The 50,226-nt window shown below is 73.0% G+C and carries 40 protein-coding genes (1 of these 40 only partly in view); 16 read left to right on the top strand and 24 right to left on the bottom strand.

Features of this window, described 5'->3' with window-relative positions; translation table 11 throughout:
• Positions 1 to 303 precede the first annotated feature (303 nt).
• Positions 304 to 780 (top strand): SRPBCC family protein, encoded by a 477-nt coding sequence (locus FB157_RS17965; RefSeq protein WP_145880881.1) that lies wholly within the window; start codon positions 304 to 306, stop codon positions 778 to 780.
• A gap of 209 nt (positions 781 to 989) precedes the next feature.
• Here the strand turns inward: FB157_RS17965 and FB157_RS17960 are convergent, their stop codons facing one another.
• From FB157_RS17960 to FB157_RS17940, 5 genes are all read right to left on the bottom strand, one after another.
• The gene (locus FB157_RS17960; RefSeq protein ID WP_145880879.1) at positions 990 to 1,499 is read right to left on the bottom strand and encodes an O-acetyl-ADP-ribose deacetylase; all 510 of its coding nucleotides are present in this window, start codon (positions 1,497 to 1,499) and stop codon (positions 990 to 992) included.
• A complete protein-coding gene (locus FB157_RS17955; protein WP_145880877.1) occupies positions 1,496 to 2,905 on the bottom strand; it encodes an NAD(P)/FAD-dependent oxidoreductase in 1,410 nt (469 codons plus the stop codon). The genes FB157_RS17960 and FB157_RS17955 overlap by 4 nt, the downstream gene beginning before the upstream one ends.
• Positions 2,906 to 2,993: 88 nt before the next feature.
• Complete coding sequence (locus tag FB157_RS17950; protein WP_145880875.1) at positions 2,994 to 3,839, bottom strand: inositol monophosphatase family protein; 846 nt, start codon at positions 3,837 to 3,839, stop codon at positions 2,994 to 2,996.
• 92 nt (positions 3,840 to 3,931) lie between these two features.
• Positions 3,932 to 5,698: a gamma-glutamyltransferase family protein gene (locus tag FB157_RS17945; RefSeq protein ID WP_145880920.1), complete on the bottom strand. Its 1,767-nt coding sequence runs from the start codon at positions 5,696 to 5,698 to the stop codon at positions 3,932 to 3,934.
• An 82-nt stretch (positions 5,699 to 5,780) separates the two neighbouring features.
• The gene (locus FB157_RS17940; protein ID WP_145880873.1) at positions 5,781 to 6,857 is read right to left on the bottom strand and encodes a CPBP family intramembrane glutamic endopeptidase; all 1,077 of its coding nucleotides are present in this window, start codon (positions 6,855 to 6,857) and stop codon (positions 5,781 to 5,783) included.
• 139 nt (positions 6,858 to 6,996) lie between these two features.
• Between FB157_RS17940 and FB157_RS17935 the strand changes: the two genes are divergently transcribed.
• From FB157_RS17935 to FB157_RS17920, 4 genes are all read left to right on the top strand, one after another.
• On the top strand, positions 6,997 to 9,339 hold the full coding sequence (locus FB157_RS17935; RefSeq protein WP_186581557.1) for a histidine kinase: 2,343 nt from the start codon (positions 6,997 to 6,999) through the stop codon (positions 9,337 to 9,339).
• The gene (locus FB157_RS17930; protein ID WP_145880869.1) at positions 9,336 to 9,995 is read left to right on the top strand and encodes a response regulator transcription factor; all 660 of its coding nucleotides are present in this window, start codon (positions 9,336 to 9,338) and stop codon (positions 9,993 to 9,995) included. The genes FB157_RS17935 and FB157_RS17930 overlap by 4 nt, the downstream gene beginning before the upstream one ends.
• A gap of 105 nt (positions 9,996 to 10,100) precedes the next feature.
• Positions 10,101 to 11,165, top strand: coding sequence for a biotin/lipoate A/B protein ligase family protein (locus FB157_RS17925; RefSeq protein ID WP_145880867.1), 1,065 nt, complete (start codon positions 10,101 to 10,103; stop codon positions 11,163 to 11,165).
• A gap of 197 nt (positions 11,166 to 11,362) precedes the next feature.
• Positions 11,363 to 12,028, top strand: a complete 666-nt coding sequence (locus FB157_RS17920) for a hypothetical protein (RefSeq protein ID WP_145880865.1) — start codon at positions 11,363 to 11,365, stop codon at positions 12,026 to 12,028.
• A 21-nt stretch (positions 12,029 to 12,049) separates the two neighbouring features.
• Here FB157_RS17920 and FB157_RS17915 read toward each other — a convergent pair whose 3' ends face one another.
• On the bottom strand, positions 12,050 to 12,619 hold the full coding sequence (locus tag FB157_RS17915; RefSeq protein WP_145880863.1) for a TlpA disulfide reductase family protein: 570 nt from the start codon (positions 12,617 to 12,619) through the stop codon (positions 12,050 to 12,052).
• Between the two features lie 83 nt (positions 12,620 to 12,702).
• Between FB157_RS17915 and FB157_RS17910 the strand changes: the two genes are divergently transcribed.
• Positions 12,703 to 13,197, top strand: coding sequence for a DUF3515 family protein (locus FB157_RS17910; protein WP_186581556.1), 495 nt, complete (start codon positions 12,703 to 12,705; stop codon positions 13,195 to 13,197).
• 29 nt (positions 13,198 to 13,226) lie between these two features.
• Here FB157_RS17910 and FB157_RS48480 read toward each other — a convergent pair whose 3' ends face one another.
• Genes FB157_RS48480 through FB157_RS17890 form a run of 4 tightly spaced genes read right to left on the bottom strand, consistent with a single transcriptional unit; the run spans position 13,227 to position 20,081 of the window.
• Positions 13,227 to 13,781 carry an FHA domain-containing protein gene (locus FB157_RS48480; RefSeq protein WP_261386362.1) on the bottom strand — a complete coding sequence of 185 codons (555 nt, stop codon included), beginning with the start codon at positions 13,779 to 13,781 and terminating at the stop codon, positions 13,227 to 13,229.
• Positions 13,774 to 15,768, bottom strand: coding sequence for an AAA family ATPase (locus FB157_RS17900; RefSeq protein WP_145880859.1), 1,995 nt, complete (start codon positions 15,766 to 15,768; stop codon positions 13,774 to 13,776). Before FB157_RS17900 ends, FB157_RS48480 begins: the two co-directional genes overlap by 8 nt.
• Positions 15,769 to 15,828: 60 nt before the next feature.
• Positions 15,829 to 17,439, bottom strand: coding sequence for a hypothetical protein (locus FB157_RS17895; RefSeq protein WP_145880857.1), 1,611 nt, complete (start codon positions 17,437 to 17,439; stop codon positions 15,829 to 15,831).
• On the bottom strand, positions 17,436 to 20,081 hold the full coding sequence (locus FB157_RS17890) for a protein kinase domain-containing protein (RefSeq protein ID WP_145880855.1): 2,646 nt from the start codon (positions 20,079 to 20,081) through the stop codon (positions 17,436 to 17,438). Before FB157_RS17890 ends, FB157_RS17895 begins: the two co-directional genes overlap by 4 nt.
• Before the next feature lie 170 nt (positions 20,082 to 20,251).
• Between FB157_RS17890 and FB157_RS17885 the strand changes: the two genes are divergently transcribed.
• Positions 20,252 to 21,448 (top strand): macro domain-containing protein, encoded by a 1,197-nt coding sequence (locus tag FB157_RS17885; RefSeq protein ID WP_261386361.1) that lies wholly within the window; start codon positions 20,252 to 20,254, stop codon positions 21,446 to 21,448.
• On the opposite strand, the gene FB157_RS17880 is transcribed toward FB157_RS17885, so the two are convergent.
• On the bottom strand, positions 21,423 to 22,094 hold the full coding sequence (locus FB157_RS17880) for a 4Fe-4S single cluster domain-containing protein (RefSeq protein WP_186581559.1): 672 nt from the start codon (positions 22,092 to 22,094) through the stop codon (positions 21,423 to 21,425). The two genes, FB157_RS17885 and FB157_RS17880, sit on opposite strands and share 26 nt — an antisense overlap.
• A 285-nt stretch (positions 22,095 to 22,379) precedes the next feature.
• On the opposite strand from FB157_RS17880, the gene FB157_RS17875 reads away from it, so the two are divergent.
• From FB157_RS17875 to FB157_RS17865, 3 genes are read left to right on the top strand one after another with little or no spacing between them, the layout of a single operon-like run.
• A complete protein-coding gene (locus FB157_RS17875; protein WP_145880849.1) occupies positions 22,380 to 23,042 on the top strand; it encodes a hypothetical protein in 663 nt (220 codons plus the stop codon).
• Positions 23,043 to 23,083: 41 nt separating this feature from the next.
• Positions 23,084 to 23,848: a hypothetical protein gene (locus FB157_RS17870; RefSeq protein ID WP_145880848.1), complete on the top strand. Its 765-nt coding sequence runs from the start codon at positions 23,084 to 23,086 to the stop codon at positions 23,846 to 23,848.
• A complete protein-coding gene (locus FB157_RS17865; protein ID WP_145880845.1) occupies positions 23,823 to 25,451 on the top strand; it encodes a hypothetical protein in 1,629 nt (542 codons plus the stop codon). The genes FB157_RS17870 and FB157_RS17865 overlap by 26 nt, the downstream gene beginning before the upstream one ends.
• A gap of 104 nt (positions 25,452 to 25,555) precedes the next feature.
• On the opposite strand, the gene FB157_RS17860 is transcribed toward FB157_RS17865, so the two are convergent.
• The 3 genes from FB157_RS17860 to FB157_RS17850 are packed head-to-tail and all read right to left on the bottom strand — an operon-like array spanning position 25,556 to position 30,563.
• Positions 25,556 to 26,209 carry an RES family NAD+ phosphorylase gene (locus FB157_RS17860; RefSeq protein WP_145880843.1) on the bottom strand — a complete coding sequence of 218 codons (654 nt, stop codon included), beginning with the start codon at positions 26,207 to 26,209 and terminating at the stop codon, positions 25,556 to 25,558.
• Positions 26,209 to 26,874, bottom strand: coding sequence for a hypothetical protein (locus tag FB157_RS17855; RefSeq protein WP_145880841.1), 666 nt, complete (start codon positions 26,872 to 26,874; stop codon positions 26,209 to 26,211). Before FB157_RS17855 ends, FB157_RS17860 begins: the two co-directional genes overlap by 1 nt.
• A complete protein-coding gene (locus tag FB157_RS17850) occupies positions 26,871 to 30,563 on the bottom strand; it encodes a CHAT domain-containing protein (protein ID WP_145880840.1) in 3,693 nt (1,230 codons plus the stop codon). The genes FB157_RS17855 and FB157_RS17850 overlap by 4 nt, the downstream gene beginning before the upstream one ends.
• Before the next feature lie 273 nt (positions 30,564 to 30,836).
• Between FB157_RS17850 and FB157_RS17845 the strand changes: the two genes are divergently transcribed.
• Together FB157_RS17845 and FB157_RS17840 are read left to right on the top strand one after the other, a co-directional pair.
• A complete protein-coding gene (locus tag FB157_RS17845; protein WP_261386360.1) occupies positions 30,837 to 31,154 on the top strand; it encodes a hypothetical protein in 318 nt (105 codons plus the stop codon).
• Positions 31,151 to 31,807: a hypothetical protein gene (locus FB157_RS17840; protein WP_145880836.1), complete on the top strand. Its 657-nt coding sequence runs from the start codon at positions 31,151 to 31,153 to the stop codon at positions 31,805 to 31,807. Before FB157_RS17845 ends, FB157_RS17840 begins: the two co-directional genes overlap by 4 nt.
• A gap of 115 nt (positions 31,808 to 31,922) precedes the next feature.
• Here FB157_RS17840 and FB157_RS17835 read toward each other — a convergent pair whose 3' ends face one another.
• The 9 genes from FB157_RS17835 to FB157_RS17795 all read right to left on the bottom strand — a co-directional run bounded on the left by FB157_RS17835 (position 31,923) and on the right by FB157_RS17795 (position 43,449).
• A complete protein-coding gene (locus FB157_RS17835) occupies positions 31,923 to 33,458 on the bottom strand; it encodes an NCS1 family nucleobase:cation symporter-1 (protein ID WP_145880834.1) in 1,536 nt (511 codons plus the stop codon).
• Between the two features lie 148 nt (positions 33,459 to 33,606).
• Entirely contained in the window at positions 33,607 to 34,626 is a 1,020-nt protein-coding gene (locus tag FB157_RS17830) for a TIGR03842 family LLM class F420-dependent oxidoreductase (protein ID WP_145880832.1), read from the bottom strand.
• 12 nt (positions 34,627 to 34,638) lie between these two features.
• On the bottom strand, positions 34,639 to 36,042 hold the full coding sequence (gene hydA / locus FB157_RS17825; RefSeq protein ID WP_145880830.1) for a dihydropyrimidinase: 1,404 nt from the start codon (positions 36,040 to 36,042) through the stop codon (positions 34,639 to 34,641).
• A gap of 31 nt (positions 36,043 to 36,073) precedes the next feature.
• The gene (locus tag FB157_RS17820; protein WP_145880828.1) at positions 36,074 to 36,916 is read right to left on the bottom strand and encodes a nitrilase-related carbon-nitrogen hydrolase; all 843 of its coding nucleotides are present in this window, start codon (positions 36,914 to 36,916) and stop codon (positions 36,074 to 36,076) included.
• Between the two features lie 155 nt (positions 36,917 to 37,071).
• Complete coding sequence (locus tag FB157_RS17815) at positions 37,072 to 38,649, bottom strand: PucR family transcriptional regulator ligand-binding domain-containing protein (RefSeq protein WP_145880826.1); 1,578 nt, start codon at positions 38,647 to 38,649, stop codon at positions 37,072 to 37,074.
• Between the two features lie 17 nt (positions 38,650 to 38,666).
• The gene (locus FB157_RS17810) at positions 38,667 to 39,950 is read right to left on the bottom strand and encodes an aspartate aminotransferase family protein (RefSeq protein ID WP_145880824.1); all 1,284 of its coding nucleotides are present in this window, start codon (positions 39,948 to 39,950) and stop codon (positions 38,667 to 38,669) included.
• Positions 39,947 to 40,789, bottom strand: coding sequence for a nitrilase-related carbon-nitrogen hydrolase (locus FB157_RS17805; RefSeq protein WP_145880822.1), 843 nt, complete (start codon positions 40,787 to 40,789; stop codon positions 39,947 to 39,949). Before FB157_RS17805 ends, FB157_RS17810 begins: the two co-directional genes overlap by 4 nt.
• A 157-nt stretch (positions 40,790 to 40,946) precedes the next feature.
• On the bottom strand, positions 40,947 to 43,049 hold the full coding sequence (locus FB157_RS17800; RefSeq protein ID WP_145880820.1) for a hypothetical protein: 2,103 nt from the start codon (positions 43,047 to 43,049) through the stop codon (positions 40,947 to 40,949).
• A 148-nt stretch (positions 43,050 to 43,197) separates the two neighbouring features.
• Positions 43,198 to 43,449, bottom strand: coding sequence for a helix-turn-helix domain-containing protein (locus FB157_RS17795; RefSeq protein ID WP_145880818.1), 252 nt, complete (start codon positions 43,447 to 43,449; stop codon positions 43,198 to 43,200).
• Positions 43,450 to 43,510: 61 nt separating this feature from the next.
• On the opposite strand from FB157_RS17795, the gene map reads away from it, so the two are divergent.
• Both map and FB157_RS17785 read left to right on the top strand, forming a co-directional pair.
• On the top strand, positions 43,511 to 44,278 hold the full coding sequence (gene map / locus FB157_RS17790) for a type I methionyl aminopeptidase (RefSeq protein WP_145880816.1): 768 nt from the start codon (positions 43,511 to 43,513) through the stop codon (positions 44,276 to 44,278).
• A gap of 83 nt (positions 44,279 to 44,361) precedes the next feature.
• The gene (locus tag FB157_RS17785; protein ID WP_145880814.1) at positions 44,362 to 46,902 is read left to right on the top strand and encodes an ATP-dependent Clp protease ATP-binding subunit; all 2,541 of its coding nucleotides are present in this window, start codon (positions 44,362 to 44,364) and stop codon (positions 46,900 to 46,902) included.
• 3 nt (positions 46,903 to 46,905) lie between these two features.
• Here the strand turns inward: FB157_RS17785 and ggt are convergent, their stop codons facing one another.
• Positions 46,906 to 48,708 carry a gamma-glutamyltransferase gene (ggt, locus tag FB157_RS17780; RefSeq protein WP_186581555.1) on the bottom strand — a complete coding sequence of 601 codons (1,803 nt, stop codon included), beginning with the start codon at positions 48,706 to 48,708 and terminating at the stop codon, positions 46,906 to 46,908.
• Between the two features lie 142 nt (positions 48,709 to 48,850).
• On the opposite strand from ggt, the gene FB157_RS17775 reads away from it, so the two are divergent.
• Together FB157_RS17775 and FB157_RS17770 are read left to right on the top strand one after the other, a co-directional pair.
• Positions 48,851 to 49,603: a hypothetical protein gene (locus FB157_RS17775; RefSeq protein WP_145880810.1), complete on the top strand. Its 753-nt coding sequence runs from the start codon at positions 48,851 to 48,853 to the stop codon at positions 49,601 to 49,603.
• A 107-nt stretch (positions 49,604 to 49,710) separates the two neighbouring features.
• On the top strand, positions 49,711 to 50,226 hold the beginning of the coding sequence (locus tag FB157_RS17770; RefSeq protein ID WP_145880808.1) for an alpha/beta fold hydrolase. Its footprint extends 1,050 nt past the window's final position; only the first 516 of its 1,566 coding nucleotides appear in the window; it begins with the start codon at positions 49,711 to 49,713; its stop codon lies beyond the right edge, outside the window.

The following is a 50,226-nucleotide window of genomic DNA, read 5'->3' as shown; positions in this document are numbered from 1 at the left end:
TGGGTGTTGCTGACCTCCGGCGAGCGCTTGAGGGTGCAGTTGATCACCATGGCCCGCAGGTCGTCGTAGCGGGCCGGCGGTGTGTCGGCGGCGGGCGGCGATGCGGTCATGCGATCCTCCGGGAACCCTGGCGTCACGGTGCGCGACGGCGCGTACACATCCGGCTCCAGGTTGCGGGACGGCCCTGGCGGCCGCCACCCCAGTGCCTCCGGATGCCCCGGGTGTACCGCGCGGCTACTGTCGAGAAGCCCCCTCCCTCGTCCCCGTTCTCCAGTAGGCGCCTCCGGAAGGAGTGTGGTCGGCGTGGCCCGGAACCGCCGTCTGATCCTGAGCTCGCCGTCCGAGGTCTGGAGCCTGCTCGCCGACGGCCATCGCTACGGGGAGTGGGTGACCGGCACCCAGCAGGTGCTCGCCGCGGACCCGCACTGGCCCGCCGTGGGGGCCCGCCTGCAAGTCCGGGTAGGCGCCGGCCCGTTGACCCTCGACGACACCTGTGTCGTCCGTATCTGCGAGCCGCGGCACCGCCTGGAGCTGGAGGCGAAGGCGGATCCCTTCGGCGCGGCCCGTATCGCCATGAACCTGATCCCCTGGGGCGAGCACACGCTCTTCGTCCTCGACTGGCACCCGCTGCGCGGCCCCGGCACCCGGATGCACGGACTCCCCGTGGACTACATCGTCAGGATCCGCAACGGCATGATGCTGACGAAGCTGGCCCGGATCGCGCTGGCCGAACACGGCGAACGCGCCGACGGGGACCTGCTGCACACGGGCGGCGGATGACGCCGCCCCGGCATGGGTGACACCCCGCGCGTCCGCTGCGCTGTACGGGATGGCTCCTCCATGGGGCCCGCGGTACCTCTTCCGCTCTGACCTCCCGGCGGGGTATCGCGCGCCGGGGCGGGCAGGCGCACTCCCCCGACGCCTGCCCGCCCCGCGCACCCGTCCCGCGTCGGGCGAAGCGGCGAGGGCCGCGCGGCGACGGCGTTCCCTCAGCCGAGTTCCCGGGCGAACACCTCGTACGCCCGCTCGTCGAAGAGGACGAACCGCACCTCTTCCACGGCTGTCCGGGCGGCCCGCACCGTGTCGAGCGCGATCCGTGCCGCGTCGTCCATCGGCCATCGGTACACGCCGGTGGAGATCGCCGGGAACGCGACCGTACGGGCTCCCAGCTCGTCCGCCACGCGGAGGGACTCCCGGTAGCAGGAGGCGAGCAGGCCGGAGCGGTCCTCGGAGGCGGACCAGACGGGGCCCACCGTGTGGATCACCCAGCGGGCGTCCAGGTCGCCCGCCGTGGTGGCGACCGCCTGGCCCGTGGGCAGGCCCTTGCCGTAGTGGGAGGCCCGGAGCCCCCGGCACTCCTCCAGGATCGCGGGGCCGCCGCGGCGGTGGATCGCGCCGTCCACCCCGCCGCCGCCGAGCAGGGAGGAGTTGGCCGCGTTCACGATCGCGTCGGCGCTCTGCCGGGTGATGTCGCCCTGGGCCAGGGTGATGGTGGTCATGCCTGCCTCAGCCTTCTCCACACGGCCTTCGCCGCGTTGTGCCCCGACATGCCGTGCACACCGGGTCCCGGCGGGGTGGCCGAGGAGCAGATGAAGACGGCCGGATGGGGGGTGTGGTACGGGAACGGGGACAGTCTGGGGCGCAGCAGGAGCTGGAGTCCGGAGGCCGCGCCGCAGGCGATGTCGCCGCCGACGTAGTTGGCGTTGCGCGCGGCCATCTCGGCCGGGCCCGCGGTGGCGCGGGCGAGGATCCGGTCGCGGAAGCCGGGGGCGAACCGCTCCAGCTGGCGTTCTATGGCGTCCGTGAGATCGCCGGTCCAGCCGTTGGGGACGTGGCCGTACGCCCAGAAGACGTGTTTGCCCTCGGGGGCGCGGGTGGGGTCGGCCACGCTGGGCTGCACGGTGATCATGAACGGCTTGTCGGGGGCGCGGCCCTCGCGGGACGCGGCTCGCAGGGCGGTGCCGATCTCGGCCTTGCTCGCACCGATCTGCACGGTGCCGGCGACCCGGGCCTCGGGGGCGGTCCACGGGACCGGGCCGTCCAGCGCATAGTCGATCTTGAAGACGCTGGGGCCGTAGCGGTAGTGGTCGTAGTAACCGCCGAAGCCGGCGATGCGGGCGAGCGCGGTGGGCGAGGTGTCGAAGACGTACGCGCGGGCGGGCGGCAGGTCGTCCAGACGCTTGACCTCGTAGTCGGTGTGCACGGCGCCGCCGAGGTCCTGGAGGTAGGCGGCGAGGGCGTCGGAGATCGCCTGGGAGCCGCCGCGGGCCACGGGCCAGCCGCGGGCGTGCGCGGCCAGCGCGAAGACCAGGCCGATGGCGCTGGTGGCGAGGCCGTTCAGTGGGGCCATGACATGGGCGACGAGGCCGGAGAAGAGGGCCTTGAACCGCTCGTCGTGGAAGCGGCGCATCAGCACGGTGGAGGGCGGCAGCCCGGCCAGGCCGAACCGGGCGAGGGTGACCGGGTCGCGCGGCAGCGCGGTCAGCGGCAGGGACATGAAGTCCCTGACGAGCGTGTCCCACCCGGGCAGGAACGGCCTGACCAGTCTGCGGTACGCGCCCGCGTCGCGCGGGCCGAAGGAGGCGGCCGTCTCGGCGACGGAACGGGCCAGCACGGCCGCGGTACCGTCCGGGAACGGGTGCGCCATCGGCAGCTCCGCGTGCAGCCACTGCAGGCCGTAGCGCTCCAGGGGCAGGGCGCGGAACGCGGGCGAGTTGATGCCGAGGGGGTGGGCGGCCGAGCACGGGTCGTGCCGGAAGCCGGGCAGGGTCAGCTCCTCGGTGCGGGCGCCGCCGCCGACGGTGGACCGTGCCTCGAACAGGCCGACGGAGAAGCCCCGGCGGGCCAGCTCCACAGCAGCGGTCAGTCCGTTCGGTCCCGCACCCACCACGACCGCATCGAGCATCGACGGCACCTTCGGACCCCTTCGTCAGCCGATGGCCACTCAGGTTCAGGATATGCCGCGGGACTGACACACCCCGGGGCCGGGTGGCTCAGGCGCCGGTGCGCAGCAGGTCCACGATCCGGCCGGCGGTACCGGCGTCCCGGGCCGCTGTGAACGGCAGCGCGTTGGCACCGGTCACACGGAACGGCTCGCCGGTGCGGGTGATGTGGACACCGCCCGCCTCCTCGACCAGGAGCAGGCCCGCCGCGTGGTCCCAGGCGGCCTCCCAGGAGAACGCCACCGCGTCCAACTCTCCCCGGGCCACGGCGAGATACTCCAGGCCCGCCGAGCCGCAGGGGCGCGGGGCGAGGCCGTCGGTCCACAGGGCGCGCAGCGCGCGCTTCTGGTCTTCGGTGGTGAAGTCGGGGTGGGAGGTGGCCACGGTGAGGCGGCGGCCGGGTGCGGGCGGGCCCGCGAACAGCCGCTCGCCGTCGAGGAAGGCGCCCCGGCCGCGGACGGCCGTGGCGAGCTGGTCGCGCGCGGCGGCGTAGGTCCAGGAGGCCAGGACGGTGCCCCGGTGGGCCAGTGCGACCAGGGTGCAGAAGCCGTCGTCGCCGTGCACGAACTGCCGGGTGCCGTCGACCGGATCGATGATCCAGACGGGCGCGTCGCCCTGGATCGCGTCGTACGTCGCCGGGTCGGCGTGCACCGCCTCCTCGCCGACCACCACCGAGCCGGGCAGCAGTGCCCCGAGGGCTTCGGTGAGCTGCTGCTCGGCGAGCCGGTCGGCGTCGGTCACCAGGTCGTGCGGTCCGCTCTTCTGGTCCACCTCGTGCGCGGCGAGGCGGCGGAAGCGGGGCAGGATCTCGGTGGCCGCGGCCTTGCGGACCGCTTCCTCGACGTCTGCCGAGCAGCGGGTGAGAAACTCGTCGATGGTTTCCGTGTCTTGGATCATGCCCCCCATGAGAACACGCGCCACTGACAATCCCCGCCCGTCCGGTGGACGCCAGGTGGAATCGGGATGAAGAGCGGGTGCCGCCCCCGCCGTCACCGGCCGACCGCGTATCCCTGCATCCCGCGCGGGTTCGCCGCGGCCGAGAGCACGCCGGTCTCCGGGTCCCGGGCCACCACGCACAGGCGGCCCTCCGACCAGCCGGGGCCGACGGTGACGTCGTGGCCGCGCCGCCGCAGCTCCTCGATCACGTCGGGGTCCATGCGCGACTCCACCGTCACGCTGCCGGGGCGGCGGCCGCGCGGGTGGAAGGAGCTGGGGAAGCTGTCGTTGTGCCAGTTCGGGGCGTCGACGGCGCCCTGCAGGTCGAGGCCGCCGCGGACCGGGGCGCGCAGGACCGCGGCCAGGAGGAAGTGCAGCTGCCACTGGTCCTGCTGGTCGCCGCCGGGCGTGCCGAACGCCAGCACCGGGACGCCGTCGCGCAGGGCCAGGGACGGGGTGAGAGTGGTGCGGGGGCGGCGGCCGGGGGTGAGGGAGTTCGGCAGGCCCTCCTCCAGCCAGGCCATCTGCAGCCGGGTGCCGAGCGGGAAGCCCAGTTCGGGCACGACCGGGTTGGACTGCAGCCAGCCACCGCTGGGCGTGGCCGCGATCATGTTGCCCCAGCGGTCGACGACGTCCAGGTGGCAGGTGTCGCCCCGGGTACTGCCGTCGGCGGCGACCCGGGGCTCGGCGACGGTCGGCTCACCCGGGCCCATCGGGTCGAAGCCGCTGTCCCGGCCGGCCTCCACGCGCGCGTGTGCCTGGGCGGGAAGGCGCGGGGCGCGTCCGCCGGGGCTGCCGGGGCGCAGCTCGTACGACGCCTTGGCACCGACCAGGGCCCGCCGCCCGGCGTTGTAGCCGTCCGAGAGCAGCTCGGCGAGCGGCACCTCGGCCGCGTCCCCGTACCAGGCCTCGCGGTCGGCCATGACGAGCTTGCAGCCTTCGACCAGCAGGTGGACGTAGTCGGCCGAGCCGTAGGAGGGCAGCTCGGGCGGGAGCAGCGCGAGCTGCTGGAGGAGGGCGGGGCCCTGGCTCCAGGGGCCGGCCTTGCACACGGTCCAGCCGTTCCAGTCGTACGTCACCGGCGACTCGTAGCTCGCCGACCAGCCGGCGAGGTCGGCCGCGGTCAGGGTGCCGGTGTGCCGTTCGCCGCTGGTGTCCAGGGTGGGCCGCCGGGACTGCCGTACCAGTGCCTCGGCGACGAAGCCGGAGCGCCACACCTCGCGCGCGGCGTCGATCCGCGCCTCCCGGTCGCCGGCCCCGGCGGTCTCGGCGAGCAGCCGCTTCCAGGTGGCGGCGAGCGCGGGATTGCGCAGCAGCTCCCCGGGCCGGGGCGCCCTGCCGCCCGGCAGGTAGACCTCGGCCGAGGAGGTCCACTCGGTCTCGAACAGCTCCCGGACGCTCTCCACGGTCGCGCCGACGTTCTCCACGGGCGCGTGCCCGTGCTCGGCGTACCCGACGGCGTACCTCAGGACGTCGTCGAGGGACTTGGTGCCGTGGTCGCGCAGGAGCAGCAGCCAGGCGTCGAAGGCGCCGGGCACGGCGGCCGCGAGCGGGCCGGTACCGGGTACGAGATCCAGGCCGAGCCCCCGGTAGTGCGCGACCGTCGCACCGGCCGGGGCCACACCCTGCCCGCACAGCACGCGCACCTCGCCGCCCGCCGGGGCGAGCAGGATCGGTACCTCGCCGGCGGGCCCGTTCAGGTGCGGCTCCACCACGTGCAGCACGAACGCGCCGGCCACGGCCGCGTCGAAGGCGTTGCCGCCGTCCTCCAGGACCGCCATCGCCGACTGGGAGGCCAGCCAGTGGGTGGAGGACACCATGCCGAAGGTGCCCTGGAGAGTGGGCCGGGTGGTGAACTGCACGGGTCACCTCGCGGTTTGAGCACGTCGGTCGGTCGGCAGGCTATCGAGCGGACCCGGTTCCGCTCCATGGCGGGATCTCTCCTCGGCCCGGATCCCGGGGGGCCGGAGGTTCGGGTGTGCCCGGTGCCGGACGGCCTGCCCACGGGGGCGGCGCGGGAAAACCCGCGACGGGCGGGTACGGGGTGGCGAAGGCGGGCGGCGGGCCGGGCGGAAGCGGCGCGGGGGCGGTGCGGACCTGGGGGCGGCGGCGCAGCAGCCACACCACCGACGCCGTGTACAGCGCGATGCCCGCGACGTCGAGCGCGACCAGCGGCCAGGTCGCGTCCGCCGCGGTCTCGTCGCTCCTGAGCCCGTCGACGGTGGCCGCCATTCCGGCGAAGGCGAAGAGGTTGTTGACCGTGTGCAGCACGACGGACGCCTCCAGCCCGCCCGTCCGCCAGGTCAGCCAGCCCGCCGCCGCCCCGAACACCACGAGGTCGGCGAACCCCCAGGGCGTGCCCCAGCCGTGGGCGGCGGCGAACAGGACTGCCTGGGGCAGGAGCGCGAACCAGGGCGAGCGCACCCAGCTGCCGACGGCCTGTGTCAGCCAGCCCCGGAAGACGTACTCCTCGGCGGCGGCCTGCAGGGGGACCAGGACGAACAGCATGGCCAGCGCGGGCCCGAAGACGGTCCATCCCGCCCAGCGGAACTCCTCGCCGTGGTCGCCGGGCAGCAGGATCATGCCGCCCGTCGCCAGCGCGAGGACCGGCACGGCCGTCAGCGCACACCGGGCCAGCCAGCGCCATCTGAGCCGGCCGGTCACGGAGGAGAGCGTGCCCGCGGGGCGTTGCCCGATCCAGCACACGGCCAGCAGCACGACGGGTATTCCCACGGCGAGGGCCAGCAGGTCCAGGGCGGTGCCCGGGACGGGGCCGAACTCCACGAATCCGTCGCGGTCCTCGGGATATCCCTGCCGGGAGCCCCACTCGTCGGCGACTCCGTAGAGGACGGCCACGACGATCATGTAGACCACGGCCACGACCAGGGTCCCCACCAGCGGACGCCACCAGCGGTGGTGCACCGAGAGCCGGGCGAGCCGGTGGTAGGGCAGGGGTTCGGGCGGCGGTGGCGTCGTCATGGCCCCCACTCTCTCCGGCGGCGCCCGGCCCGGTCATCGCCCCGCGGCACGAACGGTGCCTCTATCGCTGGGTGGGGACCGGTCTCGATCTCAGGGCCGGTGCCCGCCGTCCGGGCCGCGTTCTACGCTCGTCGGCGAGATGGAGACGATACGCAACTGGCTTCTGCCCCTGGTGCTGGCCGCCGTACAAGGTGCCCTGATGTGGACCGCGTCGGGCCCGGAGGAGACGCCCGGGGCGCTGGGCCTGACCGCCGCCGGCTGCGCCCTGCTCGTGGAGACGGCCGCGCTGGGCCGGCGTCGGCAGGCACCCGTGCGGGCCCTGGCGGGGGTGGTGGGCGGCTACGTCCTGGGCATGGTCGCCTGGCCGGACGGCTACGTCGGCCTCGGCACACCGGTCGCCCTGTACTCCGTCGCCGTCCGCTGTCCCATGCCGGTGACGGTCCGGGCCGTCGCCGGGCTCGTGGGCGTCGAGTGGGTGATGTCCGTCGTACAGGACGGTTTCCGCGTCTCGCTCCTGACGCTGGCGATCACCCTGTCCGCGTACGCCCTGTGCGCGGGACTCGGCGAAGCGCGGCGCCAGTGGCTCGGCGGACGGCTCACCGCGGCCCACCGGCTGGCCGGGGCGGAGCACGCCCGTCGGACGGCGGGCGACCACGAGCGCCGGCGACTCGCGCGCGAACTGCACGACGTGAGTGCCCATCACCTCACCTCGGTCGTCGTCACCGTGGACGCCGCGCGCAGGCTCGAGGCCAGCAGGCCGGAACTGGCCCCCGAGGCACTGTCGTTCACGGAACGCACCGGCACCGAGACCATGGCCTCGCTGCAGCGGCTCGTCGGCCTGCTGCGCGACACCGACTGCCCGGGCCCGGGAGTCACGAGTTCCGAGATCGAGGAACTGGTCGCGGGATTCGGCCGTTTGGGCCGGCCCGTGGCCACCCGCATCCCCGACGACCTGACCGGTACCCCGGCCGAGGCGATCCACGGAATCGTCCGCGAGGCCCTCACCAACGCCGTGCGGCACGCCCCCGGCGCCGCCGCCCGGGTCCACGTCCGCCGGGCGGACGGCCTGCTGGTACTGACGGTGGAGAACGCGCCCCCGCGCACCCCGGCGCCGCACGACACCGGCGGCCTCGGCGCGGGACGGGGCCTGGCCGGCATGCGGGAGCGGGCCGCAGCGGCCGGCGGCGAGCTGACCGCCGGTCCCGGCCCCGACGGCGGATGGCTGGTCCGCGCGACCCTGCCGGACGCCGCCGGGCCACAGCAGCCCCCCGGGCCCGCCTGGCGGCGGCACGTCCTGCGGGAGCAGCGGCTCGCCGATCCCGCCCTCGCCCTCACCGCGATGATCCTGCCGGTCGTCATCGCCCTCGGGGCCACGGAGGACTGGCCGGAGCGGACCAGGCGCGCCGCGCTGCCGGAGCTGATCGTCGTGACGGTGCTGCTGGTCCTGCACGCGCTGCCGCTGTTGTGGCGCAGACGCGCCCCTGTGGCCTGCCTCGTCACCGTGCTGGCCACGGCCTGGCTGTGGCCCGTGGCCGTCGCGGTGGTGCCCCTGCCGTCACGGGTGTCGCAGTTCCTCGTCGGGGGCGCGCTCGTGGAGCTGCTCGCGGTGTACGCGCTCGCCGCCTACGGGCGGGGGCCCTCCACCGCCTGGCCGGCACTCATCGCCACCACCTGCGGCACGGCCTCGGTCGTCACGGTCACGGCCGCCGCCGACGGCTCGTTCGAGGGCGGCCCGGTCGACGGGTTCATCGGGGCCATGGTGATCGTCCTGTGCGTCCTGCTGGCTCCCCTCTTCGCCTGCGTGTGCGGTGCGGGTCTCGTGCTGCGGCGCCGGCGCCTGCGCGTCCTGGCGCACGACGACTTCGCGTTCGCCAGTTCCATGTGGCATGCGCAGCAGGCCGCCGAGGCCGAACGGCACCGGCTGGCGCTCACGTTGCGCGAGGCCGTACTGCACCACACGGCGTCGCTGGTCGCGCTGGCCCGGCAGGGACGGCTCGACGACGTGGCCACCACGGCCCGGGCCGCCCTGGCCGCCATGCGGGACATGCTGCACGGCCTCGGCGACGCCGCGGACCCCGCCGACCGCCTCGCTCCGTCCCCCACGGCCGCCGACCTCGACACACTGTGCCGCACCCTGCGCGCCACCGGCCGCGACGTGCGGCTGCGGGGCCTGCCCGAGGCCGGGCGGGACCTTCCGCCGTCCGTGCACGTGTCGATGTACCGGATCGTCGAGGCGGCGCTCGGCGCCGGCGACCGCGGGCCGGCCCGGGTGACCCTCAGGCGGCGGCGCGGCACCGTGTCCATCACGGTGACGGGCGCACCGCTCGCCGTCGCCGGTCCGGTGGCCGAACGCCTGCGGGTGCAGGCCGCCGCCGGCGAGGGCCGCATCGTGCTCGAACCGACCGGTACTGTACGGGTGTCGTTGCCGGCCGGACCCGCTCCGGTCCCCGTCCAGGAGGTGTCCCCGTCGCCGTACGCGTGATCGTCGTCGACGACCAGGCCGTGGTCAGGGCGGGTTTCGCCGCCATCGTGGACGCCGAACCGGACCTCACCGTCGTCGGTGAGGCGGGAGACGGGGCGGCCGCGGTGTCGCTGGCCGCCGCCGAGGCCCCCGACCTCGTCCTGATGGACATCCGGATGCCGGGCATGGACGGACTCACCGCGACCCGTCTGATCACCGCGCCGGAGAACGGGCCCCGGGTGCTGGTGCTCACCACCTTCGACCTGGACGAGTACGTGTACGAGGCCCTGCGGGCCGGAGCGTCCGGGTTCCTGCTGAAGGACGCCCGGCCCGAGGACCTGCTGACCGCGATCCGCGTCGTCGCCGCGGGCGACGGCATCCTGGCGCCCGCCGTGACCGGCCGTCTCATCCACACCTTCGCCCAGGGCGCCCCGCGGCTCCCCGCGACGGCCGGTTCCCTCGGCCAACTCACCCCGAGGGAACGGGAAGTGCTGCTGAAGATCGCCTCCGGCCTCACCAACGCCGAGATCGGCGCCGAACTCGGTGTGACCACCGGCACCGTGAAGACCCACGTGAACGGCCTGCTGTCCAAGCTGGGCCTGCGCGACCGGGTCCAGGCGACCATCCTCGCCTACGAGACCGGACTGATCCGTCCCCGCGCGAGCCGGGAGAGCTGACCCGGGATCCGCCGCGCGGGTGATCTTCCGGACCTGATCGCCGCCCGGGAACACCGCGGCCACCTGCGACGTTGATCTCGTAGGGCAGGAACGGAGGGCCCGGCAGTGCACGGTGAGTACAAGGTGCCCGGCGGCAAGCTCGTCGTCGTGGACGCGGAGGTCGAGGACGGCGTGCTGCGCCATGTGCGCGTGGCGGGCGACTTCTTCCTGGAGCCGGACGAGGCACTCGACGCGGTGAACCGTGCGCTGGAGGGTGCTCCGGCGGACACGGACGCGTCCGGGCTGGCCGCGCGGATCGACGCGGCGCTGCCGGAGGGGACCGTCATGTACGGGCTGACCTCGGAGGGCGTCGGGACCGCGGTGCGCCGGGCGCTCGCGCACGCCACGGACTGGACCGACTACGCCTGGCAGCTGATCCACGAGCGTCCGCAGCCCCCGGCGCTGCACATGGCCCTGGACGAGGTCCTGACCGCCGAGGTCGCCGCGGGCCGGCGCCCGCCGACCCTGCGGGTGTGGGAGTGGGGCGCCCCGGCGGTGATCATCGGCAGCTTCCAGTCGCTGCGCAACGAGGTGGACCCGGAGGGCGCGTCCCGGCACGGCATCGAGGTGGTGCGGCGGATCTCCGGCGGCGGCGCCATGTTCGTGGAGCCCGGCAACACGATCACCTACTCACTGTCCGTGCCGGAGTCGCTGGTCCAGGGCCTGTCCTTCCAGGACAGCTACGCCTACCTGGACGACTGGGTGCTGGGCGCCCTCGGCGAGATGGGGATCCGCGCCTGGTACCAGCCGCTGAACGACATCGCCACCGACCAGGGCAAGATCGCGGGCGCGGCGCAGAAGCGGATCGTCGGCACCGACGGCGGGCCCGGCGCGGTGCTGCACCACGTGACGATGTCGTACGACATCGACGCGGACAAGATGGTCGAGGTGCTGCGGATCGGGCGGGAGAAGCTGTCCGACAAGGGGACGAGGAGCGCGAAGAAGCGGGTCGATCCGCTGCGGCGGCAGACGGGGCTGGCGCGCGAGGCCGTCATCGAGCGGATGATCGAGTCGTTCCGGGGGCGGTACGGACTCGTCGACGGCTGGGTGACCGACGAGGAGCTGGCGCGGGCACAGGAGCTTGCACGTACGAAGTTCACGTCCCCGGAGTGGACGGCCCGGGTGCCGTAACCCGCACCCGGCTCGCGCGCCCCGCATTCAACTCGGAGGGCAAAAAGGGGCATACGGGGCGTCGATCGTTGGGCTCCGTCACCACACAGGCACACAGCGAGTTGGCACTTCCGCCCCACAGGGAGTCGTGTGACACTGTCGTCGCAGTCCACCCTGCGGACCCCCTTCCGCACCCCCTCCCCCACGAGAAGTGAGCCGTGCGTTCTCTTCCTCTGCCGCTCGCCCTCACCGCGCGTCTGACGCCGGTCGCCGTGCTGGCCTGCGCCGGCTGGGCGATGTCGTCGGGGCCGGCCACGCCGTCCGCCGACAGTCACCGTGCGGGCCAAAAGACGCCCACCCAGTCGGCTTCCGCCCCGTCCTCCAGCGCGGCGTCGAAGTCGTACGACACCGCCCCCACCCCCTGCACCAGCGTGCCCGTGGCGACCGTCAAGTCGCTGGTGCCCGGGGCCAGGACGGCGGGCAAGGAGATCCCCTCGACCGACACCGCGCTGCGCCGCACCTGCTCCTGGAACGCCCTGCAGGGCTACGACTACCGCTGGCTCGACGTCTCCTTCGAGGTGGCCGGATCGGAGCAGGAGGCGAAGAAGGAGTACGAGCAGCGCGTCGCCGAGAAGAGCGGCGGAGGGGCCGTTCCGGGACTCGGGGACACCGGGTACTCCATCGTCAACCTCACCACGGAGGACAAGCAGGAGACCCGCGAGGGCGTGGTGCTGGCCCGCGTCTCCAACGCGCTGGTGATCGTGACCTACAACGGCAGCGACTTCGAGACGAAGAAGGCCCCGAGCACGGACGAGATCAACAAGGGGGCCATCAAGGCGGCGAAGAGCGCCGTGGCCGCACTGCAGGGCGGCGGGTCCGGCTGACGGGGCCGGGCTGACGGCCCTTCAGGACCGTACGAGCGGCCGTACCAGGTCGCGCACGTCGCGTTCGGTGACGGGCCCGGTGTGGACGTTCGCCATCCTGCCGCGGGCGTCGACGACGACCGTGAAGGGCACCCCCTGCGGCACCGAACCCCTGGGGAACGTCAGCACCTTGCGGCCGGAGGGGTCGCTGAAGCTGGGGTAGGTCAGGTGGTGGTCGTGCTGGAAGGACCGGCCGTTGACGGGCTCCGTGTCGGTGTTCAGCCCGAGCACCTGAACTCCCTCGGCGGCGAGGTGTTTCTGTGCCGCGTCGAGTTCGGGTGCCTCGGCCCGGCAGGGGCCGCACCAGGAGGCCCACGCGTTGATCACCACGACCTTGCCGCGGTAGTCGGACAGACGCAGGGGCTTGCCGTCCAGGCTGTCGCCTGCGAGGTCGGGCGCGGCCGCCCGGCGGTCGGCGGGCACGGGCCCGCTCTTTGCCTCGGAGGGGTCGGCGGTGGCCATGCCGGCATGGCAGGAGGCCAGCAGCAGGCAGGCTGCGGTCCACAGCAACGGTCGCGTCTTCACGAGGAAGGAGTATCTCAACCGTCCCATCAGTGACGGACCTTGGGGGTGCGGTAGGTTCCGAGGGGACCGATCACCGGCTGTCGCCGGAACCACGACACACGGGGGCTGTAGTGAGGGTGCGGTACGCGGTCGGGGCCGGGGCGCTGGCGGTCCTGGTGGCCGCGGGCGGCTGGGGATGGCGGGCCGGGCAGAGCGGCGGCGATGGGCACTACGGGCTGCGCGCGGCCGAGCGGGCGTCCGGGCCTGCGTGTGCGGGCCTGGCCGGGCGCTGGCCCGGGCGGCTGGACGGTCACGACCGCGAGCGAGTGGCGGTGACCGGCGCCGAGGCCTGGGGCGGTGGCGCCGTAACGGCCCGGTGCGGGCTGGTCTCACCCGGCCCGTCGCCCGACCCGTGCATGAGCGTGAACGGCGTGGACTGGCTGCTCGAACTCGCGCGGTCCCGGCAGTCGGGGAAGAAGGTCCTCGTCTCCTACGGCCGCACCCCCGCCGTGGAGGTGACCATCTCGCCCGGGGTGCGGGCCGTCGACTCGGTGCTGACCGACCTGTCCGAGGCCGTCGCCCCCATCACGCAGCGCTCGCACTGCCTGGACTCCCAGGGCCACTGACGCGCCCGTCGGCCCCGGGCCGACGGCGGCTAGGACGCCGCCTCCCCGGACTGCTCCGCGATCCCCTGGACGACGAACTCGACCCCGGGCCCGAGTTCGACCCGGTCGCCGGCGCGCAGGCGGACCGGTGAACCCGGCACCAGGACACGGTCGTTGACGCGGGTGCCGTTGGTGGCGCCCCGCGAGACCTCGGTCAGCCAGGCCGCCCCGTCCGGGGCGTGCAGGAGGGTCGCGTGCCGGGCCGAGACCGTGTCCTCGTCGGCCAGCAGCTCGGACGCCTCGGGAGCCCAGTCGTGGCTGCGCCCCAGCCTGATCTCCGAGCCGCGCTGCACGTCGAGATACCGGCCGCCGCCGCGGAAGACCAGCCGTACCGCGCCCCCCGGGATCCGGACATCCGGCGGGGCCGATCCGACCGGGGTGAGACATCCGGGACACGCGGACACACCGGCGGGGACGACCGCGGAGCACCGCTCGCAGCGGTGACCGACGGACGGCCGGGGCGTGCGCGGGCGTGCAGGGCCGGGGATGGGCAGTACGGAGTCCCACCCGTCCTCGTCGTCGTCCCAGTCCTGCACGTCAGACATCGCTGTCCCCCTTCTTCAGCACGACCGTCGTGTCCACCCGTCCGCTCTCCGTCTCCCGTACGTCCGTCACCACGACCGTGGTGCCCGGCCCGAGCTCGGGCGCCGCGAACAGCTCCCGGGCGAGCGGGTTGATGAGATGCGTCTCCAGCACCATGCCGATGCCACGGCCGCCGTTCCACTTGTCCCGGGTGCAGTGGGCCAGCAGCTCGCGCCGGGCGCTGTCCTCGATCTCCAGGGCGAGCCGGTGTCCATGGGCCAGCTGGCGCTGGATGTTGCCGACCTGCAGATCGAAGATCCGCTCGGCGATCGCGTCGGAGATGAAGTCGAAGACGACGACGTTGCCGCCGATCCGGTTCATCAGCTCCGGCCGGCCGATGACCTGTTCGAAGTGCTTCTTGACGTTGTCCTTGACCGTAGTCTCCAACTCCTTGTACGGCGTGCCCGGTTTGACGATCCACTTGCGTTCCTGGGTGTCCGGGTCCGTGCGCTGGACACCCAGGTTGGAGGTGAAGATGAGCACGCACTCGCTGAAGTAGGTGGTGACCCCCTGTCCGTCGGTGAGCCGGCCGTCCTCCAGTACCTGCAGGAACTTGTCGAGGATGCCCTTGTCGGCCTTCTCGATCTCGTCGAAGAGGATGACGCGGAAGGGGTTCTCCCTTACGGCGGAGGTCAGTTCGCCGCCCGCCTCGTAGCCGACGTATCCGGGCGGCGCGCCCACGAGCCGGTCGGCGGAGTGGGCGGCCGAGAACTCGCTCATGTCGAAGCGCAGATACGCCTGGTCGCTGTCGAAGAGGACGGAGGCCACGGCTTTCGCCAGTTCCGTCTTGCCGGTTCCGGTCGGGCCGGCGAAGAACAGCACACCGCGCGGCCGGTGTCCCGGGTTGGTCGCCTGCGCCCCGGAGAGTCCCAGCGCGGCCCGCTTGAGGATGTCCAGGGTCATCGCCACGGCCGCTTCCTGCCCCAGCACCCGGCGGGGGATGGACCGTTCGTTGCCGGGGTCCTCCCCGCGGAGGATGCGCCGGCGGATCTCGCCCCGGCTCCAGGGGTTCTTCTCCACACCGAGCCGGTAGATCCGTACCGCGTCGGGCATGGCGGCGAACGGCATGCCGCGGGAGCGGGCGAGCTTCACGCTCTCCTCCATGGCCCGCAGACTCATGCCGGTGGCCGCCCGGGCGAAGGCGCCGACGGAGCGCGCGGTCTCCTCCGCGTCAGCGCCGGAGGGCGAGTTCGGACCGCCGCCTGATCCCTTTCCGCCGTAGCGTTCGTAGCGCTCGCGCAGGAGGCGGGCCATCGTCGTGCGCTCGTCCGCGTCCGGCTCCGGTACGGCGACGGCCCGGATCCGTTCACTGCCGGAGACCAGCCATCCGGGTATGTCCCGCTCCCCGTCGGCGAGCCAGATCACCGGGTTGAACCGGCCCGGTTCGCCGGGGACGACGGGGGTGCCGGTCCAGGGTTCCAAGGGCTTTGCCTCGTGGGCGAGTTTGAGGCAGGCGAGAAAGAAGTCCCGTTCGTCGGTGGTCAGCCGGGACGGGTCGGTGACCAGACGCGAGGCGTGGTCGACGACCAGTGCCACCCGCAGCGGCCGCAGCCGGCGTCCGTCCCGCATCATCTCCTCGCGCTGCTCCGCCCACCCGGTGGTGAGGTTCCGCAGCTGGTCCAGCACCGCCTGGCGTTGTGCCGCGGTCTGGCCGGGGAACTCGCGCGGTCCCTGCAGCAGTTCCTCGAGGGCCGCGTGCGTGTCGCCGTCAGCGGCCGCCGCCACATGGAATCCGCCCACCTGGTCGCAGAGCACCAGCGCCTGGTAGCCGACCTCCCGCAGCGGGTTCCACAGCACGTCGAGCAGCGGGTGGAACCGGTCCCGGCCGCGCCGGTTCACCAGGTGCAGGTCACGGATGTTGCCGTGCAGGACGTACTGCGCGTGCACGCCGAGTGTTCCGATCAGCTCCTCCACGAAGGGCGGGAGCCGGTCTTCCTTGGACAGGTCCATCGTTCCTCCCCGTTGCACGCGGACGCGGGCCGCGTGCCGGCATGGTGCTCAGTGGTGGTCTCAGCGGCGTTCGTCGCCGTCGACGGTCCGGTGTCGTGGGGCTTGCCGGGGCACGTCCGCCGGCCGGCCGGTGTCCTGTCCGCGCAGCTCGTCGAGCGTCACGGCGCCCTCCCCCAGCACGCCCGGCAGCGCTCCATCGGTCCGTACCTCGAACTCGAGGCCCAGTCCCAGCCCCTGGGTGATCTGCTGGAACTCGGCGAGCCGCTTGTGGGTCTCCGCACAGCGGGAGTCGTCGAGGGCACGCTGCTCGGGTGTCCGCTCCCCCGGGGCGCCGCGGTACATGGTCGCCACGCTCAGCGCGCCGCCGACCAGGGTCGCCCTGAGCCAGTGATCGGGCTCCCACCCGTCCGGCGTCCAGTCGAGGCGGATCTCCTGCCCCTCGGGCCGGCCGGCCTCGGTGCGCCCGCCGAACCTCCTGGCCAGTTCCGCGACGGCGCCTGCGCACTGCTCCCGGACGTAGATGGCCTCCAGCGCACAGCGTCGCTCGTCCACGGCGCGTTCGACCCGGTCCAGTTCGTCCCGGCTCAGCGGGACGCCCTCCTCCAGGGTCCGCCGCAGCAGCTCCACGGCCTCCGGTGCCGGGGCGAGGTCCTCGGCGCCCTCCGGGGACTCGTAGACGAGGAAGTCGTAGTGCAGCGCGGCGCGTTCCTGGGCCTCCCGGGTCGTGCGGGCGTCCTTGTTGGCGTCGCGGACGTACTTGCGTGCCTCGTTGAGGTGGATGCGCGCCCGGCGGGGGTCTTCGGCCGCGCGGCGCACGGCGTGCCGGACGGCCCCCGCGGCGAGTTCGGCGGCCTCGGAGACGGCGTACGGGTCCAGCCCGCCGAGGATCTCCGCACCGGCGCGGCGGACCTCCTCCGCGTCCGGGCCGGGCTGCGGGAGCCGGCCGGGGGCCGGCCGGACGCTCTCTCGTCCTTCGGCCTCGGCGGTGCGCTGCTCGGAGAACCGCAGCAGTGCCCGCTGCCGGCTCTCGCGCAGGGCGCGCTGCCAGGCGTCGTCCTCGTCGTCCAGCCGCAGTTCCGCGCCGAGCCGCTGCTGCTCCCACTCCGCGTGCCGTTCCTCCGCGCGGCGCACGGCCTCCTCGCCGCGGGCCAGTTCCTGCCGCAGGTCGCACAGCCGCTCGCCGACAGGCTCCAGGGGCGGTGGCAGGTCGGGGCGCGGCGGCGCTCCGGCCGGGCCGCCCGCGGCCGTGGCCCGGGCCACCCGCGCCAGCAGGGCGCGCCTGCGGGCGTTGATCCGGACGGCGGCGAACGCGGCGGCCTGCCACTGCTCGGCGGCCGTCGCGGCCAGCTCCTGCTGGCGCTCCAGGCAGCGCTGCTCCTCCGCGGCCCGTACCGCAGCGGCGGCGAGGACACGGGTGGTGAGCAGGGCGGCCCGGCCGGCGAGCAGGACGCCGCTGAGCGAGCCGAGGACCTGCAGCGCCGCGTCGGCGGCCTGATGCACCGCGTGCCCGGCCGCGTCGGCGACATGGGAGGAGATGTGACCGGCCGCGTGGTCCAGGTGGAGCATGCCGGTGTGCGGCAGCGCCTGGGGGTCGACGGGCGGCGGGGGCGGCGGGAAGGTCACGGCGGGTGCCACCGCGCTCACCGTCGGGAAGGCGAGACCCGAACTCATGCCTGTCCTCCTGTCCTTTCGGACTTCGTCTCGGCTGTCGTCGCGGACCGCGGACCGCCCGCCCGCCGTGCCCGGTGCTCACGGAACCTGCGCCACCGGTCCACGAATCGGAGCGGGTTCCACCGGGACCTCCGGTCGCCCGCCCGCCATCTGCGGCGCTCGTGGCGCCCGCGCCACCACCAGACCAGAAGAGGCCGCAGATTCCACTCGGGCCGCGGGTCGCGCGGCCGCTCGGCCTCCCGCAGCCTGCGACGCTCATGACGCCCGCGCCACCGGAGCAGGAGACGGCGCGGACTCCACCAGGGCGGCCGCTCGCCCGCCCGCAGCCTGCGACGCTCATGACGCCCGCGCCACCAGGCCAGGAGACGGCGCAGGCTCCACTCGGACTCGGGGTCGCGCGGCCGCCGCAGACGCCGCCAGGCCAGGCAGCGGCGCACGCTCCACACGGCGACGGCGACGGCCGAGGCGAGCGGCCACACCCAGGGGGCGCGGGCGATCGCGTAGAAGCCCAGGAAGACGGCGAGCATCAGCAGCGCCGCCGTGATGAAGCGGCCGGCCCGGGTGCGCGCCATCCGGCCGGGGCGCTCCGCGTTGCGGATCAGGAGGCCTGCCAGCGATCTTTCCGGGTGGTAGAAGGGCGGGCCGATGTACACGGCGGTCCACAGCTCCACCGCGAAGACGAACGCTGCCGCGGGCAGTGCCTCCAGCCAGGCCGTCACGACCGCGTCCTGGGAGGCGCGGCCCAGCACGTCGGCCAGGCCGATGACGAAGGTCCAGGGGGCCGTGACCAGCGTGGCGCCGAGCAGGGCCCAGCCCAGGGTGGGCAGCCGGTCCAGCCGCCGCAGTACGGCGAGGAGCCCGTCCTGGTCCACCGCGAGCATCCGCTCGGTCTCCTGGACGACGCGCCGCTGCCTGAGCTCTTGCGCCGCGGTCTCCGCGTGGCCGCAGAGGAGGTGGGCGGCGAGCAGGCGCAGGTCGTCCCCCTGGGCGTCGAGCAGTGCGTCGAACCAGGGAACCCGCTCAGGGAACTGTGCGCGCCTGCGCAGCACCGCGTCGGTGAGCCGGCTCCCGGTGCGTTCCGGTTCGCGCGCCAGCTGCAGCAGCCAGGCGTCCACGGCCACGGTCTGCCGCAGGGCCGCCCGGGCTCCGCGGACCCTGCCGGTCTCGTGACCCCGCAAGAGCTCCCGGACCGTGGGCTCCCACCGGGCGCGCAGGGCGCGCCAGGTGCGGTCGGTCTCGTCCAGTCCGCGGCCGCCCGGCCGCTGGGCGAGACCGGTCAGGACGGCGGGCTGCTCCGCGAGGTACCGGATCAGGGCCACGGCGTCGGCGTTCCCGTCCCTGGCCCCCTGGCACAGCAGGCGCATGCTCCGCACGTCCAGGTCCGCCCCGTGCCAGGAGACGTCGAGGCCCGGACCGAGCCAGTTCAGGAGCTGTACCAGAGCGGCGACGGACGGCGGTTGCGCCAGTTCGGCCCGCAGGGCGGCGAGTCGGCTCAGCTCCTCGGGGCTGCGGTCGCCGACGGTCTCGAACTGGCCCAGCCAGTCGACGAGTCGGGCCCGGTCGTCGTCGGCGGCCAGCATGCGTTCCGCGGAGACGGGGTTCTGGTCCAGATGGAGGGCCAGCCTGTCGGTCCCGGTGAACTCCTGTCCCATGAAGGGGAAGGGCCGGATCACGGGGCGCGGCGTGTCGTCGCCGAAGACACGCTCGTCGGTGCGCGGGGCGACGTCGGGGTCGTTCCCGTCCAGCCAGTCCCGCACCTGCCGGGCGTGCCAGCGTTGCTCGGGCGCCCTGGTGAGCAGGCCCTCGCAGAGCCGGCGGGTCCTTCGGTGCCCGATGTCACGGAGGTCGGGGTCGTGCGTGGCGATCTCCGCCAGCACCTCCTCGTCACGGCGGAAGTCGATGGGGTGTCTGCCGAGGGCCAGTTGGGCGATCACCATGCCGAGCGACCACCAGTCGCCGGCCTCGGAGACGGTCTGCCGCAACAGCCCTGCCTCCGGCGCGAGATAGAGGGGTTTGCCACGCCAGTCGGTGCGGGGCTCCTCGGCCTCCTCGGGCCGGTGGACGGCGGCGCCGAAGTCGATGAGGACGAGATCGGCCGTGTCGGCGCGGCGGGTCTGCACCATGATGTTGTCGGGGGTGACGTCCCGGTGGACGACGCCCCGTTCGTGCAGGGCGGTGACGGCGTCGTACAGCTGGTTCACCAAGCTCTTCACGACCTCGGGGCGCAACCCCTCGGGGTGGTCGGCGTGGTACCTCTCGAGGGTCTCCTCGCCGTGCGACCAGTACAGGTGCCAGGGGTGTCCGTGCGCCTCGCCGGTCTCCAGGAGCCGTTCCAGGTGGGGAGCGTGTTGCTCACCGAGTTCCCCGAGCGCCAGCTCGACGTCCGGCCCGGGGGCGTGCAGCCGGTGGTACCACTTGAGGACCAGGGGTATCTCGTCCGCTCCGTGACGGCCCGTCAGGTCACGCACCCTCAGCACCACGGCCTCGGCGGGCCGCCGCGCGCCGGACAGCACGGCTACGAGCAGGAACCTGTCCGCCAGTTCAGGGGGCACGTCGGAGAGGACCGGACGTGTCTCCACGGCCCGGGCATGGGCGAACCCTCCGTCCTCGACGGGGACGACTCGGGTGGGCGGCGTGCTCATCGACTTCCGACCTTCCGGGAAACGCGCTGGGTGCGCCACGGGGGCACGGCGCAGAACGATTCGGCCCGATGCGCAAGTCGCGGGACGATGAAGATATCCGAAATCCCTTCGTGCGACGGGGAGTTTCCCGGATCTTCAGCGATTAACCCGCCGGGACTACGATGTGCATCATGCACCCGTTGCCCTCGCACGAAAGTCTCGTAGACGAACTTCGGGAACTGAGGCGTCGCGGTCTGCCGGGGCTGCGCCACTGCGCCAGGGACTCGCTGCGACAGGCGGCCGCCGCGGCCGGTCTGTGCACCGGGGAACAGGACGAACAGAGCGGCATCGAGGACCTGCTGGGGGCGGCGGTGCGCCGGCTGGCCGGTGGGCACCCCGTGCGGGACGACGACTCCTGTGATCCGCTGGCCCGCGCGGCCGCCCACACCTTCGGGATCTTCCCCGCCCGCCGCGGGGTCCCCGGCACCGACCGGCGCAAGGCCGCGGCGGGTGTCTACGGGGTGACCACCGAGCGCTTCCGCAAGAGCCAGGAGCGCGACGTCGTCGCCGAACTCGCGGAGGCGGTCCTGGCCGTGGCCCGGGAGGCGTGCGTACGGGAGACGGCCGGCCCGCGGGCCGGCGACCCCTGGGCGGGCGGCCCGCAGGAGCTGCTGATCCCGCCGACGACACCCCCGGCGCACGCGACACCGGCCGCCACCGGTGTCCCGCCCCAGCGTCCCCCTCACCCGGGCGCCCGGCCGGGAGCCGCCGCACCGGCGGGCCGGATCACGGTCCGGGTGTGCCCGATCGAGCTGGTGCGGGACGTGGACATCCTGGTCTCCTCGGAGAACACGTTCCTGGAGATGTCCAAGACCTTCCGCTCCACGGTGTCCGGGGCGCTGCGGCGGGCAGCCGCGCTGCGGGACGCCTCGGGCGAGATCGTGGACGACGTCCTCGCCCGCGAACTGGGTGTGTGGCTGCGGACGCACGGCCGGTCGGGCGTGCCGGTGCGGCCGGGCACGGTCGTGGCCACGTCCTCCGGCGCGCTGGCCGCGCAGGGGGTACGGCGTATCCATCACGCGGCGATCGCGGCCCCGGTCGGCGACGGCGAGCGCTACCACGTGACACCCGCCGTGCTGGCCGAGGCGGTGCGGGCGTCCTTCGAACTGGCGCGCCGCGAGGCCGACTTCCTGTCGCTGCCGATGTCCTCGATCTGCTTTCCGCTGATGGGCACCGGCCGGGGCGGCCTGTCCGTCGAGACCGCGGCACGCGGACTGCTCGGCGCGGTCAGGCAGGAGCTGCGCCGGGACCCCTCCTGGTCGGTGCTGGTGGTCACGCCCGAGGAGAGCCACGCCCGTATGCTCATGGCCGCCAGCTCCGCTCGGTGAAGGCCACCCCGGCCTGCCTGAGCATGCGTTCCATCTCGGCGAGTTCCCCGCGCAGCGGCACTCCGTAGAGCCGCAGCTCCCGGTCGTCGCCGGCGCCGACCTGCAGGCGCGGTCCGGCCGACTCCGCGGCCAGGTACGGGGCGTAGCGGGCGGCGCCGAGCGGTGTCAGGGCGATGATCCGCTGGTTCGCCGAGCCGCGCCAGACCAGCCGGGTGGGCTCCGCGACCCGGAACCGGCCGGTGATCACGGCGTCCGCGCCGACGAGGGCCCGGCGCCGCTCCGGCGTCAGCTCCTCGTGCTCGTACCCCGTGTACACCAGCAGGTCGGGGGAACGGGGCCCGGCGCTCCCCACGTGCCGCCGGGCCTCGTCCCTCAGGTGCGCCGCGCCGGCCAGGAGTTCCGCGAGCGCCGCCGCCTGCTGCAGGGGCTCGCCGCCGCTGAGCGTGAGGCCGTCCGCCCCGTCGGCGAGGGCCTCCTGCCACAGCGCGAGCACCTCGGAGACCGTGGTGAGCGTCCCGGCCTCCGAGTCCCAGGTGTGCCGGGACATGCATCCTGCGCAGGCCAGCGAGCAGCCCTGGAACCAGACGCCGAGCCTCCTTCCCGGGCCCAGCGTTTCCAACGGGTAGTGGGTCCCGTCGAGGCGCATTTCCACGGCATCTCCTCCTCGCACCGGCTTGGAGTATCCAGTGCGCCGATGTGCGCCCGCAATTGCCGGAAAGGCCCTCATCCGGCTGTCCGCCGGGCGAGATCCGGTTGTTTTCCGGAACTCCCGAAGAGAGTGATCGATTTCCTTGAAATCCCCATCCCTCCGTGGGTTTTGCTCCGCTACTCTCTCCCCCATCGCGGCGCCTTCCCACCCGGACCGCGCGCGAGGAATGGGGGATCTTTCGAAATGATCAGCAAAGGTCGAATAGGTGTCCGGGTCCGACGGTTGAGAGCCGGGTACCTCTCTTCGGTACGCGCCCGGTTCCACGGCCGTCGGGACGCGGACGGTCTGCAGGAATTACTGGCCAACGCTTTTGCCGGAAGCGCACCTTCCGACGACAACCTGCCGCCCTACGTCCTGGGCCTGCGCGCACAGGTGCGGCACAGCACCGCGCGGCTCCGGTCCCGCACGCTGAAGTCGCACCGGGCGTTGCACGTCCGCATCCAGAGCGAGTCGGTGCGGGTGGTGACCCAGTACACCGAGCGCACGGAGCCGACTCCGGCCGCGCTCGCCCGGTACGGAGAGTGGGTCGGGGAGTGGCGCTCGGCCGCCTCCGTCTGCCGCGCACAGGCCCAGCAACTCGCCGATGAGGCCAACCAGTTGCTCGCCTGCTACTGGGACGCCGCCTGGGCCCGCGCCCGGAAGGGCGACCAGGTCGGCGGGCAGCGGCCCACCGGATGGCTGCCCGGGGAGATCACCCTGGACGGCACCTGGGCACGCCTCGACGACGGACTGCTGAGCGACCGCTGGTACGGCCCGCAGACACCGGGGCGCGACGCCGACCCCTCGGCGGTCGCACAGGCGTTGCACATTCTCGACCACCAGTCCGCGCGCGGCCGTTCGGGCCCGGCGCGCCACGGCGATGCCTCGAACGGCATCCGCAGGTGATCACCGCTCATCGTCTTCCAGGAAGGCCAAGGACCATCATCGTGCAGCACTCGGCCCGGACCGGTCGTCGGTCCACCGTCCGCGCCGCCCGTCGGCTCGCCGTCTTCGTCCCGCTGGTGTGTGCGCTCGGCGCCCTCGTGTCCTGCAGCAGGCAGGAGGAAGCCCTCACCACGCCCTGCGGGCTGGTCGTCGACGGTTCGGGGTCGGCCGCCGCGGTGAAGGAGGGATTCGACTCGGAGGCCAAGCTGAAGGACAGCCTCATCGGGTTCCTCTCCGACCAGAAGTGCGGAACCCTCGACTTCGCCCCCATCACCCGTTCCTCGCGCAGCTCGTCCTGCCGGCAGGACGAGGTGGACCTCGACCCGCCGCACGACGCGACCACCGATCAGAAGGTCCAGCGCGCCAACGCCCAGCGCAGTGCCGCGGTCGCGGCCCTCGCCGAGCTCAAGTGCGCGCGCACGCAGAACGGTTCGGACGTGTGGGGGGCGCTGACCCGCATCGGGGAGTCCGTCCCCACCGACGGTCCGGCGCCGAAGCTGCTCGTCGTGAGCGACTTCGACCAGGCCGACCCGGAGTTCCATCTGTCGCGGCAGGACATCTCCACCAAGGCCGCGCGCGACAAGGTCATCGACTCGCTCGTCAACAAGCGCGGCCTGCCCGGCATCAAGGGGATGGACGTCTTCCCCGTCGGACTCGGCATGCAGTACAAGGCGAAGCCCAGCGAGGCCGACGACTTCGCGTCCTTCTGGACCGAGGCACTGGAGGGGAGGGCCAAGGCACATGTCGACAACAAGTACAAGCGCTGACGAGCCGCAACCGCGTCGGCGGCGGATCGCCCGCTATCTGCCGTTCACGGGCCGGACCGCGCAGCCGGGCACCGGCACCCGGCCCGGGCCCGCCGCGGACGGCAGGCGCACCGGCCGGCTGCCCCTGGTCATCGACGACCGGGGCCAGCGCGCACTCCTGCGGGACGCCCGCAGCAAGGGCCAGAAGGCCGCCCGGCGCAGGACGCTGGACCCGTGGGTGCTCAACAGCGGCGACCGGGTGCCGTACTTCGCGGAACTGGCGTCCGTGCGGGAAGCCGTGGTCCACCGGATCGAGGAGGAGCTGAACCTCCAGGAGGAGGAGGCACGCCTCCTGGACGCCCGGTCGGGCTCCGAGGTGACGGCCGGTGAGGCCGAGACCAGGATCCTGGTCGAGCGCCTGCGCGAGACCCAGCAGGAGATCGAGACGGCCCGCCGTCAGCTCGATCTGCTCGCGGTCCGTTCGGCCCGCTGGCTCCGCTTCCGGGACAGTCTGCGCGAGCGGGTGGAGGAACGCTGGCTCCAGGCCCGCTTCCCGGAGGCGGCCGAGCCACGGGCTCCCGGTTCCCGGGGTGCGGCAGAACCCGGCCTGCGGGAGGAGGAACCGGATCAGCCGGCGGCCGGCAATGACGCGGCGGCCGATCAGGGCGGCGACGACTGGCAGTCGGTGTCCACGACCGGTGCCGCTCCGGACGGGACGGCCTCCGCGGCGATGCGGGACGTGTACCGTGCCGCGCGCGCCGAGACCCGCGACACAGCGTCGAGCTACGGCTGGGAGGGGCTGCAGACCCGCCCCGGTCTGCCCCGGTGGATGACCTGGGCCCTGCTCGTCGTGATCATGGCCGTCGAGGTGCCGATCTACTGGGTCGCGTACCAGCCGTTCCACGGGGTCGGCAGCACGGGCGGGGACTTCATGTCCGGCGGGCTGGCGATCTCGTCCGCCGTCATCATGCTGATCCTGCCGCACCTGTCGGGGCTCATGCTGCGGTGGCGGGCGGCGACGGGATCGCCGCGCCGCGGGTGGCTGCCGGCTGTCGGGCTGCTCGGTGTGTGGGGCGGTCTGACCTGGGCGCTGGGCCTGCTCCGCGCCAAGTTCGTGACCCAGCACGACAGCCCGGCCCCTGCCGCCGGGGCCGACGGCTTCAGCGGGCTCGGCGCCTCGGCCGGCGACACCACGACCCTGGTGGACCGACTGCACCTGTCGACGCAGACGGTGACCTGGCTGTTCTGCGCGCTGCTCCTGCTCTCGGGCGGTGTCGGATTCATGCTCGGCCTGTTCCGGGAACACCCCTTCCTCGACGCCTTCCGCACGGCGGTGGAGCGGCGTGCGAGGCTGCTGCGACGGCACGAGGACAGCATCGCCGCAACCGAGCGGGCGCGGGCCGCCCAGGAGACGGCCGAGGACCGGCAGCTGGCCCGCCGCGAGGCCGCGCGGGAGCGGATGGACTCGGCCCGCCAGTTGTACGAGGCCGCCGCCTACTCGTATCTGGACGGGGTCATGACGGCGTCGAAGGATCCCGCCGTGACGGAGTCGGCGATGCGCCTGTCCCGGAACTGGCCGCTGCTGCCGTCGGCGGCCCGCCGTGAACCGGCCCGGGACCGCTGAACGGCCGCTCGACGCCGGCCCGGTGCGCCGGTCACGCCGAGGCCCCGACCCGCTGATCCGGGTCGGGGCCTCGGCGTTGCGTCACCTGCCGTCTCGGTGTCCGCTCACTCCTCCGGGACGGAGATGACCGCGTGCAGCGGTGCCAGCAGCCTGTTGACCTTGCGCACGTCGTCCGTCGACGCCAGCCGGAGGCGCTCCTGCGGGCGCGGGTCGAGCGGGCGGTCCGGGCAGCGGTCCTGGAACAGCAGGAACGCCGGGCGCGGCCTGCAGCGCTTGGACGTCCACCACAGGCCCTGCACCTCGCTGCTGTGTTCCCGGATCACCCGGACCCAGTAGCGGGTGCCCGCGTACTCGTCGGTGTCGATCAGCCAGCCGTCCTGCCAGACGGCGGCCAGCCCCTCGGCGGTCGTGAGGTCCACCAGGGTGAGGTCGGCCGTGGTGCGGACGGCCGAGAGGGCGTACCGGGACGCCTGCGCCCACGGAATCTGCCGCACCCCGCTGCCGTCGCTGAACTCGACCGACCTCAGCAGTACTTCGGACAGCGCGGTGACCGGGTCCAGGGCCGCGTAGAGGTAGGGGTACGGATCCTTCTCGGTGGGGTCGAAGCGGCTGCCCTTGAAGAACTCGTGCGCGACCCTCGGGTTGAACTCGCCGGCCGCGTACTCCTCGTCATGGCACCGCCACACGAGGGTACCCGCCGGCACCACGGTGACCACCGGCTTCATCACGACGCCCCGGGGCGGAAGCTGACCCACCATCAGAGCGCCCCCACGAGTTCGGCGGCGGCGCGTTCCAGCTCCTCGTCGGGCAGGACGCCGAGCAGGTCCGCGGGGACTCCCCCCAGCCACCGGTTGCCGCCCAGCCACCAGTCGGCGGCTCCCCAGGGGTCCCGGTCCGCCCGGAGGAGTTCGTTGATCCGGCGGACGACGGGCAGCGGTACGGTCGTGCCGGCCCTGAACTGGAAGCGCGGATAGCGGAATCCGCGGTCCGGGTCGCGGAGTCTGATCAGACCGGCGGGTGTGTCCGCACCGCCGTGCAGCGCGGCGTGTTCGTCCTCGGTCAGCGCCGGTGCGGCAAGGAGCCGCCGGCGGGCCGTCCGCAGCAGTTCACCGGGGTCGGGCGGCGGGGTGCCGAGCACGCCGATCACCGCGTCGATCGTGGTGAGGCTGGGCAGTTCGTGGGTGCCGGAGGCGTAGCGGTGGCCGCCGAGCGCTTCGGACACCGGGTGGTCGGGCGGCAGCGCGGACAATGTCCGCCGCAGCCGTCGTACGGCGCGCGCGACACCCGGCGGGTTCCCGGCGGCGGCCTCCTGCTTCATCTCGCGCAAGGTGCGGGAGAGCAGTTCCAGGTCGTCGTCGTCGAGCCCGGTGATGACGGTGGTCCAGTGACTCTCCAGGAGCCTGAGCAGCTCCTCCGACGTCATACGCGTTCTCCTTCCTCGGGCCGGGCGGAACGCGCCGCCGGTGCGGGGTTGCCGTGGTGGACGAAGGCCGCCCAGGTGTCGGGCCGGTCCCGGAGGTCCTCCGCGAGGCGGCGGGCGGAGACGCCCCCCAGCCCGCGGACGGCCGGCCGCTCGTCGGGCGGCGTGAGCATCCAGCGCTGGGCGGCGCGCAGCGCGTCCGGCGGGGCGAGTCCCCGGGCGAGCGCGTCGTGCAGGACGAGCATGAGCACCTCGGACCGCATGTCGTCGACCTTCCACCGGGAGCCGACGGCGTCGGCGGCGAGCCGGTGCACCATGACCGAGGTGACGGTCAGGGCCTCGTCGTGGTCGCGGGTGGTGAGGTCCGTCTCGCAGCCGCCACAGACGACCAGCGGCCCGGCCGACCGGAAGGCGTCGCCCTCGGCGGGTGTCTCCAGCAGGGTGCTCAGCGTGAGGGCCCCACCGGAGGCGGCCTCGGCCGGCGCGGCCAGTTGGAGGGCCGACCGGGTCGGGTCGGGACCCGCGAGCCCGTGGCAGGCGATGTGCACCAGGGAGGCGGGGAGGGCTGCCCGGCCGCCGAGCAGGGCCAGCACCGTCTCCGGGGTGGCGGGGTCGTCGTCGGGGCGGTGGATCACGGCCCGCGGGTAGTGGACCTCGGCCAGCGTCTCGATCTCGTCCTCGGCCCACTCCAGGTCGTCCGTCCCGTGGAACACCAGGGCCGGCCGGTCGGCGGGCTGCATGCGCCTTCGGGCCGCGGCGCGCAGGAACTCCCTGCCGGACGCGGCGTGCGTGAGGACGGCGACCTCGCAGGCCCGCACCGCGCGCGGCACGCCGTGGGAGGCGGGCGGGCGCAGGACGGCCGCCTGCCAGGGCACGACGCCGAGTTCGCCGCAGGGCACCAGGACCAGCCGTACGGCCCGGTGGCCGGCTGCGTCCGAGGTGCCGAGGAAGCCGGCCTCGCCCAGGGCGCGGTCCCAGACGCCGAGGTGGTCCAGTGCGGGGCCGAGTACGCCGCCGGCCCACTCGCACATCCGGTCCAGGGCGCCGAGCCAGCGCCGCTCGGCGCGCCGGATGTCCCTCGGGTTGACGGTGTCGTGGCTGTCGAGGGCGGCGGCCTCCAGACGCTGCCGGTGCGCACCGGCCTCCAGGTACTCCGCCACGGGTCCGCGGCCGGCCGGGGCGAGGCCGGGCAGGGGCAGCGCCTCGACGGGGCCGTCGCGGGTGACGAGCAGGACGGCACCGTCCGGGCCGTCGACGCCGGGGACCAGGTACAGCAGCGCGTCCGCTCCCGTCTCCCCCAGTCCGGCGCGCAGATCGCCCACGGAGGCGAGCACGGGCTGTACGTCGGCGTCGTCCTGCCCGCGCAGCACGTCCAGGGAGCGGCGCCGCAGATCGCCGGGGAGATCGGGGGCGCCGGCGCCCGCTTCGGCCAGCACCTCCAGCGGGGAGCGGTCCCGCAGGTCACCGGGGAGGCCGGTGCCCGTGCCCGCCGCGGCCGCCAGCTCCAGGAGGGAGCGGTCCTCGGTCCGGTCCCAGGAGCGGTCGGCGGCGGCGCTGCGCCAGCGCTCGGCCAGTCCGGTCTCGCCGAGGGCTGCCAGACGGTCGGCGATGCCCGCCGAGACGGCCGCCGCGCCGAGCACCAGGGAACGGCCCGCCTCCAGACACGCGATCGCCTCCTCGGTGAGCCCGGCGCGCAGCGCCCAGAAGGCCGCGCTGCGGCCCCGGTCGGCTGCCGCGCGCGCGATGCGCAGGCCGCGGCGGACACCCTGCTGGAGGAGTACGTCGTCGGCGGCGAGCCTCAGCGAGGTGCGGGCGAGGCCGACGGCGGCACGCAGCTCGTCGTCGGCGTCGGGCGTGCCCGCCCGGAGGGTGGCGCGCTTGGCGCGGAGCACGGCCTGGTCCCAGGTGAGGCGGGCGCCGCTGGGCGTGCCGTCGGGCAGTTCCGTCAGGGCCTGTTCCAGCTCCGCGATCGCCTCGTCGAGCGGTTCGGGGTCTCCGGTGAGTATGTGCAGGGTGTCCAGGGCGATGGCGATGCCGCTGCGCGACCTGGGCCGCCAGTCGGGGGTGAATCCGGGGCTCTCCAGGGCCTTCCTGGTGCGCCGCACGCCCTCGGCGATACGGCTGGGGTCCGACTCGGCGATCGCCGTCAGTGTGATCAGCGGAGCCCAGGTGCTGTCGAGGACGCCGCGCAGGGCGGGCATGTCCACCGACGTCTCCACGGCCCGCCGCAGGTGGTGTGCGGCCGCGCGCAGGTGGTCCGTCCTGTCGTGCGCCGACGGGGCGAGCACGACGCGGCCCAGATAGGCGCTGCCGAGCACGAAGCCGAGCAGGGCGCCGGTCCATTCCTCGGCGTCGTCGTAGGTCTCGTCCAGCTCCAGTTCGCACAGCGCGTCGATGACGTCCTCCACGGCCGCGTCGTCGCCGCTGTCCAGGGCGGACATCAGCTTCTCGTTGAGCCGGACGGTCTCCCCGCACAGGCGCAGCGAGGCGGCGATGCCGCTCGCGGGGTCGTCGTCCCACTGCTGCGCCTCGAGCAGGGCCCGGGCCATGTCCTCGTCCTGCAGGCTGCCGCCGGTGAGGGCGGCCGCGAGGAGCAGTCCGGGTACCACGGTGCGGAGCCATTCGGCGTGCACGCGGCTGTCGAGTTCCCCCTTGGCATGCGCCTCGTGCATCAGCCGGAACGCTTCCCGGAACCCCTCCAGGTCCCCGGTGCGGGCGGCGAGGGCGCCGTGGAAGAGGGCGGCGATCATCCTGGACGGCAGGGGTGCGCCGCCCTCCTCCCCCGTCGCGGAGTCCCGCTCTCCGGACAGTTCGGCCAGCAGCCTGGGCAGTTCGTGCGGCGCGATGGTTCCGGGTGACATCACCTCGGTCAGGGCGAGGAGCTGGGTCCGGACGTGCTGGACGTCCCGTGCGTCGTCCGGGTCGTCGGCCGGCACGGCGCCCGTGGGGACCGCGTCCGGGACCTCGCCGAGGGCGTCCTCGAGCATGGACAACATCGACGGCATCAGGGCGGCGAGCGGCGGCGGCAGTGCCATGCCCGGCATGGTGGCGAGGAGGTGCCGGGCCCCGCCGACGACCGCGTCGGTGTCGCCCTTCAGCAGCGCGTCGGTCAACGCGCCCAGACCCCGCAGGTTGTCCCGGTCTGCGGGTGTCATGCCCTCCTGCTCGCGTTCGAGCAGCAGCCGTACGAGCAGACCGGTGTCCTCCACCATGCCCGAACCGCCCTGTGTGAGGGGGGTTCCGACCGCGAGCATGGACGTCAGCTGGTCGATGGTCCACTGACTCCGGGATCCGGGCGAGGTCTCACGGTTCAGCCGCACCAGTCGCGAGCCGAGCAGGCACACCAGGTCCCGGCGCGCGGCCTCCCGGTCCTCGTGGCCGAGCAGGGCCGACGTACGAGCCCCGTCCAGCAGGCGCACCGCCCGCTCCCGGTCGGCGGGGGCGCCCTCCAGGCCGAACCTCACGGCGAGGCATCTCCCAAGACGTGCCTCCACCAGCGCCGACGTCGCCGCACAGTCCTGACTGTATGTCAACTCGTGTTGCAGGAACTCCAGTTCTTCGACCAGTGCACCGAGCTCCGGCCCTCGTGTCCCCTCGTACTCGTCCGGGTCCAGCGGGACCGAGATCCCGGCCGTGCGTCCGAGCACGGCGGCGGCGCGGTCGGCGGCTGGTACGTCCCCGGCATCACTCATGCGTCATCCCCTCCGCCGTCATGGTGCCCGTTCCCCCGGTCCGGCGGCCGGTTGTCGCGCGCCTCCTCGGCATCCTGCCGGACAACGCCCGGTTCCCGGACGGATTCCGCCCGATCCGTGCCGAGTCGGGGGCCGATGAGCCTCCCGGGCGGGCGTGTTCGGGGCGTACCCGACCACGGCCGTGGCGCCGGACGGAGGAAGTCGCCATGCTGGGTGCCTCGTTGCGACGAGAGGTCGCGTACGTCCGGGAAGGCTCCGGGAAGGAGGGATGCGGTGACGGACTCCGCAACGGCGCCCGGCGCCCTCGAACCGTACGTGGAGACGACGCGGGACGACTACGCGGCGCGCTACACGACCGGCCTGCGGGTCGAGGCCGCGGACGACGGAGTGGCCGTGCTGCACGGCCGATGTCCGCGCTGCGGCTGCACGTTCAGCTACACGCACACCGACCGGGTCTTCCGCTCCCCACGCCGGTCACCCCGGCCGACGCACGTCCCGGTGCTCTGCGAGTGCCGGTCCGAACACCCTGGACGTCCGCCCGAGGAGAAGGGGTGCGGCGCCTACTGGAACGTTCTCATGGAGCGCGCATGACACCGGGGTGGCAGGTGAGGCCCGGCCCTCCCGCGACCCCCGCCGACCGCCGGGCGGGGCGGCTGACCAGGGAGTTGCTCGCCGATGAGCTGGCCCGCGCCCGGGAGGCGGCGCTCGCGTGGCGCAACGGGCTCGCGGCCCTGTTCGTCGGGCTGCTCAGCTTCGGCCTGATCAAGGGCCGTACCGACGTGGGGAAACTGGCCTCCCCGTACGACGCCCTGGTGGGCGGCGCGCTGCTGCTGTGCCTGGTGTTCGGCACGCTCGGCGCGCTGCTGCTGCTCCGGGCGGCGCACGGGTCACCCACCGGTGTCCGGCTGCCCGCCGGCGTTCCCGCCGCGGCCACCGCGCTGCACCTGGGCGACCACATGGAGACCCGCCGCACGGTACGGGCCCTCGCACATGGGGTCGTACTCACCATCGCCTGCGGTGCGATGCTCGTCACGGGGGTGGCGCTGACCTGGTACGGCCCGGAGAAGGACGGCCCCCGGATCCTGGTCCGCACCCCGTCCGGGGACGTGTGCGGCGAGCCGGTGCGCACGGCCGCCGGACGGCTGCTCGTGAAGACGGACACCGGTGAGATCACGGTCCGGCTCGCCCAGGCCGAGGCCGTGGCCGCGGTCGGCATCTGCCCCGCAGGCTCGTCCGCCGAATGACCGGGGGCACGGGGGGGGCGGGGCAGGGCGCACCACGGCAGGAGTCGTTGCCTCCCGGTGGTACGCCCCACCGCCGACAGCACCCGGCACGCCGGGCGCCGGAACGGGCCCTCGCTCAGGCGGCCTCCGCCGCCTCCTCACGCCGCCCGGTCAGCAGCGTCAGCGCCAGGTACAGCACGAGCGAGGTGCCGAGGCCCACCGCCCAGCCGTAGTCGGCGAGGGACCCCAGCGCCGGGACCGGACGGCCGTCGATCAGCGGGTGGAAGTCCGCGCCGCCGATCGCGAGGACGCCGCCGGCCACGAAGGCGACCACGGCCCGCCAGTTCCACCCGCCGGTGTACCAGTAGCGGCCGCCAGCGCGGTACAGGTCGGCGAGGGCGAGACGGGTGCGGCGCAGGATCCAGTAGTCGGCGACGAGGATGCCCGCGACCGTGCCGAGCAGTCCGCCGACCAGGCCGAGCCAGGTGAAGATGTAGCCCTGCGGGTCGGAGTACAGCTTCCACGGGAAGATCAGCACGGCGAGGACCGAGGTGATCAGTGCGCCGGTGCGGAAACTGATCCTGCGGGGCGCGACGTTGGAGAAGTCGAAGGCCGGGGAGACCAGGTTGGCCGCGATGTTCACGGAGAGGGTCGCCACCAGCACGGTGACCAGGGCGTAGAGCAGGCCGACCACGTTGTCCGTCTTGGCGGCGAGCTGGACCGGGTCCCAGACCGGCTTGCCGTAGACCGCCTGCGAGCCGGAGGTGACGAGCACGGAGAGGAAGGCGAAGAGGGTCATCGTGGTCGGCAGACCGAGGGCCTGCCCCCAGGTCTGGGCCTTCTGGCTCTTGCCGTAGCGGGTGAAGTCGGGGATGTTCAGGCTCAGCGTGGACCAGAAGCCGATCATTCCCATGAGTGACGGCCAGAACAGCTTCCAGAACTCGCCGCCCCAGCCCAGCCGGGAGGGCTGGTCGAACAGCGGCCCGACACCGCCGGCCTTGCTGCTCATCCACCACAGCATCACGAACGCGCCGACGAGCACGAAGGGCGCGGCCCAGTTCTCGAAGCGGCGGATGGTCTCCATGCCCCGGTGGATGATGGCGACCTGGATCGCCCAGAAGATGGCGAACGACAGCCACATGGTCCAGGCGTAGCCGCCGACGTGCGAGGCGTTCGCCCAGCTGTCGCCGATCAGCTTGCCGGCCAGGAAGTAGATGGCCTCGCCGCCGATCCAGGTCTGGATGCCGAACCAGCCGCAGGCCACCAACGCCCGCACTACGGCGGGGAGGTTGGCGCCGCGCACCCCGAAGGAGGCGCGGGCGAAGACCGGGAAGGGGATGCCGTACTTGGGTCCCGCGTGCCCGGTGAGCAGCATCGGGACGAGGACGATCAGGTTGGCGAGGGCGATGGTGAAGACGGCCTGCTTCCAGTCCATGCCCACCGCGATCAGCCCGGACGCGAGGGTCCAGGAGGCCGTGTTGTGGGCCATGCCGACCCACAGCGCGGAGAAGTTGTACGTCGTCCAGGTGCGCTTCGCCACGGGGACGGGGAGCAGGTCCTCGTTGGCGTAGGGGCCGCTGGGCTGCGGCGAACCGGGGGCGATCTCCACCCGGCCGTCGGCGCGGGTGACTTGAGCGGTCGGCGGTATGGCCGTGGGAGCGGTGTCGGTCATGGGCAGGCCAATCGAACAGAGGGGTGGGACGGGGAAAGGCCGTGCGGGTGGCTCCGAGGGGGGTGCGCCCGGACCTCAGGTGAGGGGAAAGCGCCCTGGCCCCCTTCCCGGGACGGCGGGAAGGGGGAGATCAACCGGTGTGCTGCGGTCAGGCGTTGACGGCCGGGATCACCGTCGCGCCGTAGGCGTCGATGGTGGCTTCCTGGGCGTCGTGCATGTCGTACACCGCGAACTGGTCGACGCCGAGCTCGCGCAGTGCGGTGAGTTTCTCGATGTGCTTCTCGGCCGGCCCGATGACGCAGAACCGGTCGACGATCTCGTCGGGCACGAACTCGGTGTCCGGGTTGTCGCTGCGCCCGTGGTGGGAGTAGTCGTATCCCTCGCGGGCCTTGATGTAGTCGGTGAGTTCGTCGGGGACCTGGCCGGAGTGCTCGCCGTACTTGGCGACCAGGTCGGCCACGTGGTTGCCGACCATGCCGCCGAACCAACGGCACTGGTCGCGCGCGTGGGCGAGCGCCTCGGGAGAGTCGTCCGCGGTGACGTACGCGGGGGCGGCCACGCAGATCGTCACCTCGGAGGGATCACGGCCGGCGGCGACGGCCGCGTCCTTCACGGCCTTCACCATGTACTCGGTCAGGTACAGGTCGGAGAGCTGGAGGATGAACCCGTCGGCCTCCTCGCCGGTCATCTTGAGCGCCTTGGGTCCGTACGCGGCCATCCACACGGGGAGTTCGGCGCCCGGCCTGATCCACGGGAACCTGACGACCGTACCGCCGAGGTCGGCCTCGTCCCCGCGGCCGAGGGCCCTGATGACCTTCATGGCCTCGCTGATCCGGGCCAGGGTGTTGGGCTTGCGGCCGGCGACGCGCATCGCCGAGTCGCCGCGGCCGATGCCGCAGACGGTGCGGTTGCCGAACATGTCGTTGAGAGTGGCGAAGGTGGAGGCGGTGACCTCCCAGGTGCGGGTGCCCGGGTTGGTGACCATCGGGCCGACCGTCAGCTTCGCGGTGTTGGCGAGGATCTGGCTGTAGATCACGAACGGCTCCTGCCACAGCACGGCGGAGTCGAAGGTCCAGCCGTACGAGAAGCCGTTGCGCTCGGCCCGCTTCATCAGGCTGACGACACGGGAGGCCGGCGGGTCTGTCTGCAGGACGAGTCCGAAGTCCATGGTGCGCCACTCCTAGTTGAGGTACTGACAGGTGGAGCGCGGGGTGTAGACGCCGTGCCCGGCGTGTCCGGTGTACTCCCGCTCGGTGATGACGGGTTCGCCGCGCGAGAGCACGGTCTCGACCCGGCCGGTCGTCCGCCTGCCCTCGTACGCCGAGTAGTCGACGTTCATGTGGTGCGTCTGGGCGGACATGACCTGCTCGGCGTGCGGGTCGTAGATGACGATGTCGGCGTCGGCGCCCGGGGCGATGGTGCCCTTCTTCGGGTACATGCCGAACATACGGGCCGGGGTGGCGCAGGCGATCTCGATCCAGCGGCGGCGGGAGATGTGCCCGTCGACGACGGCCTGGTGCAGCAGGTCCATGCGGTTCTCGACACCGGGCAGACCGTTGGGGATCTTGGAGAAGTCGCCGCGGCCCAACTCCTTCTGGCCCACGAAGCAGAAGGGGCAGTGATCGGTGGAGACCACCTGGAGGTCGTTGGTGCGCAGGCCCTGCCAGAGCTTGGCCTGGTGCTCCCTGGGCCGCAGGGGCGTGCTGCAGACGTACTTGGCGCCCTCGAAGCCGGGCTCGGCGAGGTTGTCGGTGGACAGGAACAGGTACTGCGGACAGGTCTCGCCGAACACGTTCAACCCCTCGTCCCGGGCCCGCGCCAGCTCGGCGACCGCCTCCATGGCCGAGACGTGCACGACGTACAGGGGTGCCCCGGCGACCTGCGCGAGCCGGATGGCGCGGTGGGTGGCCTCGGCCTCCAGAAGGGCCTTGCGCACCTCGCCGTGGTACCGCGGGTCGGTCTCGCCCCGTGCCAGGGCCTGTTCGACGAGGACGTCGATCGCGATGCCGTTCTCGGCGTGCATCATGATCAGGCCGCCGTTGTCGGCGGAGCGCTGCATGGCGCGCAGGATCTGGCCGTCGTCGGAGTAGAAGACGCCCGGATAGGCCATGAACTGCTTGAAGCTGGTCACCCCCTCCTCGACCAGCAGGTCCATCTCCTTGAGCGTCTCGTCGTTCACATCGGAGACGATCATGTGGAAGGCGTAGTCGATCGCGCAGTTGCCCTCGGCCTTGGCGTGCCAGGCGTCCAGGCCCTCGCGCAGGGAGCGGCCGACGCTCTGCACCGCGAAGTCGACGATCGTGGTCGTCCCGCCCCAGGCCGCGGCACGGGTGCCGGTCTCGAAGGTGTCGGAGGCGAAGGTGCCGCCGAACGGCAGCTCCATGTGGGTGTGGGCGTCGACGCCGCCCGGGATGACGTACTTCCCGGTGGCGTCGATCGCCCGCTCTGCGGTGAACGCCTCGGCGGCGGGGGTGCCGGAGGCGGCGAGGGCGGCGATGCGGCCGTCCTCGACCAGCACGTCGGCGTGGATCTCGTCGGACGCGGTGATGACGAGACCACCGCGGATGACGGTACGGCTGCTCATGGTCCCTCTCCTGCCAGGGTGGACGGTGTGGTCAGGGTGCGGTCAGCGGCGTGTACGCCCCCGGGGCCCGGTCGCGGTAGAACTGCCAGCGGTCGCGGACCTCGCGCAGCTTGGCCAGGTCCAGGTCGCGTACGACGAGTTCGGTCTCCTTGTCGCTCGCCACCTCGCCGACGAACTGGGCCTCCGGGTCCACGAAGTAGGTCGTGCCGTAGAAGTCGTTGTCGCCCAGGTCCTCCACGCCGACCCGGTTGATCGCGCCCACGAAGTACTCGTTGGCGACGGCCGCCGCCGGCTGCTCCAGCTGCCACAGGTAGCGGGACAGACCGCGCGAGGTGGCCGACGGGTTGAAGACGATCTCGGCACCGGCGAGACCCAACGCCCGCCAGCCCTCCGGGAAGTGGCGGTCGTAGCAGATGTACACGCCGATCCTGCCGACGGCCGTGTCGAAGACGGGCCAGCCGCTGTTGCCGGGCCGGAAGTAGAACTTCTCCCAGAATCCCTGGACTTGGGGGATGTGGGTCTTGCGGTACTTGCCCAGGTAGGAGCCGTCCGCGTCGATCACGGCCGCGGTGTTGTACAGGACCCCGGGCTGCTCCTCCTCGTACATCGGCAGCACGAGGACGATGCCCAGCTCCTTCGCGAGCGCCTGGAAGCGCTTGACGGTGGGGCCGTCCGGGATCTGCTCGGCGTACTCGTAGAACGCCTTGTCCTGGACCTGGCAGAAGTAGGGGCCGTAGAACAGCTCCTGGAAGCACAGCACCTGGGCGCCCTGCGCGGCCGCGTCGCGGGCCGCCTGCTCGTGGACCTGGATCATCGATTCCTTGTCGCCGGTCCAGGCCGTCTGGAACAGGGCGGCACGGATCACTCGGCTCATCGGGACCTCCGGTAGCTCGGTGTCCGGTGAGCCTAGAAAGCCGCGAGGGAGCCTTTGAGTGGCAGCGTGTCACGTCTGCGGGCGGTCGGCGTGCCACCGTGTCACGCGTCTGCGAGCCCATGTTTCACCGCCGTTTTCCCAGGTCGTAGCATGTTTCACCCCTGTTGCGCGTCGTGCGCGAGGAGCGCGATGTGCACGGAGGCGGCCTGCTCGAAGTCGTCGAGGTCGACGCCGAGACGGGTCTGTATCGCCTCCAGGCGCCGGTAGAGGGCGGGCCGGGAGACGTGGTGGAGCTGGGCGGTACGGGACTTGTTGCGCCCGGTCGCCAGAAAGGTGCGCAGCACGTTCAGCAGCTCCTGGTCGGCCCCGCACAGCAGTCCGTCCAGCTCGCGCTCGGCGAAGGACTGCACCTGGGGGTCGTCCCTGAGCAGCCGGATCAGGCCACGCAGATGGACGTCCCGCAGGCGTACGACGGCCGGCAGGTCGAGGGCGCCCGACGAGTCGGCCACGGCGTCGGCGACATGCTGTGCCTCGCGCAGCCCGGCCGGCACATCGTCCCAGTCGGTGCGCGGATCGGCGGCGGCGACCACCGTGTTCGGCAGGCCGGTCCCGGTCCGCAGCCGGGCGGCGAAGTGCGCGGTCAGCGCCTCGGCCTGCTGGTCGCGGGCGAGGCTGAGCAGTACGGCGGTGGCGCCGTCGGCCAGCTCGGCGACCAGCCCGGACAGGCCCAACACCCTCAGTGTCCGCTCCAGTTGTCCCGGTTCACCGGCCGGGACGACGAGGGGCACGAAGGTCCGCCGGTTCACCGGCAGCCCGGCCGCCCGCGCCCGGGGCAGCAGTTGCCTGGCCGGTACGACTCCGGAGACCAGGTCGGTCACCAGGCTCTGCGCGGACTGTTCCTCCCAGGTGTGGGCGGAGCCGCCGCCGAGCATGCGGTGCAGGACCAGGGCCTCGGCGGCCCGGTCGGCCAGCAGCCGCCCGGTGGCCGTGTCGCCCCGGTACCCGCACAGCAGCAGCCGGCCCCAGCGCTCCCCGCGTCCGCCGAGTTCGGCGTGGATCCAGCCGTCGCCCACGCTGCCGCCGGCCTGCCGGGCGATCCGCTCCCAGTCGCGCAGCACGTCGTCCACCGCGGGCCGCTCCCCCGCCGTGGCGAGGACGCGGTGGGCGAGGTTGGTGACGACGACCGGGCAGCCGCTGTGCTGGGCGACCTCGTCCAGCAGGCGCTGCAGGGGGGCGCCCGCGGTGATCAGCCCGGTGAGGGCGGTCCGTACGGTCTCCGACAGGCTCACGGCGGCGAACTTCCGCCGCACCAGCCGGGACTGGACCTCCTCCGTCAACTCGGCGAAGGGGAAGGGCCGGTGCAGGACGACCATGGGCAGCCCGCACCGCTCGGCGGCCCGGCGCATCACCTCGGGCGGCGCGGGAAAGGCCCGGCCGAGCCCGAGCACGACGGCCGCGGCCTCCGCCCGGTGCAGGGACTGGATGTACTCGACCTGCTTGGCCTCGTCACCGGCGAGCAGCACCCCGGTGGTGAGCACCATCTCGCCGCCGCTGAGCATCACGCCGACGTCGGCGGCCTCGGCGACGTGCACCCAGCGCACGGGCCGGTCGAGCTGCCCGGCCCCGGCCACCACCTCGGGCTCCCCGGCCTGCACCCGCTCCAGGGTGAGCACCTGGCGGACGGAGAGGGCGGGTTCGAAGCCGGTGTGCGAGGTCACCGAGGTGGTGGTCATGGTGGTACACCCGTTCTCTAGTACGTGCTCCTCAGCGCGCGTTCGAGGATCGCCGCGCCCTCCTCGGCCTCCGCGACGGTCAGTGACAGCGGCGGGGCGATGCGCAGGGCGCTGGTGTTGTGGCCGCCGCCCTTGCCGATCAGCAGGCCGCCCTCGCGGGCCGCCTCCAGGACGGCGGAGGCCGCCTGCGGATCGGCCTCGTCCGTGCCCGGCTTGACCAGTTCGACGCCGATCATGAGTCCGCGCCCGCGCACCTCCCGCACACCCGGCAGCTGGGCTGCGACGGCCCGCAGCCGTTCGATGAGCAGTCCGCCGACGCGCCGGGCGTTGCCCTGCAGGTCGTGTTCGACGAGGTAGGTGAGGTTGGCGAGGCCGGCGGCCATGGTGATCTGGGTGCCGCCGAACGTCGAGATGCTGTTGGCGTCCAGGCAGTTCATGATCTCGGCGCGGGCGATCACCCCGCCGATGGACGCGCCGTTGCCGATGCCCTTGGCGAAGGTGATCATGTCCGGCGGGCCGCTGCGGGCATGCGCCTGCCAGCCCCAGAAGTGGTCGCCGGTGCGGCCCCACCCGGTCTGCACCTCGTCGGCGATCCACAGGATTCCCTGGGCGTTCAGCACCTCGCGGAAGGCCGCGTACAGCCCGTCCGGCGGGGAGGTGAAGCCGCCGACGCCCTGGATGGGCTCGGCGATCAGCGCGGCCGGCGGGCGGGTGTGCCCGAGGACGTCCTTCAGGTCCTCCACGCACGCGTCGATGAACGCGCGGTCGTCCAGCTCGGCGAAGGGGCCACGGGTACGGACGCCGCCGTGGACGTACAGGGTCTGCAGCGGGGACAGTGAGGTCGGGGACCAGCTGCGGTTGCCGGTGATGCCGACGGCGCTGAAGGAGCGGCCGTGGTAGCTGTTGCGCATGGCCAGGACCGTGTTGCTGCGCCGGTAGGTGGTGGCGAGCAGCAGGGCGGTGTCGTTGGCCTCGGTGCCGGAGGTGGTGAAGAAGACCCGGGCGTCCGGGATGCCGCTCAACTGGGCGATGCGTTCGGCCAGTTCGACCATCGGCCGGTTGAGGTAGAGGGTCGAGGAGTGGATGATCCGGCCGGCCTGCTCGCTGACCGCCTTGGTCACCTCGGGCAGGGCGTGCGCGGTCATGGTGGTGAGGATGCCGCCGAAGAAGTCCAGGTACTTGTTGCCGTCGGAGTCCCACACATGGCGGCCCTCGCCGTGCGTGAGCTCCAGCGGCTCGTCGTAGTAGAGGGCCAGCCAGTCGGGCAGGACACCCCGGTGGCGGGAGTAGAGGTCGTTCACGGCTGCACCAGCCCTTCGTAGGCGTCGGGACGGCGGTCGCGGTAGAAGGCCCACTGCTGCCGCACCTCGTCGATGAGGTCGAAGTCCAGGTCCCGGACGACGAGTTCCTCGTCCTTGTCACTGGCCACCTCGCCGACGAACCGGCCGCGCGGGTCGACGAAGTACGACGTCCCGTAGAAGTCGTTGTCCCCGTACTCCTCCTGCCCCACCCGGTTGATGGCGGCGACGAAGTACTCGTTGGCGACGGCCGCGGCGGGCTGTTCCAGCTGCCACAGGTAGGAGGACAGACCTCGGTGCGTGGCTGAGGGGTTGTAGACCAACTGCGCGCCGTTCAGGCCCAGTTGCCGCCAGCCCTCCGGGAAGTGACGGTCGTAGCAGATGTAGACACCCACCTTGCCGACGGCCGTCTCGAAGACGGGCCATCCCAGGTTGCCGGGTTTGAAGTAGTACTTCTCCCAGAAGCCCTTGACCTGGGGGATGTGGTGCTTGCGGTACTTGCCGAGGTAGGTGCCGTCGGCGTCGATCACGGCGGCGGTGTTGTAGTAGAAGCCGGACTGCTCGACCTCGAAGACGGGGACGACCACCACCATGCCGGTCTCGCGGGCCAGTTCCCGCATCCGCCGCACGGTGGGCCCGTCGGGCACCGGCTCGGCCCAGCGGTAGTGCTCCGGCTCCTGGACCTGACAGAAGTAGGGGGCGTTGAAGACCTCCTGGAACCCGATGATCCTCGCGCCCAGGCGGGCCGCCTCGCGGGCGTGCTCCTCGTGTTTCGCCACCATGGACTCGGTGTCGCCGGTCCAGGTGGCCTGAACCAGTGCGGCACGTACGACGTTGGCCATGAGCTGCTCCTTCGACGCGACGTCCGAGCCTCTACGCCCGTAGAAACGGCCCGTAGAGGGACGAAAGTAAGCCTCGAGGAAGTCCTTGCCAAGACCATCGTCGTTAACCCGCTGAGTCGATCACGTTTCACACTCCTTAGGGTGAGCGGAAGGACCGTCAGGCGGTGAAGCCGGCGACCCTCAGGGCGTGCACCAGGTCCCAGTGGCGCTCCTCCGAGACACCACGGGCGGCCTCCAGCAGGAGCGGGACGAGGCGGCGCGGGTCGGCGCCGACGCTGCGGACGGCCTCCTCCGGCGTCCGGACGCGCACATAGGCGTCCAGCAGGGCCCGTACCTCGCGCCCGCGCCCCTGCGCGTCCAGCCCCAGCACGGCGGCACCTATCTCCTCGGCCGGCCTGACCACGCCCTGCCGCAGCATCTGCTGCCCGTCCGCGATCCGCCCGGCGGCCTCCAGCGCGTCGGCGGCGGTGACCAGCCGCTCGGCGGGCAGCGAGGCGGCCTCCCACAGCAGCGTGGCCCAGTCGGCAGCGAGCCCCGCATGCTGCAGCCGGTCCGCGAGCAGCGGGTACCGCTCAGCGGGCCACCGCGCGATCTCGACCAACAGCACATGCGCCTCACCGGTACGCCCCTCACCCCGCAGCCGCACCAGCTCCTCAACGACCCCCTCGACGGCAGCGCCCGTCTCGGCGTCCACCACGACCTCCGCGGTCCCCTCGACCGCCTCGCCCCGCTCCGCCGCCCCGGCGAACCGCGCCCCACGCGGGCTCCGCCGTCCGACGGCCGCCTCGGGCACGGCAGCGACAGGACCCTGCGGCACGACAACCGGGGCGCCCGCGTCCTCGGCCATCCCGGCGAACCGGGCACTGCCACGGCGCCGCTTGCGGGGCTTGGCGGGGGCGGGGGGCTCAGGGGCGGGCACGGGGGTGACCTCGCGGGCGGAGGGTGCGGCGGGGCGCGCGGCAGGGGAAGGGACTGCCGGGCCGGCGTCGGCCCCTCCCGGGCGCGCCGCCGGGCCGGCGTCCGCCCGCGCGGGCCATGGGGCCGGATCCGGCACGGAACCGCCCTGGCCGGCTGCCGGGCCGGCATACGACACCGCGGGCTGCGAGGCCCCGGCCACCACGGACTCCGCCCGACCAGCCACAGGGCCGGCATCCGACACGGCCTGCCATGAGGACGAGCCCGGCACGGAACCGCCCTGACCGACCGCAGGGCCGGCGTCCGGTACGGCGGGGCGAGGGGCGTGGCCGGCGACCGGTCCGGAGAACCAGGGGTCCTGACCGTCGCCGGCGGGCCCGGTGAGCCGCCCGTCGTGGCCGGTGGCCCGGGCATCGTGCGGGTGGGACGGGGCCGCCCCGGCGCCGAGCCAGGCGGCGCCAGGGGCCCCGGCCCCTCCGGGCGCGGCAGCCTCGCCGCCCCCGACCGCCTCGGCGCCGCCGAAGCCCTCGGCGCCAGAGACGCGAGGCCCACCACCCGTACCGGCACGGCCGAAGCCGTCGGCGCCGGGCGCAAGCGGCCCGGCATCGTCCCCCGCCCGCAGTGCACCGCCGGAGCCACCCCGCGACGCACCACGGTCACCCGCCGACCCGGCAGCACCAGGGCCCGCCACGCGCCCGTCTGCGCCTGCGGTGCCGCCGAAGGGCCCGGCGGCAGCCCCGTGCTCCCGCGGCGTCACCGATGCGCCGTCGGGGCCCGGCACTCGCCCGCCACCCTCACCCCAGGCCTCCGCCCCGTCCAGGAGCGGCACTTCCACCGCCCTGCGGTCCAGGTGCGCCATCCTGGCCCGCAGTTCGGCGCACCGGGCCGTGGCTCGTTCGTGATCGTCGCGGGCCCAGGCGAGGTCCAGGCGCAGGGCGTCGGCCTCCTCACGGGAGGGTGCCTCGGTGAGCAGGCGGTTCAGTTCGGCCTGGCGTTCCACGGCGTACCGCTGTTCGCGGAGCATCACGTCGAGCCGGTCGCGCAGGGCGTCCCCGCCGCCGGGGCGGGCGTCGTAAGCCGAGACGGCGGCAGCGTGCAGGACGCGGGCCCGTTGCCGCTCGGCCGCGGCCGCTGCGGGGCCGAACGCCGCATGGAGGTCCTGCAGCAGCGCCTCCACCACGTCCCACGGCGGCACCTCACGCCCTTCGAGGCAGGCCTGCATGCCCTCGGGGTCGCGTTGCCAGAAGACCCCGCACCATCCCCCGCCCTGATCCAGGCGCCCCAGGAGGCCGTCCAGGTAGTTCGCGAACTCCCGCATTCGACCGGCGAGTTGATCCACAGCCATGTCCGACTCCCGCCCGACTGCCAGCACTCCGGCCGTCAGGCAACACCAGCTGTGTTACGGACTTGCTACGCAGAGTTTTCCGGCGGTGGGCGGGCGACTCATTGCGCGATCCCGCCCCTTGCGCGGACCGGACCGGCCCAGGCGGGTTTCAGACACCCACCAGCAGACAGCGCGTCATCAGGTCGTCCATGGAGAGCCCGAGCACCCCGGCCAGCGCGGCCACGGTGAAGAAGGCCGGGGTCGGCGCCCGTCCGGTCTCGATCTTGCGAAGCGTCTCGGCCGAGACGCCCGCCTCCGCCGCGACCTCGGCCATGCTCCGCCCGCCGCGCGCCGCGCGCAGCAACTGTCCGAGCCGTTCGCCGCGTTCGCGCTCTTCGGGGGTGAGGGGGGTGCGCACCATGACACCCATTCTAATACCACCCACCGCCATCCCCCATTCAAATACCGGTATAGTAATTGGCATGGTGGAACTGAAGACAGACACGTCCATTGACGCGATGCACGCCACGGGCCAGGTCGTCGCACGTGCCCTGACAGCCGTACGAAAGGCCGCCGACGTCGGTGTCTCCCTGCTGGAGCTGGACGAGGTGGCCCGGGAGGTGCTGCGCGAGGCCGGGGCCTCCTCTCCTTTCCTCGGCTACCGCCCCTCCTTCGCCCCGACCCCCTTTCCGGCGGTCATCTGCGCTTCGGTCAACGACGCGATCGTGCACGGCATCCCCACCCGTCACCGCCTGCGCGACGGCGACCTCGTCTCCATCGACTGCGGCGCCCACCTGGGCGGCTGGGCCGGTGACTCGGCGATCAGCTTCACGGTCGGCCGCCCCCGCCCGGCGGACCTGCACCTCATCGACACCGCCGAGCGCGCCCTGGCGGCAGGCATCGAGGCAGCCGTCGTCGGCAACCGCATCGGCGACGTCGCACACGCCGTCGGCCGGGTCTGCCGCACGGCCGGTTACGGCATCCCCGCCGGCTTCGGCGGCCACGGCGTGGGCCGCCGCATGCACGAGGACCCTGAGGTCCCGAACGAGGGCCGCCCGGGGCGGGGACTCCCCCTGCGCCACGGCATGGTCCTGGCGATCGAGCCGATGCTGATCGCCAGTGGCAACGACGCCTACTACGAAGCGGAGGACGGCTGGACGCTGCGCACGAGCGACGGATCCCGCGCGGCCCACGTGGAGCACACCGTGGCGATCACGGAAGCGGGCCCGCGCATACTCACACAGCGGTAGGACGGCCGACAGGCGCCCCGCGATGCCGTCGGAGACCATCCGTGCCAAGGTGAAATGAACGAACACCAAAGGAACGGAACGTCATGACCGACGGCTACCCTCCCGACCCCTTCGGTGATTTCCTGGGCCGCTTCCTCGGCGGCACCCCCGGCGGATCCGAGCGTCCCCGCCACATCGACATCGGCCGCCTGCTCAGCCAGCCGGCCCGGGAGATGGTGAGAGGGGCCGCCCAGTACGCCGCCGAGCACGGCAGCCGGGACCTGGACACTCAGCACCTGCTGCGTGCGGCCCTGGCCACCGAGCCGACGAGATCCCTGCTGAGCAGGTCCGGTGCCGACCCCGACTCGCTCGCGACGGAGATCGACGACCGCGCGGGCCCCGTCCAGCACCCGCCTGGCGAGGCGCCTCCGCCCACGTCGCTCTCGCTCACCCCGGCCGTCAAACGGGCCCTGCTGGACGCGCACGACCTGGCGCGGTCGAGCGGTGCCGGGTACATCGGCCCGGAGCACGTGCTGAGCGCGCTGGCCGCGAACCCGGACTCGGCGGCCGGGCACATCCTGCACGCGGCCCGCTTCGCGTCGGGCGCCCTGCCGCCCGAGGCCCCGGAGGTCACCCAGACGCGCACGGAGCGCCAGCGGCCCACGTCCACACCGACGCTCGACAAGTACGGCCGCGATCTGACCGAGCTGGCCCGGGAGGGCCGGGTCGACCCGGTCATCGGCCGCGACGAGGAGATCGAGCAGACCATCGAGGTGCTGTCCCGGCGCGGGAAGAACAACCCCGTGCTGATCGGCGACGCGGGTGTCGGCAAGACGGCCATCGTGGAGGGGCTCGCGGAGCGGATCGCGGACGGGGACGTGCCGGACATCCTGGCCGGGCGGCGGGTGGTCGCCCTGGACCTGACCGGGGTCGTCGCGGGCACCCGCTACCGGGGCGACTTCGAGGAGCGGATGAACAACATCGTGGACGAGATCCGCGCGCACTCCGACCGGCTGATCGTCTTCATCGACGAGCTGCACACGGTCGTCGGCGCCGGTGCGGGCGGCGAGGGCGGTGCGATGGACGCGGGCAACATCCTCAAGCCCGCGCTCGCCCGGGGCGAGCTGCACATCGTGGGCGCGACCACGCTGGAGGAGTTCCGCCGGATCGAGAAGGACGCGGCGCTGGCCCGGCGTTTCCAGCCGATCCTGGTGCCCGAGCCGACCGTCGAGGACACGATCGAGATCCTGCGCGGCCTGCGCGACCGGTACGAGGCCCACCACCAGGTCCGCTACACGGACGAGGCGCTGGTGGCCGCCGTGGAGCTGTCGGACCGCTACCTCACCGACCGGCGCCTGCCCGACAAGGCGATCGACCTGATCGACCAGGCCGGCGCCCGGGTGCGCCTCGGCGCCCGGACGAAGGGCACGGACGTACGCACGATGGAGCGCGAGGTGGAGCAGCTCGTCTGCGACAAGGACCAGGCGGTCGCCGACGAGCAGTACGAGCAGGCCACCCAGCTGCGGGACAAGATCGGCGCGCTGAAGCAGCGGATCGCCGAGGCCAGCGGCGGGGACGAGGCCGACGAGGGGCAGAACCTGGAGGTGACGGCGGAGGCCATCGCCGAGGTGGTGTCCCGGCAGACCGGCATCCCGGTGAGCCGGCTGACCCAGGAGGAGAAGGAGCGGCTGCTGGGCCTGGAGGCGCATCTGCACCAGCGGGTGGTGGGCCAGGAGGCGGCGGTGAGCGTGGTCGCCGAGGCCGTGCTGCGCTCCCGCGCCGGGCTCGCGAGCCCGGACCGGCCGATCGGCAGCTTCCTGTTCCTCGGCCCGACCGGCGTCGGCAAGACCGAGCTGGCCCGCGCGCTCGCCGAGGCCCTGTTCGGCAGCGAGGACCGCATGGTCCGTCTCGACATGAGTGAGTACCAGGAGCGGCACACCGTCTCGCGGCTGGTGGGTGCTCCGCCCGGGTATGTGGGCCACGAGGAGGCCGGCCAGCTCACCGAGGTGGTGCGCAGGTACCCGTACTCGCTTCTCCTGCTCGACGAGGTGGAGAAGGCTCATCCGGACGTCTTCAACATCCTGCTGCAGGTCCTGGACGACGGCCGCCTGACCGACTCGCAGGGCCGGACGGTGGACTTCACCAACACGGTCATCGTGATGACCAGCAATCTCGGCTCCGACGTGATCACCCGGCGCGGTGCCGGGATCGGCTTCGGGCCGGGTGGCGCGGACGCCGACGAGGAGGCGCGGCGCGAGCAGATCATGCGCCCGCTGCGCGAGCACTTCCGGCCGGAGTTCCTGAACCGGATCGACGAGATCGTCGTGTTCCGGCAGCTGACGAGCGAGCAGTTGCGGCAGATCACCGACCTGCTGCTGGAGCGCACCCGCCGGCTGCTGGACGGCCAGAGCGTCGCGGTCGAGTTCACGGACGCGGCCGTCGACTGGATCGCCGAGCGCGGTTACCAGCCCGAGTACGGCGCCCGCCCGCTGCGCCGCACCATCCAGCGGGAGGTCGACAACCAGCTGTCCCGGCTGCTGCTGGACGGCACGATCGCCCCGGGCAGCCGGGTCACGGTGGACGTCAGGGACGGACGGCTGGACTTCCGTGCGCAGCAGGCGCAGCCGTCCGCTCCCGAGGTGTGACGGTCACGGCGCGGCCGGATCGACCACCATCGCCGAGCCGCCGCCGCGCCGTACCTTCTCGGCGGCCGCCAGCCACCTGCCGTCCGGCAGCCGCTGGACGCCGGTGGCCGCGCCGATCTCCGGGTTCAGCTTGAAGCTGTGCCCGATGGCCTCCAGCCGAGTCCTCAGGTCGCTGTTGTACAGGCCTGGTTCGAGTTCGGTCTGGGCCGCGTTGCGCTGGCTGGCGCGCGGCGCGGCGATCGCGTCGACCAGCGGCAGACGCCGGTCGAGGAACTCGGTCAGGGTCTGCAGCACGGTGGTGATGATGGTCGCGCCGCCGGGCGAGCCGAGCGCCACCACCGGCCGGCCGTGCCGGTCGAGGACGATGGTCGGTGAGATGGAGGAGCGCGGCCGCTTGCCCGGCCCGGGCAGGTTCGGGTCGTGCACGGCCGGGTTGGCCGGGGCGAAGGAGAAGTCGGTCAGCTCGTTGTTGAGCAGGAAGCCCCGGCCGGGCACGGTCATGCCGCTGCCGCCGGTCTGCTCGATGGTGAGCGTGTAGGAGACGACGTTGCCCCACTTGTCGGCCACGGTCAGATGGGTGGTGTTCTCGCCCTCGTACGTCGTCGGGGCCGCCGTACCGCCGGTGCCGCAGGCGGCGGGGTGGCGGGGGTCGCCGGGTGCGAGCGGGCTGCTGAGGACCGCGTCGTCCTTGATCAGGCAGGCGCGCGAGTCGGCGTACCGCTGCGACAGCAGGTCCTTGGCCGGTACGTCCTCGAAGGCGGGGTCGCCGACCCAGCGGCCGCGGTCGGCGAAGGCGATGCGGCTGGCCTCGATGTAGTGGTGCAGGTACTGCACCTCGCTGGCCTTCGAGAGGTCGGTCCTCTCCAGGATGTTGAGCGCCTCGCCGACGGTGGTGCCGCCTGAGGAGGAGGGCGCGATGGAGTACACGTTCAGGCCGCGGTACGAGGTCCTGGTGGGCTTCTGGAGCTTGGCGCCGTAGGCGGCCAGGTCCTTCTCCGCCAGCTTGCCGGGGCGGGCGTTCCAGCCCGACCCCGGGTCCACCGGCGGCTTGTCGACCGTGTCGACGATGTCGTCGCCCAGGTCACCGTGGTAGATCGCGCCGACGCCCTTCCTGGCCAGTTCCTGGTAAGTGCGGGCCAGATCGGGGTTCTTGAAGGTGGAGCCGACGACCGGGAGCTGTCCGTTCGGCAGGAACAGCCGGGCGGTGTCGGGGAAGTAGCGGAACCGGGTCTCGTTGGACGCGGTCTGCGAGCGGAAGGTGTCGTCGACGGTGAAGCCGTCGCGGGCGATCCGCTCGGCGGGCCCGAGGACCGTACCGAGGCTTCTGCTGCCCCACTGGTCCAGTGCCGTCTGCCAGGTGGCGGGTGTGCCCGGGGTGCCGACGCTCAGACCGCTGCTGACGGCGTCGGCGAAGGCGAGCGGCTTGCCGTTCTCCGTGAACAGGTCGGCGTCGGCGGTCAGCGGCGCGGTCTCGCGGCCGTCGATGGTGTGCACCGTGCGGGACTTGGCGTCGTAGTAGACGAAGTAGCCGCCTCCGCCGATGCCGGCCGAGTAGGGCTCGGTGACGCCGAGCGCGGCCGCGGTGGCGACGGCCGCGTCGACCGCGTTGCCGCCCTTCCTGAGCACCTCGATGCCGGCGGCCGACGCGTCCGCGTCGACGCTGGCCACGGCTCCGCCGTAGCCGACGGCCACCGGAACCTTCGTGGGCGTCTCGCCCGCTGCGGCGGGCGGGGCCGCCGCTCCCACCGACACCATGGCGGCCGAGACCGCCATCACCGCCAGTTTCCGCGCGCCAGGCCGACCCATCCGTACCTCCCGTCGGGACCGTCCGCGCAGCGTAACCAGATTGCCGTACGGCCAACAGTACGCCTCGGCCACCCGCCACACGACCGTCACAGTTCGAACGCCGGTACGTAGCCGTCGCCCGGGCCCGCTACCATGCGCGGCCATGAACGACGACGTGCGCAATATCGTCCTCGGCCTCATAGCGGCCGGCATCAGCGCCGCGCTGGGGTGGCTGGCCCGTACCTACCTGTGGCGGCGCAAGCTGCGGCGCAAACAGGAGTTCTTCGGGCTGCCCGACAACTCGGAGTCCCTGCTCGTCGTCAACCGCGACCCGGCGGCCTCGGAGCCGGCCGTGCACCGCTTCGACGTCTTCGCCCTCCTGGAACTGTCCGCCCTCATCAAGGACTGCGGGGCCAACCTGCAGATGGTGACGCAGGACGCGACCCAGCAGGGGTTCGGCGAGCGCACCGAGTTCTGCGTGGGCGGCCCGGCGTCGAACCGGCGGATGCTGGCCCACATGGCGGCGATGCTCCCCGGCGTCCGCGTGAACATCGATCCCGAACCCGGTCCGGACCGGGGTGCCTTCCAGATCGGCGGCGAGCGGTACCGCCTGGAGCCGGGCGTCTGCGAGTACGTCCTGCTCGCCCGGCTCAGCGCCGGGGAGAGAACCCGGCCGGTGTTCCTGTTCTGCGGGCAGCGGGCCATCACCAACCAGGCCGCCACCCGCTATCTGGCCCGCAACCACGAGCGGTTGAACCGCAAGCACGGCAACAACACCTTCGTCCTGCTGCTGAAGGTGGTCAACTCCCAGGCGTACGGCCCCGATCTGGTCGAGCTGGTCGCGGACGTCACACAGGCGGCGCAGGCCCCCGTCCCGGCGACGGAAACCGTGCGCACGTCGCACCGGGCCTCTTGACGCCCAACAAACTTTACCGGCACGTAACTTACCGGCGGGTTACTTAGGGTAAGGTCCGCCGGTTACCGTCGAGTCACTTTGCACTGAAACGAGTGAGGAGTGACCCCATGGGACACGGTCGCACCACCTTGCGCACCTCCGCCGCAGGAGTCGTCTCCGCGGCGCTGATCGCGGGGACCGTCGTCGGCCTGGCTCCGGCCGCCCAGGCCGCCTCGTCCGTCCGCTTCGTGGACATCACGGGCGACGGCGGCACCGTACTGAAGGCGAACGTCGTCACGCCCGCGGGCGCCGACGGCTCGCACAACTACCCGCTCATCGTGCTGCCCACGAGCTGGGGCCTGCCGCAGGTGGAGTATCTCGCCCAGGCGCAGAAGCTCGCCGACTCCGGCTACGTGGTGCTCACGTACAACGTGCGCGGCTTCTGGCAGTCCGGCGGCGAGATAGAAGTGGCGGGTCCGCCGGACATAGCGGACGCCTCCAAGGTCATCGACTGGGCGCTCGCCAACACCCCCACGGACCCACGGCACATCGGCATGGCGGGCGTCTCCTACGGCGCCGGCATCAGCCTGCTGGCCGCCGCCCACGACAAGCGCATCAAGGCCGTCGCCGCGCTCAGCGGCTGG

Origin of the sequence: Streptomyces sp. BK340, from assembly GCF_007827595.1 — a bacterium.
Lineage (GTDB): Bacteria > Actinomycetota > Actinomycetes > Streptomycetales > Streptomycetaceae > Streptomyces.
Note: the sequence above shows the minus strand (reverse complement) of the source record. Positions and strands in the feature narration are given on the sequence as shown.

Excerpts from the sequence above, each read along its gene's own strand:
- FB157_RS17960 (WP_145880879.1), bottom strand. The coding sequence starts at position 1,499 with ATGACCACCATCACCCTGGCCCAGGGCGACATCACCCGGCAGAGCGCC.
- FB157_RS17955 (WP_145880877.1), bottom strand. The coding sequence starts at position 2,905 with ATGCTCGATGCGGTCGTGGTGGGTGCGGGACCGAACGGACTGACCGCT.
- FB157_RS17950 (WP_145880875.1), bottom strand. The coding sequence starts at position 3,839 with ATGATCCAAGACACGGAAACCATCGACGAGTTTCTCACCCGCTGCTCG.
- FB157_RS17945 (WP_145880920.1), bottom strand. The coding sequence starts at position 5,698 with ATGGTGTCCTCCACCCACTGGCTGGCCTCCCAGTCGGCGATGGCGGTC.
- FB157_RS17940 (WP_145880873.1), bottom strand. The coding sequence starts at position 6,857 with ATGACGACGCCACCGCCGCCCGAACCCCTGCCCTACCACCGGCTCGCC.
- FB157_RS17935 (WP_186581557.1), top strand. The coding sequence starts at position 6,997 with ATGGAGACGATACGCAACTGGCTTCTGCCCCTGGTGCTGGCCGCCGTA.
- FB157_RS17915 (WP_145880863.1), bottom strand. The coding sequence starts at position 12,619 with ATGGGACGGTTGAGATACTCCTTCCTCGTGAAGACGCGACCGTTGCTG.
- FB157_RS48480 (WP_261386362.1), bottom strand. The coding sequence starts at position 13,781 with ATGTCTGACGTGCAGGACTGGGACGACGACGAGGACGGGTGGGACTCC.
- FB157_RS17900 (WP_145880859.1), bottom strand. The coding sequence starts at position 15,768 with ATGGACCTGTCCAAGGAAGACCGGCTCCCGCCCTTCGTGGAGGAGCTG.
- FB157_RS17895 (WP_145880857.1), bottom strand. The coding sequence starts at position 17,439 with ATGAGTTCGGGTCTCGCCTTCCCGACGGTGAGCGCGGTGGCACCCGCC.
- FB157_RS17890 (WP_145880855.1), bottom strand. The coding sequence starts at position 20,081 with ATGAGCACGCCGCCCACCCGAGTCGTCCCCGTCGAGGACGGAGGGTTC.
- FB157_RS17885 (WP_261386361.1), top strand. The coding sequence starts at position 20,252 with ATGCACCCGTTGCCCTCGCACGAAAGTCTCGTAGACGAACTTCGGGAA.
- FB157_RS17880 (WP_186581559.1), bottom strand. The coding sequence starts at position 22,094 with ATGCGCCTCGACGGGACCCACTACCCGTTGGAAACGCTGGGCCCGGGA.
- FB157_RS17865 (WP_145880845.1), top strand. The coding sequence starts at position 23,823 with ATGTCGACAACAAGTACAAGCGCTGACGAGCCGCAACCGCGTCGGCGG.
- FB157_RS17860 (WP_145880843.1), bottom strand. The coding sequence starts at position 26,209 with ATGGTGGGTCAGCTTCCGCCCCGGGGCGTCGTGATGAAGCCGGTGGTC.
- FB157_RS17855 (WP_145880841.1), bottom strand. The coding sequence starts at position 26,874 with ATGACGTCGGAGGAGCTGCTCAGGCTCCTGGAGAGTCACTGGACCACC.
- FB157_RS17850 (WP_145880840.1), bottom strand. The coding sequence starts at position 30,563 with ATGAGTGATGCCGGGGACGTACCAGCCGCCGACCGCGCCGCCGCCGTG.
- FB157_RS17840 (WP_145880836.1), top strand. The coding sequence starts at position 31,151 with ATGACACCGGGGTGGCAGGTGAGGCCCGGCCCTCCCGCGACCCCCGCC.
- FB157_RS17835 (WP_145880834.1), bottom strand. The coding sequence starts at position 33,458 with ATGACCGACACCGCTCCCACGGCCATACCGCCGACCGCTCAAGTCACC.
- FB157_RS17830 (WP_145880832.1), bottom strand. The coding sequence starts at position 34,626 with ATGGACTTCGGACTCGTCCTGCAGACAGACCCGCCGGCCTCCCGTGTC.
- hydA (WP_145880830.1), bottom strand. The coding sequence starts at position 36,042 with ATGAGCAGCCGTACCGTCATCCGCGGTGGTCTCGTCATCACCGCGTCC.
- FB157_RS17820 (WP_145880828.1), bottom strand. The coding sequence starts at position 36,916 with ATGAGCCGAGTGATCCGTGCCGCCCTGTTCCAGACGGCCTGGACCGGC.
- FB157_RS17815 (WP_145880826.1), bottom strand. The coding sequence starts at position 38,649 with ATGACCACCACCTCGGTGACCTCGCACACCGGCTTCGAACCCGCCCTC.
- FB157_RS17805 (WP_145880822.1), bottom strand. The coding sequence starts at position 40,789 with ATGGCCAACGTCGTACGTGCCGCACTGGTTCAGGCCACCTGGACCGGC.
- FB157_RS17800 (WP_145880820.1), bottom strand. The coding sequence starts at position 43,049 with ATGGCTGTGGATCAACTCGCCGGTCGAATGCGGGAGTTCGCGAACTAC.
- FB157_RS17795 (WP_145880818.1), bottom strand. The coding sequence starts at position 43,449 with ATGGTGCGCACCCCCCTCACCCCCGAAGAGCGCGAACGCGGCGAACGG.
- map (WP_145880816.1), top strand. The coding sequence starts at position 43,511 with ATGGTGGAACTGAAGACAGACACGTCCATTGACGCGATGCACGCCACG.
- FB157_RS17785 (WP_145880814.1), top strand. The coding sequence starts at position 44,362 with ATGACCGACGGCTACCCTCCCGACCCCTTCGGTGATTTCCTGGGCCGC.
- ggt (WP_186581555.1), bottom strand. The coding sequence starts at position 48,708 with ATGGGTCGGCCTGGCGCGCGGAAACTGGCGGTGATGGCGGTCTCGGCC.
- FB157_RS17775 (WP_145880810.1), top strand. The coding sequence starts at position 48,851 with ATGAACGACGACGTGCGCAATATCGTCCTCGGCCTCATAGCGGCCGGC.